The sequence below is a fragment of the Micromonospora sp. NPDC085948 genome, assembly GCF_040686315.1.
Classification (GTDB): domain Bacteria; phylum Actinomycetota; class Actinomycetes; order Mycobacteriales; family Micromonosporaceae; genus Micromonospora.
In genome coordinates this window covers 167,788-224,180 of record NZ_JBFBJW010000005.1, presented here as the reverse complement: position 1 = coordinate 224,180, position 56,393 = coordinate 167,788, and the positions used below count along the sequence as shown (strand labels likewise).

Below are 56,393 nucleotides of genomic sequence, written 5' to 3'. Positions count from 1 at the left end.
CACGCGGGCCCGGGCGGCGGCCTTCGTCGGGGGGAGCGCGAGGTGCAGGAGCATGATCTCGGCATTGGCGGAAATGGTCAGCGCGCAACCGTGAGAGATGACCTTGGCCAGGTTGGGCAGGCCGGACGCCTGATCAATCGCGGTCGCGATCGGTGGGATGGCGGCGGTGATCCCGGCGGCGAACGCCCCGAGGCCCACACAGATCGCACGGCGGGCACGGCTCGGGTGCCGGCGCTGGAGTCGCACCATGTAGCCGACGGCGATCCAGCCGGCCACGGCGCACACGGTGTACAGGGCGGTGTCCATCGTCGTGCCCTACCAGTGCGGGTGCTCGAGTGAGTGCCGCAACCGGCCGTACAGCTCGGCGTCCTGGCTGTCCAGCGGCTCGTCGTCCACGTCGCCGCGCCCGCCACGGAGCCGCCGCAGGAGCACCGAGCCGATCATCTCCGCCTCGCGTTCCTCGGCCGCGGCGTAGTTGCTGCGGCCGAGGCTGCGCTGGACCAGCTGCGGGTCGAGATCCGGCAGCAACAGTCGGGACGCGTTCGCGTCCAGTACCTCGGTCGCCTGGTGACCGGCGAGCAGGTGACCCAGCTCGTGGCCGATGATCAGCTGTTGGTGCAGCGGCGAGGTGTCCTGCTCGAAGAAGATGGCGTCGAAGTCGCCGGTCGGGACGCACATTCCGCACACCGTCTGCGCCGGCAGCTTGATCGGCACCAGGTGGATGGGCCGGCCGCGGCGTTCGCCGAGCGCGTCGCACAGTGTCTGGATGTCGAATGGCTCCGGCACCTCGAGCTCGGCGACGATCCGCTCGCAGCGCTTGCGCAATCGGTACAACTTCACGTCAGCGTTCCCCTGCTCGTCGACGTACTCCCACCGAAGGATGTGCACCACTATCTGCGCTCGCCGGGCGCGGATCCGTTTGCGGCAGCATTCTCGGCCACGGCCCGCAGGCGCACCACCATCTGCTCGATGAGCTGGGTGTCGGTCGCGGAGAGCCCGTTGTCGGCGAGCACCTGGCGCAGCGCCACCTGCTTGACGTCCATCCGACGCAGCTCGTTGAGGAGCGTGATCTGGTCCTGTATCCGCCGGGCCGCCGCGTCGTCGACGAAGTAGCCCGAGTTCACGCCGAAGGCGGCGGCCAGGGCGCGCACGTGCGAGGTGCGGGGATCACGTGCCACACCGCGCCGCAACTCTCCGATGTAGGCGGCGCTGATCGTGACGCCCGTCTCGGCCGCGGCGTCGTTGATCCTGTCGGCGATCTCTTTGTTGGTGTATTTGCGACCGGGCTCGTCGGAGTCACTGAGCTCATCCCGGGTGGGGCGGATCTCGTCGAACAGGTATTCGAGCCTCGCGGCCAGCGTGTCGAGGGGCGGCAACTCCCGCTCTGCGTGTCGATCGTCGGCCATGATTCTTCACCCTCCAGGCACCGAAACGACAGTGTCGCAGATGCATGCCGTTACAAAACAGATGTTGACACGTGCACGGAACGTGAGCGTATGCTCGCTCCTGTTTGGAGCAACGCGTGTTGAGCGCTCAGCCAAAATGCTCAACACCCGTTGCGTGGCGGGCGAACCCGAGGTCCGCCAGCCGAACGGGGAGGAGCCGTGGGAGGGGTCAGCTCCGCGAGGAGCAGGACGGGGGGACTCCTCCTGCAGCACTGCTGACGCGGCTCGCCGGTGGCGGAGGGGCGGACGCCACCGGCACCCGCACCCCCGGACGCCGGCCAGCTCATCCTGCTGCCGTGGCGTCAGATCCAACTCCAGGGACGGATCGCGGTCCGAGCCCGTCGGCGCCACCGGGTCCGGCGCGGGTGGAGGAACATCCCGATGTCCTCCAGGGCATCCTCGGCGGTGCCACTGATGTGGGGCAGTGCGAGCGCTCGGCGCAGGGCGGCGACCACCCGGCGTTCGTCCAGTCGACGATAGACCCTCGCGAGATGCCCGAGACACGTAGCGGCGAGGGCGCTGGCCTCGTGATCCTCGTGTTCGAGCAGCCGAAGATGCAGCTCCTGCGCCTCCCGCCAGTCTCCGTCGCCGTACAGCGCGGTGCCGACCATGGCGTCCAGCGCGGCGGGCAGATCACCACGGTCGAACGCGGCGTACACCTCGGCCGGTGTCGACGGCGGCGGATTGAGGAAGACGCGTTGCTCATCGGCCACCGCGACATCCTCCTACGTCCGCGCCGGGCGAGGCGGCCCGAGTCGATGGCCGGCCCAGCCGGGGCGTCGGGTTGTCGGAGGGTGCCATCAGGATGTGGGTCATGAGTTCACAGCTGGGCACGGTCGTGGTCACGGGTGCGGCAGGTCGGATCGGCTCCGCGGTCCGCCAACAGCTACGTGGCGATGTTCGCGAACTCGTGCTGGTCGACCGGGTTGCGGTGCATCCACTAGCACCGACAGAGCGGGCGCTTCAACTGGATCTGGCGGACCTGGACGCTGTCGTCGCGGCCCTGGCGGGGGCGGACGCCGTGGTGCATCTGGCCGGGCTCCCGGATGAGGCGCCCCTGGCCGACCTGCTGGACAGCAACGTGTTGGGCGCCTACCACGTTCTGGAGGCGGCCCGCCGGCAAGAGGTCGGGCGAGTGGTGCTGGCCAGCAGCAACCGTGTCACCGGGTTCTACCGGGTCGGGCAGGTCGTCGCACCGGACGCGCCGGTTCGGCCGGACGGGTTCTACGGGGTGAGCAAGGTCGCCGTGGAAGCGCTCGGACGCCTGTACGCCGACAAGTTCGGGGTTTCGGTGGTTTGCCTGCGCATCGGCAGTTTCGAGGACGAGCCGGCCGAGACCCGGTATCTGGCCACCTGGTTGAGCCCACGCGACGGCTGTGGCTTCATTCGCGCGGCCATCACCGCGCCCGACGTCCACTTCGCGACCGCCTACGCCGTTTCCGCCAACACCCGCGGGTTCTGGGACACCACCGCCGGAGCGCGGCTTGGCTATCTGCCGGTGGACAACGCGGAGAGTTTCGCCGATCAGGTGCCCGGTTCGGATGCGCCGATCGACGTGGCCGCCTTTCAGGGCGGTGCCTACACCAGCGCCGAATACTCCCTCCGCCACGTCGCGTCGTCCCCTGCCACGGGTGCGTACGATCAGCCGTCGTGAAGCTGGGCCGGTTCGGCCGACAGGTCACCAACCGTCCGTGCTCTCCGGCCGCGCCTGTTTCGCCCTGGCCTCGGTGAACGGGTCGAGATCCTGCAACGCGTCCTCCAGGTGCGCGACCGCGGCGATCGCGACGGTGTCGACACCGGCCCCGGTCAGGGCGACGATGCGTCGGGCGAGCCGGATCGCGTCATCCGGGCTGGCGGCCTGAAACAGCAGCGGCACCAGGACGCGGACGGCCGCGCACCGGCCGTCGACGTCCTCCAGCAGGCGGGGATGGCGCTCGACGAGTCGGGTGAGGCGGTGGTCGAGCACCGCGTCCAGCATGGGCCGGGCCCGCCGCCGCAGGGCGGCCCGCAGCTGAGCCCTGCCGTTCGGCCGGCGGAGCAGGTCGGCCGGGTCGGCGCCGGCGGCGAACTCGGCCACCAGCAGCGGGCCGGGCAGGGGTTGCTGCCGCAGCAGGCGCCAGGCCCGGTCCACGGCGCGGGAGCCCGCTTGGTCCGCGTCGAAAGCCGCCACGATGCCCTGCGCGGCGCCGGGCAGATTCCGCAGTGTCGCGGCCTGGTCGTCGGTCAGTGTGGTGCCGCAGGGCGCGAGAGCGACCGCCCCCGAGGCCCCCGACCGGGAGTAGGACAGCCACACCGCGAGGACGTCGGCCGGCCCTTCGACCAGGACCGGTGTCCATCGCGCGCTGAGACGCTCCTGCTGCTCGGCGATGCCGAACAGCAGGTGGCCCTTGTCGTAGATCGCGGTCCGAGGGCTGTTGATGTACTTGGGTACGCGCACCACCGAAGCAGGGCGGCATCGGCCGAGGAACGCCACGGCCTGCCCGGCGGGATTCCGCACCGGGAACATGATCCGGTCGCGGAAGACGTCGATGAGCCGGTTCGGGTCGGACCGGGTGCGCTGTGCCAGGCCAGCACTGACCAACTCCTTCGCCGTGAAGCCGGCGGCGAGCAGGTGGTCGGTCAGCGAACTCCACTCGGGTGGGGCGTATCCGACCCGCCACGGCCACTCCCGTCGCACGAGGACACCGAGGCCGCGTTGGGCGAGATAGGCGCGCGGGCCGTCGGTCTGTCTCAGTTGGGCGCGGTAGTACGTCACCGCGGCCTCGACGGCCGCCAGCAGCCGCGCGAACTCGGGACCGCTGCCGGGTACCGGGGGATGATGGGATTGAGGAGCACCCATGGCCCACCTCCGGCATCCACGCTAGCGTCAACCGGTCCTCGCTCGCCACGACCGCTGTGCGAGGCCTCCCGCGCGACGAGGTCACGGCGAGCGCGGTCTACTGCCGCTGGGGCACCCCGCCGGCCCAGAGCGCGGTGACGAAGTCGTCGGGGCGAGGCCGTCGTACCAGCCGGGAAGTTCGTGGGCGCGGCGGTACTGCTCCGCGCTGGTGCGCAGGGTCACGTCCCGGGCGGTGAGGGCGTCGGCGAAGCCCGCGTACCTGTCGCTGTGGAGCATCCACCCGCGGTAGACGGCGACGCCGCCGGCGGGCACGGCCGTGAACGCGGCCTGCGCATCGTCGCGGGCCACCGCGTCGTGGTCGACCACCGCGACGTCGATCCCGGCGGCGCGAGCCGCGTGCGCCTCGGGCGCGAAGTGGTCGTCGGGCCGGCGCGGCCGGAGGGGGTGCGCGGGGACCAGCAACATCATCCGGGCATCCTGCCGCGACTACCACGGGGGACTCCACCCGATATTCGATCGGCCCGGCAGGTGGGTACGCCGTCGCCGGCGATCACGGTACGTCCCGGTATCCCGATAGCCTGATCAGCCGCACGACGCGGTGGCAGACAGGAACGAACCCATGACGCTTGACATCACGGTGGCCGAGGCGATCGCCGAGCAGGCTCTGACGGCGTTGCAACAGTTGCCATACACGGCCCTCAAGCCGCTGCTCGACGACAACAGGAGGAGTGTCGTCACCGGCCCTGACGGCGTGCGGTACCAGGTGGTGACCTACGCGTTGCCAGATGTGGATGACTCCATCCGTGTGGTCGTCGCGGTCGACGACGGCGGATGGTCCGCTTTCAAGCCCCTGGTCCGCGACATCATCGTCGGCCCCTGACGGTGCGACCCTGACCGTCGGTGCCACACCGGCCTTGGCGGCCGGCAGCTGCGAGGAGTGGTGGGACTCCAACAGCTACGGGGTCACCTGCACCGGAGACTCCAGCGGCACGCAGGTGCGCGCCACCGCCCGGTGTGCCAACGAGACTGTCGCCACCGGCAATTGGAAGAACGCCGTGACTGGAGGCTGGTCGTACCCCTACTGTGCGAATCGAGGCGGCCGGCACCCAGCGACAGCATGGCGCCCAGCTTCCGCTAGCGGACACCAACGGGGCCACGCAGTCAAGTCTCACCCGGATCGCGCGGCGCCGGCAGCCGAGCGGCTGGGCAGTCAGGAACGGCGGCTGGCCCGCACGACGACGTCGTGGATCGAGACTGCGTGGCCGCCGTGCCCCGGCATGGCCCGGTGTGACTCCCGAGCCGTCACGACCTCCCAGACGAGCGGGTCGAGGCGCGCGGTGATGTCGGCGGCGGTCACCGAGGCCGAGGCGGGCGGCTCGGATTCATCGTGCCCATGCCCAGCGCCGGAGGCGTGATCCTGGTGGTGGAGGTGGCCGACGATGAGCAGGGTGCCGGCGGGGGCGACCCAGGACGCGATGCGGTCGTAGAAGTCCAACTGCGGTATCGCGGGATGCGCGTAGTGGGTGGTCACCAGGTCGTACCGTGTGTCCGGCTGCCACCTGGACAGGTCCGCCTCGACCCAGCGCACCCGGGCGGCGACGCCGCTGGCGGCGGCGCGCTCGGCCGCGCGGGAGAGTGCTGCGGTGGCGATGTCCGCCGCGGTGACCTGCCAGCCTTCGGTGGCGAGCCAGATGGCCTCGGCCCCGCCGCCGCAGCCCACGTCGAGGGCCGTTCCGGGCGGAAGGTCGCTGACCTCCCGCACCAGGTGCGGATTGGGTGGGCTGGTGGCCATGGCGGTGGCACGATCGCCGTCCCAGATCTGGTCCCAGTACTCCTTGTCGAACGAGTGCGTCATCGCGCGTCTCCCTTGGTGGTGTGGCCGGCGTGGCCGCAGCCGCTCAACAGTGACCAGGAGCGGACGGATCCGCAAAACTTTTTGCCAAATGGCAAACTGGGGCCATGGACGAGTCAACGGACCGCACCCTCGACGCCGTCGGGCCGCGGCTCAAGCAGCTGCGGCAGCGCCGCGACATCACGCTGACCGACCTCGCCGCGGAGACCGGCATCTCGACAAGCACCCTCTCCCGGCTCGAGGCCGGCCTCCGGCGTCCCACCCTCGAACAGTTGCTGCCCCTGGCCCGCGCGTACGGCGTCACCCTGGACGAACTCGTCGACGCGCCGCCGACCGGCGACCCACGCATCAACATGCGTCCGCTACCCACGAGCGACGGCTCCACGATCCTGCCGCTGACCCGCCGGCCCGGAGGCATCCAGGCCTACAAGTTCGTCCTCCCCGCCGGGCGCGACGACGCCGAACCCGACCTGCGCACCCACGAGGGCTACGACTGGGCGTTCGTCCTCAACGGCCGACTTCGACTCGTGCTCGGCGAGCACGACCTCATCCTCGAACCGGGCGAGGCCGCCGAGTTCGACACCCGCACCCCGCACTGGTTCGGCGCCACCAGCTCAGGACCCGTGGAGTTCCTCAGCCTCGTCGGCAAACAGGGTGAGCGCGCACACGTCCGCGCCGCCCCCCAGCGGCACGAATCCAGTTAGCGACGCGTCCGCCGGCAACCAGCGCGGCGAGGCTGGTGGGCTCCGGGCGAGGGCGAACACCGCGATGCCGGGGTCCGGTTCACGCCACGTGACGCGCGGCGGACGAGCGGGGTGTCACGCGTCGCGGCGACGGAACGTCAGCGCGGCCAGCGTGAGAGCGGAGACCGTCCATACGATCGTGGCGGCGGCGCCGTGCGGCGGGTCGAAGGCGGCCGTGTCCGGCAGGTAGGCGGCGCTGGCGGGGGATCCGGCCCGCAGCAGCGGGCCGGCGACGAAGTACAGACCGAGCAGCGCTATCGCGGCGGGCACGGCACGGCGGACGACGGTGGCGACTGCCGCCGCCAGCAGTGTGGTGAGCGTCAGGTACGCGGCCGCGGCGGGTACCCGGGCCGCCTCCCCGGCCGGCAGGGAACTGGTGGCCGCCGTCGCGGTGGCCACCGGGAGCGTCAGAGCAGCCAGCGCGAGGGCTTTCGCCGCCTGTAGTGGCAGACGGCGGGGCATCGCGAGCAGCGTGGTCCGGATCTGGTCGCCCTCCTGGTACTCGGACGTGGCGGCCAGCAGGCCGAGCACCAGGAAACCGGCCTGGGTGTAGCCGAGTGGGGCCAGGGCGGCGTCGCCGAGCTTCCCGCCGGAGGACTCGGCGGACGCGTACGCGTACGTCAGCAGGACGGTGGCGGCCCAGGTCAGCAGCGCGGTCCGCCGCAACGACGGCAGGGTCAGCAGTTTCCGCAGTTCGGCGCGGACGGTGTTCACGCGTCGCGCCGCTGGAACAGGACGGCGCCGACCGCGAGCAACGCGGCGATCCAGGCCGTCATCACCAGACCGGCGGTCACCGGAGGAACCTCGACGGGGAAGTCCGACCCGCGGATGAACATCTGCGCTCCGACGATGTCCGGCAGGTAGGAGGCGAGGTCGGTGACCTTTGTCAGCAGGTACGACACGGACACGACGGAGCTGTTGATGATCAGCAGGGTCAGCGGCACGATGCCGTTGCGGGTGATCAGCGTGATCGCGTACGCGAGGAGCGCGGTGAGCGTCCAGTAGAGGATCGCGGCGGCGACTCGAGCCGGAGCGGGTATCGGCACATGTTCGCCGTGCAGCGCCTGGGTGAGGGTGAGGGTGGCGGCGGTCGTGACAGCTGCCTGTGTCGCGACGACGAGCACCAGCGCGACAGTCTTCGCCGCGAGCAGCCGCAGCCGGTGGGGGACCGCGGCGAGCGTGGCGGTGAGCTGGCGGGCACCGGGGGCGTCCCGACTGGTGGACGTGTATTCGCTGCTCACCACGATGACGCCGAGGACCATCGGACCGATGAGGCCGATACCCAGGTCGCGCAGGCCTAGGTCGGATGTGTCGGTGAGCGTGCCGGCGGCGATCGCGCGGCGGGTGTACGGCGCGTTCAGCAGGACGACCACCGGTGCGACAAGTGTGCCCAGCACCAGACCGACCCAGGCGGTGGGCAGGCCGAGCAGCTTGCGGAGTTCGGCGCGGACCAGGTTCACCACGGGCCACCCGCCTCGGTGGCGGTCAGCGCGAAGAAGGCGTCTTCCAGGGTGCGGTGACCGCCGGTGACGTCGGCGAGTCTGCCGTGCGTCACGATCCGACCCTTGTCGATCACGACGACGTCGTCGGCGGTCTCCGCCAACTCGCCCATCAGGTGGCTGGACAGCAGGACGGTGCGGCCCTGTGCGGCGCTGTCGCGCAGGAATCCGCGCATCCAGCGGATCCCGGCCGGGTCGAGCCCGTTGACCGGCTCGTCCAGGACCAGCACCTCCGGGTCACCGAGCAGCGCGGTGGCGAGCCCGAGCCGGCGGCTCATGCCGAGGGAGAAGCGGCCGGCCCGCTTGCGCGCGTCGCCGGTCAGGCCCACGGTCTCAAGCACCTCGTCGGCGCGGGAGTCCGGGAGGCCGTTGCTGGCGGCCACCCAGCGCAGGTGGGCACGGGCCGTGCGAGCCCGGTGCGCGCCACTGCCGTCGAGGAGGGCACCGACAGTCGTCAGCGGGCGGTCCAGTGTCCGGTACGGGCGTCCGCGGATCAGCGCGGTCCCGCTCTGCGGCCTGTCCAGGCCGAGCAGGATCCGCAGCGTCGACGTCTTGCCGGCTCCGTTCGGCCCGAGGAAGCCGGTGACCCGGCCGGGTCGGGCCTCGAAGGTGACGTCGTGCAGGATCCGCGTCCCGTTCTTGGTCTTACTGAGGCGGTCAATCGTGATCATGGGTCGAGTCAACAGGTGCTCCGGCCCGCACACATCGGACCGTCCTCGGATCCCGCCGGCCCGGTCGGTCCACGGACCGTCAGACCCTGGTCTGAGAACTACAGTCGGGGAGGTGAACGTCCACCCGCGCCCCTCCGGGCGGACCAGGACCGTACCGGTGGTCGCCGCGGTGGTCAGCGTGCTGGTGATGGCCATGTGCACGGTCGGCACGCAGGGTCCGCTCGCTGTCGTACTGCCGTCGTTGATCGTCGGCGGCGCTGTCGCGGCCGCGATTTGGGCGGTGCGGCGGTCCCGCGCCGACCGCACCGCCTACGAGTCGCGGTTGACCGCCTGGGCCGCCTCCGAGGCGGTGCTCGCCGAGCGGTTGCGGATCGCCCGCGACCTGCACGACATCGTCTCGCACGGACTGGGTCTCATCACGGTCCGCGCGGCGGCCACCCGGCACCTACCCAAGCCGACCGAGGTGCAGGTGGCACTCACCGACATCGAGGACGCGAGCCGGCACGCCACCGCCGAGCTACGCCGCATGCTCACCGTCCTGCGGGAGCCGTCCGCCGCCAGCCTCCGTGCGCCGGTGGACAACCTCGACGACCTGCCCGGCATCGTGCACGGGGCGTCGCTGGCCGGGGTCCGGGCGCGGCTGACGGTCGAGCCGCTCGGCCCGGTGTCGCAGGGCGTCCAGGTCGCTGTCTGCAAGACCGTGCGGGAGGCGCTCAGCAACGCCGCGCGGCACGCGGGACCGACGGACGCGCGGGTACGGGTGTACCGGGACGGGACCCACGTGGTGGTCACGGTGGCGGACACCGGCCCGTCACTCGACGGTTGGCGGGCCTCGCCGGGCGCCGGACACGGACTGGCCGGGTTACGGGAGCGGGTCGCTAGTCTCGGCGGCACCCTGTCGGCAGAGCGCGTCGACGGGGGTTTCCGCCTGACCGCGCGGATCCGGGACGAGGCGGCGTGAGCGACATCCGGGTGCTGCTGGTGGACGACCAGGCGCTGCTGCGCCACAGCCTCGCCATGATCATCAACAACGAGCCGGACCTGGCCGTCGTGGGCGAGGCAGGTGACGGCGCGCGGGCCGTGGCGTGCGCCCGTACCACCCGCCCCGACGTCGTCCTGATGGACGTTCGGATGCCGCACCTGGACGGCCTCACGGCCACCCGGCGCATCTGTGCCGACCCCGCCCTGTCCACCGCCCGCGTCCTGGTCCTGAGCATGTTCGAGCTCGACGAGTACGTCTACGAGGCGTTGCACGCGGGAGCGTCCGGTTTCCTGCTCAAGGACGCCCGCCCCGACGAGCTGATCGAGGCGATCCGTCGTACGCACCGCGGCGAGTCGCTGTTCGCGCCGTCGATCCTCACCCGGCTCGTCGCGCACTACGTCACGGCGCCCCGACCTGATCGACCGACGCCGGCGCTGCGGCGGTTGACCGGCCGTGAGGTGGAGGTGCTGACGCTGATCGGTGGCGGCCTGTCGAACGACGAGATCGCCACCGCGCTGGTCATCTCGGTGAAGACGGTGAAGACGCACATCACGCACCTGATGGCGAAGCTGGCCGTACGGGATCGGGCGCAGCTCGTGATCGCGGCGTTCGACGCGGGCCTGGTGCGGCCACGCCGCTGAATCGAGCTACGTCGGCGGCGCGAGGATCACCTGTCCGAGTTCCTGGGTGCACCGGGTGAGCGCGACGTAGAGGCCGTTCCAGCCGCGCGGTTCGGCGGCGATGCCCTGGGGATCGACGAGGAGCGTCGCGTCCCACTCCAGACCCTTGGCCTGGGTCGCGGTGAGCACCGGCACGTCGTTCAGCACGGCCAGGAGTTCGTTGACGCGGTCGGCGGGGGCGATGACGCCGACCGTGCCGCCACGCCACCGTTGCCGAAGCTCCCGCACCGCCTCGACGGCCGTGTCGGCAAGCTCGGCGGGGGTGGTGGTGAGCTCCCAGGGGGCGATGCCGGAGGAGCGTACCGCCCGCGGCGGCGCGTTGTGGCTGCCAGCTTTCGTCAGGACCGGCCCGGTGAGATCCATGACCTCCCGCGGGGTCCGGTAGCAGATGGTCAGTGTCGCGGCGGTCCACCGGTCTCCGAAAACAGCCTGTACCGCTTCCGCCCAGCTGCGGTGCCGGTGCGCCGCCTCCGCCTGGTCGATGTCACCGACCGCGGTGATGGAGCGACTGGGACAGCGTCGCACGACCATCTGCCACTGCATCTCGGACAGCTCCTGCGCCTCGTCGATGACGACGTGGCCGTACACCCAGCCGCGCTGTCGGCGGGCGCGCTCGGCGACGAACTCGCCCTGTGGTTGCGGGGCTGCGACCTCGCCCAGCAGGTCGGCGAGGGCGTCGAGCAGGGCGATGTCGCTCGGTGCCCACGGGGTCGGCTCGGCCGAGACGGCGGTGATCTCCGCCGGGGACAGCTGCGGGGCGAACCGGGCCAGCAGGGTGCGGTCGGTCAGAAGGGTGCCCAGCAGGGTTTCGGGGTCGAGGGTGGGCCACCAGGCCTCGACGAACCGGGCGATGCTGGCGCTTCCGGCGATCCGTGAACGAAGATCCTCGACCTCCTCCTCGGAGAACACGCCGTCGACGTCACTGCCGGTGGAGGCCCGGCCGGAGTGGTGCTCGCGCGCCATGCCCCGATCGACGCGGGCGAGGATGTCCTCGAAGCCCTCCTCCATCTCGTCCATCAGCGTCTCGCGCTGCTCGACGACGGCGTCGGCGAGGAGGTGGTGCAGCTGCTCGGCGAAGACCGCGCGGGCGCGATGGTACGGCCGGCCCTGCACGGCCGAGGCGAGCGCCTGCGCCACCGTCTCGGCGGGAATGGCGTAGAACTCGCCCTGCCAGCGCAGCTTCAGCTCACGGGGCCGGGGGAGCAGCGACGTGACGTAGCTTTCCAACGTGGACTGCCAGAGGGCGCGGCCCTTGATCTCGGCGAGCTGTCGGCTCTCGTCACGGCCCACCTGGATCCCCGGCAACAGGGTGTCGCAGGTCGCCGAGACGACGGCGGTCTCACCGAGCGCGGGCAGCACCTGGGCGATGTACTCGAGGAACCGTGGCGAGGGGCCGAGGACCAGGACCGCCTGGTCGGCAATTGTCCGGCGGGCGAACAACAGGTAGGCGACGCGGTGCAGGGCGACCACGGTCTTGCCGGTGCCGGGCCCGCCCTGAACGATCAGCGGACCGGTCGCCTCGGCCCGGATGATGTCGTCCTGTTCGCGTTGCAACGTGGCGATCGCCGTCGACATGCGGCCGGTGCGTCGCTGGTCGAGGGCGGCCAGGAGAGCGCCCTCACCGACGAGTTCCGCCGACAGGGTCCCGTCCAGTGGCTCGTCGTCGACTCCGACGACCGTCGATCCGCTCGTGCGGATGTGCCGGCGCCGGGCCTGGCCCTGCGGGTCGACGGCCGTCGCGGTGTAGAAGGGCCGCGCCGCGGCCGCACGCCAGTCCACCAGCAGGGGCTCATCGTCCTCGCCGTCGTCGCGAAGACCGATGCGGCCGACGTGTCGCACGGTGCCGTCGAGGCCGTCGAGGCGGCCGAAGACCAGCCCTTCCCGTGCTTGCCGCAGCTCTTCGTACCGCTGACCGAGCATGCGCTGCCGGGCCTGTTCCACCGCGTCCAAAGCTTCGGCCGAAAGCTCCACCCGGAGGTGGTCGGCCAAGCCGTCGCGCCGGGCCGTGGCCAGGTCGAGAAATGCCTGTTCCTCAGCGACCGCTGATCGCCGGGCGACGTCGTCCGTGGCAGTTGGTGATTCGCCCTCGGGTGTGCCTTCGCCTTCGCCAGCAGTGCCGTGGTGCAGAGCAGAATCCTGGCGCATTCGCAATCCCTGTGCTTGTGGCCCTGGGCCGCGGATGAGCCCGCAGCCTATTCCCGGGCGAGCATAGAACTCATTCTCCTCCTCGGCCAGGAATCCTGTCACCAGAGACGGAAATCTCAATGCCTTGCGAATGCGGCCCCGGTGGCATCCTCCAATCCGTATTCGCTTATTGACAGTTCGGTCCTTATCTGATCTGAACGCTGACATTCCTATGGCCCCGTTGGTCACGCGGTAACCGGGGCACCCGCCGGTTGATCGATGTGACTACCATCCCCTCGTGATCGAGGAGCTGATCGAGAAAGCGGCCGTCGAGGATGACGACGCCATCGAGGAGTTGTCCGCGATCGCGGACGCGGACCCGGGAACGCTGACTCCGCACCTCGGAGACCTGCTCGATCGTGACGTGCTGTGGCCGGCGACGTTGTACCGGGCGGCGGAGGTCGACGTGGTCCGCCGGGTCATCGAGCGGATCGACGGCGGCACGACGCCGGACGACCTCAACGAGCTTCTCGTCATCCTGGCGCACACTGCTCACCCGCTGGCCGTGAGCGCCCTGCGTCGCTGGACGACACAACCACCGGCCGGCGCCGGGGAACTGCACGTCAGTGCACTGAGGTACGCCGAGGAGGGCGGCTGGACCGTCGGGCCGGACGGCAGCCGCCGGGACCTGTGCGGCGGCATCGCGTACCAGTGGGTCATGCGCGAGACGCCGCGGCGCGTGGACGGCCCCACCTGTCCGTGGTGCGCGTCGCCGTTGTGGACGGCCGCGGAGCTCGACACCGCGGAACCTGCCGTCGGCGCCGCGCTGGCCCACACGGGTTGGTCCGGCCGGCTGGTCATCGAGACCTGCTATTGGTGCGTCGGCTACGCGACGCTGTACAGCCAGGTCACTCCGGCCGGCACCACCGCGTGGTGGCCCGGCAACACCCGCCCGAGCTACCTCGGTTCCACCGAACCGGAGGACCTGCCGACGCTGGTGCCGGTCCTGGGGCCGGCGCGGGGGAGTCCCTACCAGGCCAGCGCGTGGGGTCGGGGCGGTTCGACGTTGGGCGGTGCCCCCGACTGGATCCAGGACGCCGAGCACGCCGACTGCCCCGGTTGCCGCCAACCGATGGACTATGTGGGTCTGCTTGGCGGCGCGGACCTGGACGAGTACGGCGAGGGCGCCTACTACCTGCACCTGCACCAACCGTGCGGGTTCGCCGCCGTGAACTACCAGCAGAGCTGAACGCCGTTGGCGGCGGCGGACGGTGGGATGCGTCGCGTCAGGTGGTCGGAGTGACCACCTGCGAACTCCGTGTCGGGTCGGTGGCCGTCGGACGGGAGGGGACCATGCTGGACAGGCCGACGGCCAGTCGGGTCAGGGCGAGTGCGATCGCCAGGGCGACCACGGCGATGGTGGCGTGGCCGATGTCGGGTGCCCACAGCTGGAGTTTGGCAAGGTCAGCGCCCTGCCAGAAGGACGGTAGCGTCCAGGCGACGCCGGCTGCCACAGCGGCGGAACCGCCGGTCCAGGCGGTGGTGGCGATGAGGGAACGGGCGCGTGAGCGGGCCGGCGGGATGGTGCCGTGCCGGAGTCGGCGGATGAGGCGGGTCCAGGACCAGGCCAGGACGGTGATCAGCAGCACGGCGACGCCGAGCAGGCCGGTCAGCGCCCAGCGGTGAACCGGGTCGGGGGCGGCGGCCGTGGGCGTGGCGCCGTGCAGGATCCGGGCGAGATTGAACGCTCCGGCGCTGAGCGGAGCATCCATCGGCAGACCGTAGATGTTGGTCATGATGATGACGGCCAGGTTCGACTCGGGTGCGAGCACGAGGTGGGCGAAGTAGTCCGGGGTCGCGCCGGCGTGCCAGACGATGCGGGTGCCGACGCCGTCGAGGGTGCTGTTCCTCCAGCCGAACCCGTAACTGCCGTGACCTGTGGACACGGTGCCGGTGTGCATCTGTGTCGTGCGGTCGGCGCCGAGGATCCGAGTGTTGCCGTAACGGCCGCCGTTGAGCTGCGCGATCGCGTAGTGGGTCAGGTCCTCGAGGCTGGCGGCGAGGAAGCCGTACGGCACTCCGGCGGTGTCGAACGGCGCGGCGAAGCGCCGTGGTTGGCCCAGGTAGTAGCGGTGCCCGGGCGGAATTCCGACCGCGCGGGCCTCGTCGACGGTGGCCGCGGAGTGCGTCATCTGGAGCGGGTCGAGCACGTGGCGGCGCAGGTAGGCGCCGAAGGTGTCGCCGGTGACGTCCTCGACGAGCGCGCCGAGAATCATGTAGTTGGCGTCGCTGTACTCGTGGCGCTGCCCGACGGCGGCGGTGGGTCGCAGGGTGGCCAGGTCCCGCACGGACCGGGTCAGGCCGCCAGGTCGGTTGTCGTAGCGGTCGGTCAGGCCGGTGCTCCAGACTTCCGGTAGGCCGCTGGTGTGGGTCAGCAGCTGGCGGACGGTGACCGTCCGCGCGGTGTGCGCGTCACCCAGTGCCAGCCAGGGCAGGTACGTGGCCGCCGGGGTGTCGAGGTCGACGCGGCCGGCCTCGACCAGTTGCGCCACAGCGAGTGCGGTGAACGACTTGCTCGTCGAACCGAGCAGGAACGGTGTCTGTGCGGTCATCGGGCGGCCGTCGCCGTCGACGCCCCAGGCGCCGCTGCGGAGGACCGTGTCGCCGCGCACCACCGCGTACGCCAGCCCGGGTGCCCTGGTCTGCTCCTGGTAGGCGCGCAGGTAGTCCTCGGCGGCGGCCAACTCGTCGCCGGGTGCGACGCGGTTGAGCAACGGGTCGGCGGCGACCGGCGCGGCCGTCGTGGCCAGCACGGTCAGGCAGCCGGCCACCGCGACCAGACGCCCGGCCTGCCGTCGTAATCGGATCCATCCGCTCATGTCGCACGCCCTTCCGCGTCAGCCGATCTGGCTCAGGAGCTTCTCCAGCGCGGACAACCGATGCCTGACCTCGCCGAGTTCTGCCCGCACGCGCGTGAGTTCGTCCGCCACGGCCTGGCCTCCGTCGGCGCTCCGTTCGGCCAGCAGCCGGTAACCCTCCTCCCGCGTCGCGGCGTAACGGGCGCGATAGAGGCCGAGCCCGACGAGACCGGCGACGACGATCACCGTCGCCACGATCACCGCCGAGGCGATGGTGGAGGTCTGCGCCATGTCCGACGCCATCAGCTGGGTCATTGCTCACTTCTCCTGTTCTCTGGCCGGCTCCGCGCCGGTCAGGGTCTGCGCGGCCAGCGCGACCGCCGCCAGGTCCAGGGACACCGTGAACGGCGTGGCCTGGAAATACTTCACCGAGCTGCCGTCCGGTGCGGTGACCAGTTCGCCGGTCACCAGATCGGCTGCCTCCAGTTTCTGCAGGTGCATGTAGAGCAGCGGTCGGTTCATCTGCAGCCGCCGTGCGAGCTCGCTGACGTAGGTGCGCCCCTGGCTGAGCGCGGCAAGGATCCGCAGTCGGTGCGGGCTGGCCAGCGCGGCCAGCAGCGACACCAGCTCGTCACCGGTCCGCAGGGTGCCGCTCATCCGGGGATCCTTCCTCGGCACTGGTGTCAGATTTCTCTGACACGGGGGTGTAAAGGAATTCTGACACCGCGCCTGGGTGGTGTCAACGCCGTCCCGGGCACCGCGGGCACTCGCCGGCCCGGATCCGGCCTCGTCGGAGCGGGACGGAGCTCTGTGGGCCGGGGCCGCCAGATAGGTTGCCCACATGTCACCGATCCCGCCGCCGCTGCTGCCCGAGACCCGACGTGCGCTGGTTCACCGGCTGGCCACCGGTCAGGCGGCGGGTCGGGCGCCTTCAGTCGTCGCTGCCGTGGTGCGTGCTGGCCGTCCGGTGTGGGTGGACGGGTGGGGAACGGTGGACGGCCAGGTGCCGGATGGCGACCTCCAATACCGGATCGGCTCGATCACCAAGACCTTCCTGGCGGTGCTGGTGCTGCGCCTGCGCGACGAGGGGCGACTCGCGCTCACCGACCCGCTGGCCGAGCATCTGCCCGGCACGGCGGCGGGCCAGGCCACGATCGGTGCGCTGCTGGCGCACACCGCCGGGCTGATCGCCGAGGCGCCCGGCCCGTGGTGGGAACGAACCCCGGGCACGCTGCGACCCAACCTGGCCGACGTGCTGGGCAGCGATCCGCAGGTGCATCCGGCTGGACAGCGCCTTCACTACTCCAACCCCGGTTACGCGCTGCTCGGCGCGCTGGTGGAACAGGTACGGGGTCAGGCGTGGGGCGAGGTGCTGCGGCGCGAGGTACTGGAGCCACTCGCGATGACCCGCACCACCCTGCTGCCGGTCGCACCGCACGCCACCGGCTGGGCAGTGCATCCCTGGGCCGATGTGCTCCTTGCGGAGCCCGCGGTGGACACCGGTCTGATGGCGCCTGCCGGGCAACTGTGGTCGACCGTGACGGATCTGGCCAGGTTCTCCGCGTTCCTCATCGACGGCGACGACCGGGTGCTACACCCGGACACCGTCGCGCAGATGCGCACCCCGGCGAGCCCACCGGAGGCGGCGGGCTGGGACAGCGGCTACGGGCTCGGCATGCAGCTGCTGCGCCGCGACGGCCGGCTGTTGGCCGGGCACACCGGCTCGATGCCGGGCTTCGTCGCGGCCGTGTGGGTCAGCCCCGAGGACGCTCTGGGCGCGGTTGTCATGGCCAACGTGACCGCCGGCCTGTCCGCCGGCACTCTCGCCGCTGATCTGCTGCACACGGTCGCCGAGCGGGAGCCGCGGATCCCTGCGCCGTGGCGACCGCTGCCCGCAGTTGACCCACAGCTACTGGACCTCGCCGGCCCGTGGTACTGGGGGCCGGCCCCTTATCTGCTGCGCCCGCAGGCTGACGACTTCGTGGAGTTGGTCCCGCTGGCCGGCGGGCGCGGCACCCGGTTGCGCCCCACCGGCGACGGTGGTTGGGAGGGGCTCAACGGCTACTTCGCCGGCGAACGGCTGCGAGTGCACCGCGACGCGGCGGGCGTCGTCACCCACCTCGATCTCGGCACCTTCGTCTTCACCCGGCAGCCCTACGACCCTGCGGCGCCGGTGCCCGGCGGTGTCAACCCGGCCGGTTGGCGGGCCGGCTGACCTCGCGAGCGCACCGACCTCGTGGGCGCTGCGGCTCCGCCGAGGTTGGCGAGAACGGCCGGCTCAGGATGTGCCCCGGGGGCCAAGCCACAGCCGCAGCGGGCGTCCGTCTTCGGTGTGCACCAAACCGGTCTCCTCCGCGTAGGCCAGCGCCTCGCCCAGTTCCACCTCGCTCACCAGCAGCCGTTGCGCCAGTTCTGCCGGCGTGGTCTCCAACGGAGTCCGGGGTGTCCAGCGCAGTACCGCTTCGAGATCCTGGGCGACAGCGTCGTAGCGGCAACGCAAGTCCCGCTGCCGAACCGCCGCAACCTCATCCGGAGGCAACGACAGAACCGTGTCGATCCGGGCGGGTTGGCCAGCCCGGTAGGCGTTTTCCTCGCACACCAGAATGCCGGCAGCGACCAGCAGCGGGAACACGTCCCGCTTGCGACGTACGGGAGGCACGCCCAGTTCGGCCACGATCTCGGCGAGCCGGCGCTGCTCCGCAGCCTCCCGGGCGCGGTACCCGGGCGCGACGTGGCCGGTGGCTGACGGACGCGGCCACAACGGTTCGTCCAGCCAACCGACCGGATACGACGGAGGCGAGTGGAAGCCGTCCTCGACCTGCTGCGGGGTTACCGGTCGACCGAGCCGCCGCGCCATGTTGGCGGCGATGTCCGCCACCTCCGTCACCCAGCGCGGCAGCGCCGAGTGCCAGCCGTTGTCCGGGCCTCCGATCGCCGACTGGCCGCGGGCCAGCCAGACAGGCGGCTCAACTACCGGATCGGCCCAGAAGCGCAGCACCCAGGTGTAGCCGGACGTGCTCTCCGTGCCCGCCTGCCCGCGCGCCACCCGCACCCGATACCACTGCGCAGCACCGAGGTCGAGGTCGGCGGGACCGACGCCGCCGGTCAGTGTGGTGACCGACAACCCACCAGAGCTCGAACGGTACGACGCCTCCAGGACATCGTCGAACTCCTCGTGATCAGTGGGCGGCGGACCGTCGTGCAGCTCGAGACGTACCGCATGATCAGCCAGGCCCGGCGCCTGAGCGGTGACCCAGCCGGCGCCGGTCCCGGCGAACGTCCCGGTCGGCCGACCGCCGCGATCACGGTGCCGGGGCACCTCCGGATCCTCGTGACCCCACTCCACGTTCGGATCCACCAGAACAAGGAGTGAATACTCGGGACGGTAGTCCTCGATCTCGACTGCCTGCACCAGTGTCACGATGCCAAAATAGTCGACGGTCGACCCCTGGCTCCGCAGGTGCGACCGCGAGGTACCGCAACGTAATGGGTTCGCGAAGCACCCACCGCCAGGCGCAGGTCGCGCAGGTCCACGTCTGGCCACGGGGCAGAGGTGGGCTGGTCAGCCGTACTGGTCGGACTCTCCGGTGGTGGGTGGCAGGTGGGCGTCCGGCTCAGGCCGGGATCAGGCTGGCCATCTTGTCGGCGGACTTGAGCCCCGAGCCGGTGAGTACGACGACGGTCGTCTGATCGGGAGTGATGGTGCTGTTGGAGATGAAGTGGTCGAGTGCGGCGACCGCGACGGCGCTGGTCGGCTCGGCGTACAGCCCGCGGGCGGCCAGGGCGCGGACCGCGGCGTGGATTTGCTCCTCTGGAACGGCGACACCCGCGCCGCCGCAGCGACGTAGCGCCTCGACGGCCTCGGGGAGCCGTACCGGGGTGGCGATGGAGGCACCCTCGGCGATGGTAGGCACGCGCTCGCCGCGCCCGGCCCGGTCGACACCGTTGAGGGTGTCGGCGATGGTGGACCAGTGCTCGGGCTGCCCGACGAGCAGCCGGGGTAGTCGGTCGATCTGTCCCGCGGCGAGCAACTCGGAGAAGGCGATGTCACAGCCGAGGATCTGGCTGCCGGCTCCGGCGACGAGCACCACGTTGTCCGGGGCGGTGAAGCCGAGGCTCTCCCAGATCTCGTACGCGATCGTCTTGGTGCCCTGGAGGAACATCGGGTGCCAGTTGTGGCTGGCGTACGGGATCTGCTCCGCCTGTCGGACGGCCTCCGTGCCGACCTCGTCGCGGGTGCCACCAACAAGCTCGATCTCCGCGCCGAAGGCACGTGCTTGCAGGATCTTCGGTGCGCTCGTCGCCGCCGGTGCGATGATCTTGGCACGTATGCCGGCCGCGGCGGCGTAGGCGGCGACCGCGGCACCGCCATTGCCGGAGCTGTCCTCGAGCACGCGGTCAGCACCCTGTGAACGCAGGTGCGACACCATCACCGACACGCCGCGGTCCTTGAACGACGACGTGGGGTTGAACCACTCCAGCTTGAAGTGCACCCGGTGCTCGCCCCAGGTCAGCGCGACCATCGGTGTGAGGCCCTCGCCGAGGCTCACGCGGTAGTCAGGGTCGACGGGCAGGACGGAACGGTAGCGCCACAGCGACCACTCGCCCTGGTCGATCTGCTCCGGCATCAACCCGGACAGGGGTGACAGCATGAGAGGGCTGTCGTCGTCGCCGCGCCAGCGCCGGTCATGGAGCGGGTAGCTGTTGCCGCTCCTGTCCAGCAGCAGCGGTTCGCTGTAGTTCCCCATCACGTCCTCCGTGCACAGCGGTGCGGCGTTCCATCAAACCAGGCACGTCCGTCATTGGCTGCCCCGTTGTCCTGATCCGGATCGGCCTGATCCTGATCAGGGAACCACTGCAACCACAAATCTCGGCCCTCCAGCGCCGTCGCGGTGCCAGCGGGCAACCGTCGACGGGGCGGGCTGAGCGTTGCGATATCCTGCAGGCGCCCACCCCGGCGTCGACCACAGTCGCGTCCGTCGGCTATCGATGGTCCATGGGGCGCCCCAGATCCAGGGAGATACCGATGCCGGAGCCTGAGCCCGCTCACGACGACCACGAGGCGGATGCCGAAACCACGGTCGAGGCCGAGGCTGACCAGCCTGCCGCTCCCGCGAATCGGGCTGCCCGACGCGCGAGGGGCAAGGTCGCCTCACCCCAACCGCATGGAAAGGGTCAGCACTTCGGCGGCCGGGGCTCGGTCCAGAGCCCGCGCCAGTGGGGTAACCGGCGAAGCGGCTGACCGTCGGCTGTTTGGCCTGCCGGCGCCGGCCGGCTCTGCCGCTGCGCGCGGCGTGCTGCCAGCGCGGGCGCGCGCGGTGGCGCGGCCGGAGCGCTGGGGGTATCTGCACCTAATGTAGGACTTCTTCGCATAAGACCGGTTAACGCGAGTCCTGCTCCACTACGTTCATGTCGGGAGCGACACCCGATTTGTCGCTGTCTGCGCGGATTGTTACGTGCGGAGACATGGTGTAGGGAGAAGGGCTAGGTAGCTCGATGTCCAACCATCGACACCCGAACGTCAGCGAGGTAGCGGCAGATCAACCACCTCCCGCCAGGAGGCGGCGGGCACGGTGGCTCGTCGCCGGAGTGGCCGGGGTGGCTGGGCTGGCCGCCGTCAGCGCGCCGACAGGGGTGACCGGAGCGCTCGGAGCGAGCGGCAGCAGCCTGGTGAACGCCGGGGAGCAGGTCCTCGCCGGCAGCACCAGCCGGCTGACCGGCGACGACAACAAAGGGCAGGACCGGGGCGGCACGGACCACAAGGACGACGACCACCGGGGCGGCGAGGGCGACCACGTCACGGACGTGCCGTGTGGCGCCAACGAGCTGATCGCGGCGCTCGTCCGCGCGAACGCCGGCAACGGGGCGACCCTCAAGCTCGCCGGGAAGTGCACGTACACGCTCAACGCGTCCGCACCTCAACCACCCGTGCCCCACGGTCCCATCGGCCTGCCGATCATCACTCAGCGGGTCGCGATCGACGGGAACGGCGCCACCATCGTCCGCGCGGCCAACGCCGCACCGTTCCGGATCCTCGAGGTGGGCCCCGGCGGCGACCTCCAGCTCCGCGACGTGACCATCAAGGGTGGCCAGGACACGAGCGGGATCGGCGGCGGTGGGGGTGGAATCCGGATCGACATCGGCGGCCGGGCCACCATCGAGAACACCGACGTGGTCTTCAACCGGACCAACGGCTCGGGCGGCGGCATCGCCAACTACGGCGATACCAGGATCCTCGGCCGCAGCGACCATGGCGAGGGCAAGGACCGCGACGGCAAGGATCGGGACGGCAAGGACCGGGACGGCAAGGACCGCGACAAGCACGGGGACGACGAGAGCAAGATCAGTGACAACGCGGCCCTGTACGACGGTGGGGGCGTCTACAACAACGGCAACCTCACCGTGCGGAACACCAGAATCAGCGACAACAACACGATCGGCGTTGTCACCGTCCTGCCGATCGGTGGCACGGGTGGTGGGCTGTCCAACTCCAGCGTCGCCGTGCTCGACAACGTGCGCGTGCACCACAACACCTCGGGCTTCCGGGGTGGTGGCATCCGCAGCGGAATCAACGCCACCACCACGGCGAGGAACATCGAGGTCAGCGAGAACGCGACAGGCAGCGAAGGCGGCGGAATCTTCAGCGACGGCATCTTCCACCTGGAGCACAGCAAGATCAGCCGGAACAGCGCCGGCCAACGCGGCGGCGGGATCTTCAACCAGATCGGCCGGTTCGTGGTCGAGGACAGCCAGATCAGCGAGAACGCCGCCAGCACGTTCAGCACGATCGAGCACGGCGGCGGCGTCTACGTCGGCAGCGGCATCGTCGTGCTGCGGCACACCCACATCAACCGGAACAAGGCCGTCGGCACGAACTCGCGCGGCGGCGGGATCTACAACAGGGGCACCGTCAACCTCACCGAGTCCACGGTGACGGAGAACGTCTCGGCCCTGGCGCCGGGCGGGGTCTTCAACGAGGGCGGTCAGGTCACCGTGGATGAGAAGTCGGTCATCAGCGCGAACCGGCCCACCAACTGCACGCCCAGCGCGCCGCCCGTCCCCAACTGCTTCGGCTGATCATCTGGCCGCTCGGCTCGTCGAGGGCAACAGCACCGACAGCGGTACGGGGCATCCGGTCCCGTCCGGGTTCGATCACCTGATCGGGTCCGTGGCGGGACCGGATGCGTGTGCTGTTCCGGTGGTTGGGGAGCCGGGCCGACAGCACGTGGCGACGTGAGGTGTCGTCGGAGTCGTCGATCAAACGGACGGTAGCGCCTCGATCGCTGATCGTGTCACCATCTGGTGGCAGGGGTGGACCGCCTGACGGTCGGAGGTTCCATTGGCAGGCATGCGGCGGATCAACCAGTCACAGAACAACGACCGTTCCCTGATCCTCTTCCGGGCCATCGCGGTGGCACACCGCTACACGCAACGCGCCCAGGCGGTCAGTCTGTTGATGTCACTGGCCGTCGCGAGTCTCGGCGTGGTGGCGAAGGTGGCGCTACCCCCGCTGCAACCCGCTGTCTCGATCATCGGTGCGCTCTGGGCCGGCGTCTACGCGGTCGTACTGGCTCCCCTGATCGGTCGGCACCTGCACGTCAGCGCGACGTTGCAGGAGATGCTGGACACCGACCTGTTCGACCTGCCGTGGAACGCGGTCCTGGTCGGTGAGCGGCTGTCCGAGGACGAGTTGAGCCGTCTCAGCCGGCGCTTCCGCGGCGACGAGACGCGGTTGCGGGACTACTACCTCGTCGCGACCGTCGCCGCTCCGTACGACGTGCTCTTCTGTCTGGAGCAGAACCTGGCGTGGGGCTCGCGGGTCCGGCGACGCTTCGCTGCCGTGCTGCTCGGTGTCGTCGCGGTCTGGTGTGTCGTGGGCGTGACCGTGGGCCTCACGACCGAGAGTACGGTCGGTAGCCTGGTCGGCGTCTGGTTCGTGCCATCGCTGGGTCTGCTGCTGTCCTGTTCGGACATGGCCCGCGCGCAGATCCTGACCACCCGCGACCGCACCCGGGTCCTCGGCCTGGTGCGCGCGGTCACCGAGGAACCGTCGGACGTGATCGCGGACGACCAGGCGTTCGCCGTGTTCGCCCGGCAGGTGCAGGATGTGCTGTTCGTCGCCCGCCGGCAGCAGCCGCGGATGCCGCAGTGGTTCTTCCACCTCTTCCACGACGACGATCTGACCGACTTCCGCTACAAGATGCAGGTGCTCGAACAGCGGGTTGGCGCTCCTTCCTAGGGTCACCCCTGGTCCGTGGCACCGGCTCGGCTGCTGCTGAGGTGTGAGCTGGGTAACTGTCGTTCATGGGGGGCCGGGCCGTCTCGTCTCTGTTGACAGGTTCAAGTGGACGGAGACGTCATGAAGATCTTCCTCGCCGGCGCGTCCGGCGCGATCGGCCGCCAACTGGTCACCCAACTCGTCGCACACGGTCACGAGGTCGTCGGGACGACCCGCTCGGCCGCGAAACTCGACGCCCTGCGGACACTGGGCGCCGATCCGGTCGTCGTCGACGCGCTGGACCCCGGTTCGGTGGCGGATGCGGTGGCGAAGGCCGAGCCGGAGGTCGTCGTCCATCAGCTGACGGCGTTGAGTGGGCCGCCCGACTTTCGACACGCCAAGCGGATGGCCGCCGCCACCGATCGGCTGCGCACCGTGGGCACCGACCACCTCCTCGCCGCCGCGCGCGCCATCGGGGTACGCGCGTTCGTGGCGCAGAGCAACGCCTCGTGGATGGAACGCACCGGCGGGCCGGTGGTCGACGAGAACGGCCGGATCGAGCCCCGCCCGCCGGCCGACGCCGAGGAGAGCGTGGCGGCGCTACGCCACCTGGAGACCGCCGTCACCACCATCACGTGGGCCGAGGGGATCGTGCTTCGCTACGGTGGCTTCTACGGCCCGGGGACCGGTGTGGAACTGGCGCCGGATGCCCGCATGGCCAGCCTGATCCGCCGCCGGAAGGTCCCGGTCGTCGGCGGCGGCACCGGGGTGGTGTCGCTCGTGCACATCGTCGACGCCGCGGCGGCCACGGTCGCGGCCGTCGAACGCGGCCGGCGCGGGATCTACCACGTCGCCGACGACGATCCGGCGCCGGTGGGTCAGTGGTTGCCGGAACTGGCCCGCGTGCTCGGCGCGAAGCCGCCGCGCCGCCTTCCGGCGTGGCTGGTGCGCGCGGTGGCCGGCGCGGCTCCGGTGGATCTGATGACGCGGGCCCGAGGCATCTCCAGCGAGAAGGCCAAACGGGAGCTGGGGTGGACGCCTCGGTATCCGAGCTGGCGCAACGGTTTCGTCGAAGGGCTGGGCTGAGCGGTGTCGTCCGCTGATCTCTACGGCGAGCTGCGTCCGCGGGCGTTCGCCATCGCGTACCAGATGCTCGGCAGTGTGAGCGAGGCCGAGGACGTGGTGCAGGAGGCGTTCCTGCGGATGCACCAGACGCTGGGCCGCAACGAGCAGCTCACCTCGCCGCGCGCGTACGTCGCCACGCTCGTCACCCGGTTGTCCATCGACCACTTCCGCTCGGCGCGGGCGCGGCGGGAACGGTATGTCGGGGAGTGGCTGCCGGAGCCGGTGGTCACCGACGCCTCACCCGCCGACCAGGCGGAGACCGCGGACGCACTGTCGCTGGCGTTCCTCGTACTCCTGGAGACCCTGTCGCCCCGGCAGCGGGCCGCCTTCCTGCTGCGGGAGGTGTTCGACTATCCGTACGTCGAGGTCGCCGGCATCCTCGGCACCGACGTCGACAGTACCCGGCACCTGGTGGCGAAGGCCCGTGTCCGCCTCCAGGAGCGTCGGCCTCGCTACCACGCCTCGCGGCGGCAGCGCGACGAGTTGGCTCGGCGGTTCGTCGCCGCCACCGAACAGGGTGACCTGCCGGCGTTGGAGGCGCTGCTGGCACAGGACGTGGTGCTGCACGGCGACGGGGGCGGGAAGGTTCCCGCGCTGGCGTCGCCGATCAACGGCCGGCAGCGGGTGGCACGGCATCTGGCGACCGCGATGTCCGTGGTGGCGCCGCACGGCGGGGTACGGATGCGGATCGCCGAGGTCAACGGCCGGCCCGGTGCGCTGATCTTCGACTCTCGGGACCGGCTCTTCGGCGTGGTGGGCCTCGACATCGCCGACGGTGCGATCCAGGCGATCCACTCCATCGTCAACCCCGACAAGTTGCGTCATCTCGACCCGGTCAGCGACCTCGGTGCGCGGATCCGCGCCGGCCGCCGTCAGCACTCCTGAACCGGGGCGCCCGGTGTCACCCGGGCGCCCCTCGGCGACTGTCAGTACGGGTATCCGGGGATGTTGAGCCGCACACTGTAGAGGCCGGAGTCGTTGCGCTGGCCGGAGGTGATGTAGAGGGTCTGCCGGTCGGGACCGCCGAAGGCGACGTTCGTGGTGCCGGAGTTGCCGGCCCGGATCGTGCCGAGCTGGGTGCCGGTGGGGGAGTAGACGTGGACCTGGCCATCGAAACCCGACGTCCAGTACACGTTGCCGGCACAGTCGATCGTCCCGCCGTCCGGACCGCCGATGTAGTTCACGAAGACGCTGCGGGCGCCGGTGCTGCCGTCGGCAGCGACCGCGTACTTGTAGATCTTGTTCTCGGAGTACGCGCCCACGTAGAGCGCCGTCCCGTCGGGTGAGAGCGAGATGCCGTTGGGCTGGCGTAGCCGGTCGTCGACGAGCGACACCTGACCGCCGGAGACGCGGAAGACGCTTGTGCGACCGTTCATCTGGTCGGCGCGGTTGCCGCGCTGGAAGTTGGGGTCGGTGAAGTAGGCGACGCCGTCCGACCGGACCGCGACGTCGTTGGGTGAGTTGAACGCCCGGCCCTGGTAGTTCGCCGCGACGGTGCTGCGGGAGGAGTCGCTCAGCCGGTAGGCGGACACGTTTCGCTGGTCGTGGGTGGCCGCGATGATCTGCTGGGAGTCGGCGCTGAGCGCCAGGCCGTTGCTGCCGGCGTTGGCGATGAACGTGTCGAAGGTCGCCGGCGGGGTGAACCGCCGGATCGTGGACGGCTGCACATTGTATTGACCCGTGCCGGCGGCCATGTCGGACATCAGCAGGTAGCCGCCGTCGGCGACCCAGACCGGCCCTTCGAGGAACGAGAACCCACCCTGGATCTTCGTGGCCGACAGGGAGCTCGCCGGCAGCGGTGATCCGTATCCGACCCCCGTCGGGCAGACCCCGGACGGTGCGCCGGGCGGGCCGGCGAGCGTGGCGTGAGCGCCGCCCGGAGCGGCGTCCACGGCTGTCGAGGGTGTGGCGGCGGCACCGGTGGCGAACGGCGCGGAGCCGACCGCGAGGCACAGTCCGGCGAGTGCGGCAATGGTGGGACGCCAGGTCATCGAATGCTCCAATCGGCGTCGGCCGTTTGCGTGGACCGGCGGTAGGCGGTGTGCGAGGACGCGGGGGACCAGCACGTTGCGGGTGCGGGCGGTCGATGTGTCACCCGGCAGCCTAGGTGACGATCGAGTGTGTCGCATCTGTTTCGCGGCGGTTAATTTGCCCGCTATTACAAAGATGCTGGTCAATGCATAAACGATGGGCGGAATATTCGCCCGGTCGTACCGCGCTGGTCCCGGACTCTGGATCGTTTCAACGACCCGGGTCCATGGGTACGCTCCCACCCGCTGAACCCTCGATCAACGGAGACCTATCGTGATCATGGCATTGCTGCTCGACCTCGCCAACATCGTCGGCGGCTTCCTGCTCGCCGTCGCCGTGCTGCGGCTGCTGCCGCGGGTCGGCGACGACCTGGGACGCCTCGCCGGTCGGGCCGCCCCGATCGCCTGGGTGGTCGGCGTCGTGGCGCTCGTGACCGGCGGCTACTACCTCATCGTCCACCTGGTGTCCGGACCCCGGGTGTTCCACTTCGAGGTGGTGGGGATCGGCGTCGGGCTCGCCCTGCTGTGGGAGCGGCTGACCGGACGGCCGGCGCCACGTGGCGAGCAGCCGGCCGGAGCGACCGGGGTCCGCCTCCTGCTCGCGATCTTCGGTCTCATCGCGATCGTCGTCGGCATCCAGGGGCTCTTCACCCCGGACGGCTGACCCGGCCACCCGCGCCCGACGCGGCCGTGCGGTGGGTAGATCGGTCCGTCGCTCGTACCGTGTCCCGGTCAGGAGCGGGACACGAGGCCGGATTCCCAGGCCCAGGCGGCGATGCGGACGCGCGTGACGCTTCCGAGCTTCAGGGAGATGTGGGCGACGTGGGTCTTGACGGTGCCCGGCGAGACGTGGAGTTCCGCGCCGATCTCGTCGTTGCTCAGCCCGCGAGCCACGAGCGTGGCGACGTCCCGTTCGCGGGCGGTCAGGGGCGGGTCCGCCTGGAGGGCTTCGCGATCGGTTCTGAGCCGTTCCAGCAAGCGGACGGTGACTTCGGGGCTGATCAGGGCATTGCCCGCCAGCGCGGCTCGGACGGCCTCGACGAGCAGCCCGGGTGCCGAGACCTTCAGCAGGAAACCGCTCGCCCCGTCCCGCAACGCCCGGCCGATGTAGTCATCCTCGTCGAAGGTGGTCACGACGATCACCTTCGTCCCCAGCGCGGGGGTGGTCGTGACGCGTCGGACGAGTTCGAGGCCGTCCATGCCGGGCATCCTGATGTCCGCCAGCAGCACCGCGGGGCGCAGGCGGCAGACCAGGTCCCAGGCCAGGTTGCCGTTGCCGGCCTCTCCGACGACGGTCAGGTCGGGCTGCGCCGACAGCACCATGCGAAAACCGTGCCGGACCATGTCGTGGTCGTCGGCGATCACCACTGTGGTCATGACGTCGCCTTCCCGATACCCAGCCGCAGGCGCGTCAGCGTGGGCATCGACTCAGTGTAGGGGGAGGGTGACGCGTACCTGCCACGATCCCTGCTCGCGACCGGCGCGCATGGTGCCGTCGAGCGCGTCCACCCGGGCCCGGAGGGAGGCCAGGCCGGTGCCCTGACCCTCGGCCCGTGGCGGCGTCGCTCCGGCCGTCAGTTCGTTCGCGACCACGAGGTCCAGGTGTCCCTCCCGTTGGGTCACCGACACCCGCACCGCGACGGCGGTGCGGGCATGCCGGGCGACGTTCGTGAGGGCCTCGACGATCACCCGGTACGCCGTGGCTTGGACCGCGGCGGAGATGTCGCCGTGTCCCGCCACCGCCATGGTCAGCTCGACCCGGATCGGGTGGGCGTCGACGAGGTCGGGTACGTCGGCGAGGCCGTACTGGTGGGTCGGGTGTCCGTCGTCCCGCATCAGCCGGATGCTGCGGTCGAGACGCCGCAGCGCCCGGGCGGCGGCCTGCTCGACCTGCGCGACGAGCGCTCCCGGGTCGCTCGCGCCGACCACCCGAGCCGACTGGGCCAGGACCGCGATGCCGGCGATGTCGTGCGCGACGTAGTCGTGCAGATCCGCGGCGAGCTGGCGGCGTTGCTCGGACCGCGCCTGCTCCACAACGGTCGCCCGCAGCTCGTCGAGGCCGCGGAGGTAGCGACCGAGCAGCGCTCCGGCCAGCACCGTGGAGGCACCCAGGGCACCCAGGAACAACTGCTCGCCGACGGCGGCGTCGGGCAGGAGTCGGAACCCGACCGCCGACCCGGGCAGCAGCAGGAGCACCCCGGTCAGCCGGCCGGCCCGGCCGGCGCCGCGGCTCAGCGCGACCGCGAGGGTGGTCAGCGCGCCGACGTCGATCGTGGTCCACAGCAGGAGCTTGCTGGAGTCGTTGCCGTCGTCGACGAAGTCGTAGCCGAGCCACCGCCACGCCCAGAGGCTCCCGCCCAGCGAGACGACGGCCGCCAGAGCGGCGAGCGGCACCCGGGGCAGTCGGGGCGACCAGATCACCAGTGTCGCGGCGAGGACCGACACCCAGGCGGTCAGCCGCAGCGGGGTCGGCTGGCCGTACCAGGGCGCCAGGACGGTGACGATCCCGGCGGCCAGCGCGGCGAGCCGCTTCACGCCGGTCAGCATCTCACGACGAGACCAGATCAACTGTCACGCCCGATTCCACGACGATCGTGCCGGCCTGCGCCCCGTTGACCCGGTGGTCGAAGAAGCTGACCAGCGCGCGGCGGACAGTGCGGTAGGCCAACGCGTGCACCTCCCCGACGTCCCGCCACACGACTGGTTCGACGCGGGGGTAGCGCTCCGCGATCTGTGCCAACATCACCCCGTCGTCGGTGAGCGACCGCGGAGACGCGCCGGGGATGGTGACCCTCGCCCGCCAGCCGGAGCGTGGGAGGTCGCGGTGCGTGCCGATGGGCGAACCTCCGATGATGAGCAGGGGCACCATGCCGGTGTCGGTGACGTCGGCGGTGCCGGTCAGGTCCGCGACGGCGGAGACTCCGGGCAGCCCGGCGAGGTGCGCTCGTTGTCTGGCGTCCGAGCCGGTCCACCCGAAGAGGCCGACCCTCCGCAGGTCCATCACGCGGCTCACCGGCCGGTCCAGGCTGGAGAGTCTCCTCGTGACGTACTCGAGGTCGGCGATCCTGGTGGTGTCGGCGTCGAGACGCCCGACGGTGGCGACGGCGTCGGTGGGTTCGATCACCCGCCGGGTGGGATAGAGGTCGACCACCGGCGCGTCGAACGGGTGGTCGACGGTGACGACCACGTATCCGCGGCTCGCCAGTTCCTCGGCGATGCCGGTGTACGCCGACCGCATCACCCCGGGTGGTGGCGAGCCGACCAGGACGGGGAACGAGCCGATGGCCGGCGGCGCCCACTCGTGGGAATGGGTGCGGAACATCCAGTTGACCTCGTCCGGTAGGAGTCCCAGGCGTCGCTCTTCGCCGGGCGCCCAGGCCAGGCGGCCGAACTCGGTCAGCGCGGGCGCCACCGCGTAGTGCGCCAACGGCCGGGACCCGGAGTCGGCCGGATAGTGCACGTCGAGCATCAACGTCCGGTCACTGTCCGGGCGCCAAGGGTCGCGGCGGTCCTGGTCCACGAGCCGCATCCGTCGTACGCCCACGTCGTGCGATCCGGTCGGCGCTGGCAGGGCAGGGCTGAACGTGGCTCGCCAGCCATCGGTGTCGCCGTGGCGGGGTAGCACCATCATGGCGGTCCCGGCGAGGAGGAACCCCACGAGCGCGGATGTCAGCTGTCGCCTTCGCATGGGTCGATCCTGCACAGGCGACACGTGCCGGCGCGTCTCCCGACCGGTAGAGGGCGAGCGGTTCGAGGCCGCCGGTCCACCCCGTACGGCAGATGTCGAGCCCGTCCCCGGTGGCCGACACTGACCGGCATGACAGCATCGGTGGCACGCAACGGCGGGCGGCGGTCCTGGCGGCGGTGGGCAGCGGCCGCGGCGAGCGGATGGGCCTGGTTCCTCGTCGTGCTGGGCATCTTCTGGTCCTCTGGCGGGGCCGGCTACCCCTTCGGTCACAACGACCGCACCGGGCCGGACTACTCGTCGCTCCTGGCCGGCCTGGAGCGTGCCGTGGGTGGCCCGCTCATCACCGTGTTCGGTGTGGTGGCGCTCGTCGTGGCCGGGCGGCTCGACGGACGGGACCGCCGACCGACTCGACGTCGAGCCGGGATCGTCGGTGGTGTCGGCGTCGCGGCGGTCATCGTGTGCGTCGTGCTGGACGGACGGATGATCGTGATGTTGCCGCCGTTGGGCGTTCTTCCGATCGGTTGGCTGCGGGCGGACTGGCCGACGCTGTTCCAGGTCGTCGCGGCGGCCGGCGCGGCCCTGTTCGTCCTGGCGAGCGTCGCCTACGCCGACGCCACGAGCGACCACGACCCGGGTGCTCTGCGACGTCGTCGCGCCGCCTGGATCCGGGCGGGCCGGATCGCCACCTTCGTGGCGATCGCGTGCCCACTGCCGTACGCGGTGATCCGGGTGGCCTGGTCTCGGGGCTGGGCTCTCGGGGCACCGGAACCCTTCGTCAGGTCCCTGCTGCGCAACCAGCCGGAGAACGTGTACATCGAGCCGACCCTCGCGTCGTTCGCCACGGCGGGTGCCGTGCTGACCGCTGGACTGCTCTGTCGCTGGGGCAGGGTGTTTCCACGCTGGATCCCGGTGCTGCGTGGCCGGGTCGTGCCGATGTGGTTTCCGCTGCTGCTCGGCGGGTCGGCCGTCGTCGGCATCTTCGGGTTCGGTCGCGGGCTGCTGCTGGACCAGTTGGGAGTGGACCTGCCCGGTCAGCTCGACACGTTTCAGGCGTGGGGAGAGCCGGTCCACGACTGGGCGTACTGGGGAGCCGGCGGCCTGGGCTGGTGCCTGTTTCCACTGTGGTCGATCTCGTTGGCGGTCGCACTGACCGGCTACTACCACCGCTACGCCCCGTCCGCGGGAGAGGTGCCTTGCAGCGGAGCCGACTCCGTGGCGACGTCGGGGGATGGTGGCGACGGAGACGCGGTATCCGTCAGACGCCGGCGAGGGTGAGCAGTCGCTCCATCTCGGCAACGGGCAGCGTCGGTGCCGCGGCGGCCGTCCGCGCCACAAACTCGCTGTCGTCCGCGAGGAGGGCGCGGCGCGCGTGGGCCGGTAGTCGCGGATGCCCGGCGACAGTCTGGCGGACCGTGCTGTCCGGGTCGGCGGCCAGGCGTTCGGCCACCTCGACGGGCAGGTCCGGATCTCGGGGAGCCAGACTGCGCATGCGAGGATCCGGGTCGCTGGCGAGCCGGCGCAGGGTCGATGCCGGGAGCGGGAGGACGTCGGCGGGACGCCAGTCGGTCTTCTTGTCCGACCGGAACCCGCGATCGATGCGCTCGGCGGTGGCCGGGTCGACCAGGTGTGGGGCGTGCCTGGCCATTGTCGTACGGACGCCACTGTCGTCGTCGTCGAGCAGGCGGAGGACCGCGTCGGCCGGCAGCGCCGGGCTGTGTGCCGCGGAACGCCGGAAGCAGATGTAAAGGGAGGACACGTGGGGCAGCGGGTCCGCGGTGACCCAGTCCAGCCGCAGGTGGCGCAGCTCGGAGACGGCCAGGTGGTCTTCGAACTGCTGCAACACCTCGTCGTCGTCGAGGTCGCCGCCGAGGACGTCGGTGAGCGGGCGCTCGCCCTGCTGGACGGCCGCGTAGATGCGGCGACGCGTCGGCTCGGGCGTGTCCGGGCGTCGGAAGATCCCCACCCGCACGTTCGCGCTGGGATCATCGGCGAGCACGTCCCGCACCGACGGGGGGAGCTGCGGGTGCTCGGCCACCTGCCGGCGGACCTGGTGGTCGGGGTCAGCGGCCAGCCGGGCGGCCAGGGCCGGGGTCAGGACCGCGTGGCGTACGGCGCCGGTGCGGGTGACCGGATCGTCGAGCAGGCGCGCCACGAGGTCGGGCGGCGGCACCGGATGCGGTAGCCGTGCGTAGTAGGTCGAGCAGGCCGCCGCGCGAACGCTGTCGACGGGGTCGGTGAGCAGGACCCGCCGGACCGCCTCGGGTGCCTGCGTCCACCACCGTGCGAGCGTGGCCCGGACCGTCGGCTCGGGATCGGTGGCGAGGCGGGCGAGCAGATCGGCCGGCACGTCGTCGCGTTGCGCGAGGTATTCCCGTGCTCGCGGCCCCGGATCGTCGATCAGCCGTTCGTGCAGCTCGCGGGGCGCGTCCCAGGCGCCCACGACCAGGGCAGCTCGGACCGCCGGGTCGGCGTACGCCGTCAGCCGCATCCGGACGGCGTGCGGCAGGTGGCGGTTGAGTGCGAGTGAGTGCAGCAGGCGGTGATCGTCCGACGCGAGGATCTCCTCGATCACGTCCGGGGGCAGGTCGGCGTGCCTGGCCACGCCATCGGAGCAAGGGCGGTGGCGCACCAGCCGGCGGACCAGCTCGACCGGTAGCGCCGGGTTCTCGGCGAGACCGTCGAGCACCTTCGGCAGGTGGACCGGAGTCGGCCCGTCCTCAGCCACCCGCTGCCCTCCCCGGATCCGTCGTGCCGGCACGAGTCTCGCATGACCCGCGTGGATCGGGTGCCCTCGTCGAACCGGCCACTGTCACGGGGCTCAGCCAGCGTCGCCCGTCGTCGCCTCTCCGGCGGCTGGTCGCGGGGAGGGCCTGCGGAACGGGTCGTCCCGGTTTGGCACCGCCTGGTGGCCCCGATCGGTCGATCGCGCCGCGGGCTGCGACGGCATCCGTGGCGACTCGCCCGTCTCGGTGACCAGGCGCTCGGTCTCCTGCACCAGATAGTGCGGCCGGCGCTTCGTCTCGTAGTAGATCCGGCCGATGTATTCCCCGATCACCCCCAGGATGGTCATCTGAATGCCGCCGAGCCCGATCACGCTGACGATGATCGTGGTGTACCCGGGAACGTCGATGCCCTTCTCGATGGCGTCCGCGACCACCCAGGCCATGTAGACGAGTGCGATGAGGGTGAGGAACATGCCGCCGTAGATCGCCAGGCGCAGGGGCCGGTTGTTGAACGACAGCAGGCCGTCGAACGCGTAGTTGAACAGCTTGCCGAACGTCCACCTGCTCCGCCCCGTCTGCCGGGTCTCGTTGCGGTGGGCCACCACCACCGTGCGGAAGCCGATCCAGGAGAACAGTCCCTTGGAGAACCTGTTGTATTCCGGCATCGCCAGGATCGCGTCCACGGCCAGGCGGGACAGCAGCCGGAAGTCGCCCGCCCCGTCCTGCAGGCGCACGTCGATCCACCAGTTGATCACACGGTAGAAGGACCGCGAGGCGACCATGCGGACGAACCGGTCACCCCGCCGGTCCCGGCGGGCGATCACCTGGTCGAAGCCCTGCCGGTAGAGAGCCACCATCTCGGGCAGCAGCCGTGGCGGGTGTTGCAGGTCGGCGTCCATGATGACGACCGCGTCGCCGGTGGCCCGTTGCAGGCCGGCGAGCATCGCCGCCTCCTTGCCGAAGTTGCGGCTCAGCGACGTGTAGCAGACCGCCGGGTCGGCGGCGGCGAGCCGGCGCAACGCCTCGAGGGTGCCGTCCTCGCTGCCGTCGTCGACGTACACCACCTCGACGTCCAGGTCCGACAGCTCGGCGAGCGTGGCCGTGACGGTCTCGTGCAACCGCTCCACCGACGATTCCTCGTTGAAGCAGGGCACCACGATGGACAACCGCACCCCGCTCACCCCGCCCGGCCGGTGATCGGGCATCCGCCGTCCGGGCTCGCGGCGCCTTCCCGATCAGAGGCGGTAGAGCAGCGTGCCATCGAGATCCTCCCGAGTGATGCCCAGCCCGTCGATGGGCCGGGCCGCGATGCCGTCCCACGGCGTCCCCGCCGTGCGGTCCGGCACGGCCACCACCGACCGCACGCCGATCCCGCGCAGGTACGCCACACTGCCGGCGTCGGGGAACGATGCCACCGCGACCCGGGTCTGCGCCTGGCTGACCGGCTCGAACCCGGCCAGCCCGTTGGTCACCCGGGGGAACCCGTCGGTCGTCCACAACATGTACGTCAGATCGCCCACGCCGCCCGCGGGCAGCACCAGGATCGGGTCCTGCGCGGCCCGCATCGCGGCCGGTGGCGCCGTCACCGTCGGGTGGGGTGTCCGGTTGACGCCCTCCAGGGTGACCAGGGCCAGCGGCACCAGCAGGACCACCGGCATGAGCGCCCGCGTCCAGCGGCGGGCCGAGGGCTGGTCCGACGATGCCGAGGTCTGACCCGATGATTCGGCCAGTGCCGTCACCGCCCCGGCGGCGAGCAGCGCCAGCAACAGGCTGGTCCAGTGCATCATCCGGCCCGGGGTGCGCAGGGCGTCCCAGCCCGGCAGGGCGGTGGACAGGGTCAGGTAGCCCGGGTCTCCGTCACCGCCGAGGGTCGAGCCCAGGCCCAACAGCACCGTGCCGAGCACGCCGAGGCCCAGCGCGACCCGGTGCCGCGCCCGGTACGTCGAGATGAACAGTCCCGCCGCGGCCAGCGCGATGAGCGTGATCCCCGGCAGCAGCGCCATCTCCGGCGGCCAGGACAGCTGTTCGCGTGCGGCGGCGTGCCGCTCACCCCACAACCACGAGTCACCCGGTGCGGTCACGAACCCGATGAGGGGAGGGGAGAACATCTTCGTCCACTCCAGCCCCCGCTCGGCCTGCGGGTTGAGGTCGACGACGCGCAGGTAGACCAGACCGAGCAGCACCGTCACCGCGCCGAACACGGCACCGCCGCCCAGATCCGCGAACAGCAACCGCCGACCGAACGGCGGGCGCTCCCGTTTGCGCCACCAGGACCAGCCGTAACAGCCGGCTGCCACCAGCACCGCGGCCAGCAGGAAGTAGACAAGCGGTAGCCCGATGCCGAAACCGAGCGTGACCTGCCAGGCGGCGACGAGCCACCCGGCCAACGCCCAGCCGGGCCGCCGTCGCTCCGGCCGGTAACCGTGGCGCAGCGACCAGCCGTGTCCACGGGCCAGCATCGCCAGGCACAGCGCGATGCCCCCGCTGGACAGGATGTTGAGGTGACCGGCGTGCGCCAACCGCCAGGGCGCGAACGCCCACGCGATCCCGGCGACCGCCCCGCCCCACCGGTTCGCGCCGAGCTGCCGCGCCAGCACGTACGCCCCGAAGGCCGCGAGCGCGTGCAGCAGCACGTAGAGCACGTTGTACCGGATCACGGCCGCCTCGAAGCCGGAGCCGAGCATCCCGATCGGGGCGTACCCGAGCAGGGTGTCGCTGTAGGCGTACGTGTATTTCTCCGGGAAGAACGTGTTCGAGTCCCAGAGGTTGGCCGGACTGTTCAGGAGAGCGTGGCCCGACCAGGCGACCTGCCACGCCTGCAACGTCGGGTCGCCGAGGTCGTTGGGGATCGTGCTCGCCGGGTGTCGCATCGTCGGCCAGGTCAGCACGACCGACAGCAGCAGACTGCCCAGTGCTGCGAGGGTCCATTCGTGACGCGCCCAGCGCCACCGGCCCCGCCCGTCCGGTGTCCGGTCGTCGTCGGCGATCTGGTCCGGGCTCGCGTCTTCGGCGGTTCGCTGAGCGGCGGTGGAGCGGGTATTCACGGAATAGATCCTCTCCGATGACCTGGGCATTGTCCAACATGTGTCCGAAGCATGGTTCCACGGGGTGGCGTGGCCCGCCCATCGTTACCAACGCAATCGTGGCGGCGCACGACGCGATCGGGCCGGCCGGCCGGGCGGTCGCCGGCTCATTCCGCACGGCGGTCCGGCGAGGGCTGGCGGGCCGCTCACGATTGCCCTAATCTACTAGGCACCTAGTAGATTGAGGTGGTGAGGTGATCGAGTTTCACCTGGACCTGCGATCCGGGGTCGCGCCGTACATGCAGCTCATCCAGCAGGTACGGCATGCGCTCCGGCTCGGTGTCCTGAACGAGGGCGACAAGCTGCCCACCATCAAGGAGGTGGTGGCCCGGGTCGCGATCAACCCGAACACGGTGTCCAAGGCGTACCGCGAGCTGGAGTACGAGGGCCTGGTCATGGCCCGGCCAGGGCTGGGCACGTTCGTCACCCGCACGCTGGGCGGCGACTCGCTGAGCAAGCACGAACCGCTGCGGCAGGACCTGACGCGCTGGCTGACCGAGGCTCGGGAGGCGGGCCTGGACGACGAGAGCATCGAGGCGCTCTTCCTGAGCAGTTTTCGGGCGTTTTCGGAGGCCCGAGCATGACTAACGCGCTGAGCGCGGACGGTCTGACCAAACGGTACGGACGGCGTACCGCTCTCCGGGACTGCACCCTGGACATCCCGGCTGGCCACGTCGTGGGCCTGGTCGGGCCGAACGGCGCCGGTAAGTCCACGCTGTTGCAGTTGGCCTGCGGGCTGCTCGATCCGACCGCGGGGCGGATCGAGGTGCTCGGTGCGCGGCCGGTCAGCGGGTCGCCGCGGGTCGGGTTCGTCGCGCAGGACACCCCGGTCTATCCCAGCCTGACCGTCGCGGACCACCTGCTGATGGGCGCGCACCTCAACCCGTCCTGGGACGCTGCGCTCGCCGAGCAACGAATCGCCCAGGTCGGCCTGGACCCGGCGCAGAAGGCCGGCAAGCTCTCCGGCGGCCAGCGCGCCCAACTGGCACTGACCGTCGCCGCGGCGAAGCGGCCCAGTCTCCTGTTGCTCGACGAGCCGGTGGCGGCACTCGACCCGCTCGCCCGGCGCCACTTCCTGCAGGGGCTGATGGAACTGACCGCCGAGCAGAGCATGAGCATCGTCATGTCCTCGCACCTGGTCGCCGACCTGGAGCGGGTCTGCGACTACCTGATCGTGCTTGTCGAATCTCGGGTACGGGTGGCCGGCGACGTGGACGACCTGCTCGCCACCCACCACCGCCTGGTCGGCCAGCGGCGCGACACCACCGACCTGGGCGTCGGGCGGGCCCTGGTGGAGCAGAGTCACACGGACGTGCAGTCGACCCTGGTGGTACGCAGCACCGCGCCGATCGACGACCCGTCCTGGCAGGTCGACCGGCTCGACCTGGAGGACATCGTGCTGGCGTACATGAGCGGAGCCGCCGGCAACGGGCCGGACCGGATGCTGGAGGGACAGCGATGATCTGGATGACCTGGCGGCAGTTCCGGATCCCGGCCCTGGCCACCGGCGCCCTGTTGGTGGTGGTCCTGGGCGGCCTGGCGCTGACCTGGTCGGAGGTGACGGAACTGGCCTCGCGGACCGGATACACCGGCTGCCAGGGCGATGCCTGCCGCGCCGCGGGCGAAGCCTTCCTCCAGGCACTGCAACCGGGGTGGGCGAGCGAGTTCCACATCGCAGCCATCGCAGTCCTGTATCTGCTGCCCGCCCTCGTGGGCATCTTCTGGGGGGCGCCGCTGGTGGCCCGGGAGTTGGAGTCCGGCACGTACCGGATGGTCTTCAGCCAGTCCGTCAGTCGTGGCCGATGGCTGCTGGTGAAGCTGGCGGTGGGCGGCGGTGCCGCCGCGCTCGGCGCGGGCCTGCTCAGCCTGATGCTGAGCAGATGGGCGCAGCCGATCGACGGAGCCACGGCGGACCGGATGAACCCGTTGGTGTTCGCGGCCCGAGGAATCGTGCCGGTCGGCTATGCGGCGCTGGCGTTCCTGGTGGGTGTCACGACCGGGCTGCTGCTGCGGCGGACCGTCGCCGCGATGGCGGTGACCCTACTGGTCATCGTCAGCCTCCAGATCGCCGCGCCGTTCGTGGTGCGCCCCTGGCTGGCCCAGCCGAGCACCACGGTCACCCCGCTGCGGGTGGACGGGGAGTACGGATTGTCGCTGAGCCCCGACAGCGGGGAGATGAGGATCCAACTCGAGCCCGACCGCAGAGGCGACTGGGTCCTGTCGAGCACCACGATCACCGCGACCGGAGCGGAGTTCCGAGGTCCGGCGGACATGACCCAGTGCGGCCCGTTGGCCCCCCGGGACCGCGAGACGTGCCCGAGGTGGCTGGAGAAGCAGAACCTCAGACAGGAGGTGGTCTACGTGCCCGGCTCGAGGTTCTGGATCCTGCAATGGCGCGAGTTCGGCGTGCTGTTCGCGCTGACCGCCGCACTGTCGCTGTTCTCCCTCTGGTGGATCAGGCGCCGGCTGGTCTGACCGGCTTCAACCTATCCCTGGCAGGATGTGGTTGCGGCGAGGCGAGGTCGCAATACTTCGAGTCATGAACGCGAGAGGACAGCTCGGCGACTTCCTCCAGGCCCGACGCTCCCAGTTGAGCCCGGAGGACGCCGGCGTGGTGACGTACGGCGACCGGCGCCGCGTCCAAGGGTTGCGCCGGGAGGAACTGGCCCTCCTGGCCGGTGTCAGCGCCTCGTACTATTCGCGCCTGGAGCAGGGGCAGGCCGTCAACGCCTCACCCGAGGTCCTCGAGGCGCTCGCCCGGGCACTGCGACTCGACGAGGCGGAACGTCGCCACCTGAGCGAACTCGCGGCCGGGACCCGTCGCCGGTCCGCCGTGCGGCGTCCGCCGCCGGAGCGGGTGAGCCCTGCGGTACGCCAACTCGTCGCGACGCTCGGTGACGTACCCGTGCTGGTGCTCGGTCGTCGTGCCGACGTGCTGGCCTGGACCATCGGGGGCCATGCCCTCTTCGCCGGTCACCTGGACCACCGGATCCCCGAGCGGCCGAGCCAGCGCCCGAACATGGCACGGCTGGTGTTCCTGGACGCGCACACCCGCGACCTGTACGTGGACTGGCCCGCCAAGGCCCGCGCGGTGGTGGCGACGCTGCGGATGGTCTCCGGGCAGCACCCGAACGATCCGTTGCTGGCCGCGCTGGTGGGGGAGTTGACGGTGCGGAGCCCGGAGTTCGGCACCATGTGGGCTGACCACCGGGTCAAGGCCGGCGGCGGCAGCCGGTACGAGATGCGCCACCCGCTGGTCGGCGCGATGACCGTGACCCAGCAGGCCCTGCAGACCGAGGACGGTCAGACGGTCGTCGTCGCCACCACGGAACCCGGCTCGGCGTCGCACGCCGCGATGACGCTGCTCGTGCACGGCGCCGTCACCTCCCGCGCCGGCACGCGCCAGCAGCCGGTCATGCGCGACTAGCGCCCCTTCTTCCACCGCGCGAAACGAGGTGCTCCGAAAGGAGCGCCGGACCCTTCGCGCCCACGACAGCCGAATCAATTCGGCTATTTCGAAAGGAACAGAAATGCGCAAGAGAATGATGACCCTCGCAGTAGCTCTCGCGGCGGCCGGGGTCGGCGTCGTGACGGTCGCACCGTCGGGCGTCGCCCAGGCGGGGACCGCACGGCTGACCGCCGTCGAACTGGCGGCGCCGTCGACCGCGCCGCTGCCCTCGCGGATCGCGGTCCACTTCGATCTGGCGAACGGGCAGATGCCGGAGAACATCGCGCTGGGTCCGGACGGCACGGCGTACGTCACCTTCGCGGCCGCAAGACAGGTCGCCGCCGTCAGCCCGTCCGGTGCGACGCGGATCCTGGCGACCCTGCCCGCACCGGCCGACGGCGGCGTGAACACGCCGGTGCTCGCGTTCGCGTTGACCACCGGCATCGTCCGGATGAGCGACGGCACTCTCTACTTCCTCTACGCCAGCGGTGACGCCGCCACCACCGGCCTGTACCGGCTGCGCCCCGGCCGGGCACCGCAGCGCATCGCCGCCCTGCCGGCTGCCGGACTGCCCAACGGCCTGGCGTACGACGCGGTGACGCGCAGGTTCTACCTCACCGACTCGGTGCTCGGCACGATCTCGACAGTCCCCCTGGAAGGTGGCCGTGCCGAGACCTGGTCCTCGGCACCCGAACTCGCCTCGACGGGTTTCCTCGGTGCCAACGGCCTCAAGGTACGCCCCGACGCGATCTGGGTGACGAATCTCGACCAGGGAACGTTGCTGCGCATCCCGCTGCGGCACGGCCGTCCCGGACCCGTCCGGGTGGTGGCGACCGGCCTGGTCGGCATCGACGACTTCGCCTTCGTGGGCGCCGGCGACCACCAGGTCGTCGCCGCCCTCAACGGGCCGAACACGCTGGTGAGCATCGACGCCGCCGGCCGTTCGCGAACGCTGGTGAGCGGTGCCGACGGGTTGCAGAACCCGACCTCGGTGGCCGTCCGTGGCCGCACCCTCTACGTGCTCAGTGCCGCGTACACCACCGGCGTCGACCCCAACCTGGCGCTGGTCACCCTGCCGTCGTGCTGATCCGTCAGCCCTACTGATCATCGGGGTGCCCGCCACCGTCACGCGACGGTGGCGGGCGCTCGGCTTTCGTCATCGGGTCGGGTTGGTCGCGGGGCGCCAGGCCAGCCAGCCGCGGCAGAGCACGTAGGCCGCGGCGACCACGGCAACCAGCCCGATGTCGATGATGGCCGAGAGGCGTGCCTCGGCAACGTCGCCGATCGCCAGGCCGAACACCACGAGGGCGGTCTTGCCGGCGAGCACGATCTCCCAGACGCCGGCCGACTGGCGTGGCCGGAACGCGAGCAGGGCGAAGAGCCCGGCGAAGATGGCGAAGCTGGAGACTCGCCAGCCCTCGATGAACAGGCGGTCGTCGGGGGCGTCGAGGGTCAGCAGGAGCCCGTTGACGAACGCCACGACGGTGGCGAGGGCGGCGACGGCCGCGAGCCCACGACCGATGCGATCGGCGGGGCGGGCGAGGGCGGTGTGGTCGGTGCGGAGCGCGGTCGCGGTCGTCATGAGAATTCCCATCTCTGCGGTACGGATTTGAACTTACATCCGTTAACTTACATGCTCACCTAACAACTGTAAAGTTTTGAGCCGTGCCCTGGCGGGATGTCCACGGCTGTGGCGGCCCGCCACCGCCCACGGGCGGTTGGTCCGCCACTCGGCGCGACCCGTGCGTAGGCGGTGACGGAGGTCGGCCATACGCTGACATCGGTAGAAGGACGTGAAGCTCCGCACCTCACCGGGCGGCGCGACCCGCTCCGTCACGACTCTCAGGGCTGGGTAAGGCATGCGCGTCATTCCGGGTAGGACCCCGAAGTACATGGTCATCCGCGACGACCTGATCAAGCGGATCGGCAGGGGCGAGTTCGCTCCCGGCGACGCGCTGCCCGGCCAGCGACACCTGAGCGAGGAGTACGGCGTCAGCCTCATGACGTTGCGGCAGGCTCTGGACGAGCTCTGTGACCGGGGACTGGTGGAGCAGTTTCCGGGCAAGGGCACCTACGTCCGGGCGATGCCGGTCCCGTACTCGATGGGCAATCTGCGTAGCCTCGCCGATGACCTGCGCGCGCGCGGCATCGAGGTGCTGACCCGGGTGCTCGGCCGCAAGACCGTCGCGGTGCCCGACGATGTCGCCAAGCGGTTGGGCATTCCCACGGGCGACGAGGTGCTCCGGCTGGAGCGGATCCGGGTCGTCCGGGGCGCTCCGCTGATTCATCAGGTGTCCTACCTCCCACAGCCGTTCGGTGGTCTGCTCCGGGGCGTCGACTTCGAGAAGAACGAGCTGTACGCCGTGCTCGCCGAGCGGGCGGGCGCGGTGGCCGTGCAGGCCGAGGAGACGATCTCACCGGTGCTGATGCCCGAGCGCATCGGCCACCTGCTCGGACTACCCGAAGGCGTTCCGGCGATGCGGAGCGAGCGGATCACTCGCGACGCCGACCGACGCCCGCTGGTTGTCGACGTCGCGATCCTCGCGGGAAACAGCGTGGTGATCATGAATATTCGCGAGGTCAGCGGCCATCAGGTCAGTTACGCGGTCGGCGACGGCACCGGGCTGTCCGGAATCGGCAGCGCACCGCAGGGCTGACGGGAGGGGTGGCGGACCATCCCGCGCGCCCACCGAAACTGTTCTAGAACCATTTTCCAACAGATCTAGAACAGCGACCGGTTTCCCTGCTATACAGACCTTGTCGTTCTAGAACTGTGAGGTGATGTGTCGTGGACCAACTCCTGCGCTCCGCACGCCCAGCCGCCCAGGTCGACCCCCGTCGGCCCTCGGCGCTCGGCAGGTTCGGTGACTACGGTGGACGCTTCGTGCCGGAGTCACTCGTTCCGGCCTGTGTCGAGGTCGAGCGGGCCTTCGCCGAGGCCTGGACGGACCCGCTGTTCCGGGGCGAACTCAACCACCTGCTCTCCGTCTACGTCGGCCGGCCGACGCCACTGACGCCCGCGGTGCGACTCTCCGCGGAGTTGGGCGTCAACCTGTTGCTCAAGCGGGAAGACCTCACCCACACCGGATCCCACAAGATCAATAATGTGTTGGGTCAGGCGCTGCTGGCCCGGCGGATGGGTAAGCGGCGACTGATCGCCGAGACCGGCGCGGGCCAGCACGGCGTGGCCACCGCCACCGCCGGTGCCCTGTTCGGCATGCCGACCACAGTCCTGATGGGCGCGAAGGACATCGAACGGCAGCAGCTCAACGTCTTCCGGATGAAGATGCTGGGTGCCGAGGTGGTGCCGGTGACCTCCGGCAGCCGAACCCTCAAGGACTCCTGCAGTGAGGCGCTGCGCCACTGGGTCACCTCCGTCGACGACACCTACTACTGCTTCGGCTCGGTGCTGGGTCCGCACCCGTACCCCTGGATGGTCCGCCAGTTCCAGCGGGTGATCGGCGACGAGGCCCGCGCGCAGTGCGCGGCCGACCTCGTCGCCGGCACCCCCGACTACGTCGTGGCCTGCGTCGGTGGCGGGTCCAACGCCGCCGGCACGTTCGCCGGCTTCATCGACACGCCGGCCCGGCTGGTCGGTGTCGAGGCGGCAGGTGGCGCCGCGATCAGCGCCGGCACCCCCGGCGTGCTGCACGGCTTCCGCTCCCTGGTGCTCCAGGACCAGCACGGGCAGATCAGCGAGGCCCACTCGATCGCCGCCGGTCTGGACTACCCGGGGGTGGGACCGGAGCACGCGTACCTGGCCGATTCGGGCCGGGCCACCTACGTGACCGTGGACGACGCCGAGGTGCTCGCCGCCACCCACCGGCTGGCCCGCACGGAGGGCATCCTCTGCGCGCTGGAATCCGCCCACGCGGTCGCGTGGGTGATCCGTGCCGTCGGTGACGGCACGGTCCCCCCAGGTTCGACGGTGATGCTCACGCTCTCCGGGCGGGGCGACAAGGACATGGCCACCCTGATGGAGCTGTCGTGAACGCACTGGAGACCCGTACCCGCGCCGCCAGGGCGGCCGGCCGCAAGCTGCTCGTGCCGTACGTGACCGGCGGCGTCACCGGGAACTGGACCGACCTGTTGCGGGCCGCCGTGGACGCGGGCGCCGACGCCATCGAGATCGGCCTCCCGTTCTCCGACCCCATCCTGGACGGACCGGTCGTGCAGGAGTCGTCGCACCGGGCACTGCTGCGGGGCGTCACCACCCGGCAGATCCTCGACGAGGTCACCCGGCTCACACTGCCCGTGCCGCTCATCGCGTTCACCTACGCCAACCTGGTCCTGCACGCCGGAGCCGACCGCTTCTGCGCCGCGCTCGCCGATGCCGGAGTGGACGGTCTGATCGTGCCGGACCTGCCGGTCGACGAGATCGAGCCGGTCTCCACCGCGGCGGCGGGCAACAGGGTCGACCTCGCGCTGCTCGCCTCCCCGGCGACCACGCCGCAGCGCCTGCACGAGATCGCCACGCGCAGCCGGGGCTTCGTCTACGCGGTCAGTGTCATGGCGACCACGGGCGAGCAGTCGACGGTGGGCGCGGCCGGCGAGCGGTTGGTGACGTCGCTGCGACAGGTCACGGATCTGCCCGTGGTCCTCGGCTTCGGGATCTCCGGTCCGCAGCAGGCGGCCCAGGCCGGTGGGTACGCCGACGGTGTCGCGGTGGGCTCGGCCCTGATGCGTCGGGTGCTGGACGGGGCCTCGGCGGTGCAATTCGGTGACTTCCTGACGCAGCTCCGGACGGCGCTGGACGAGACCGGCGGCCGGTGGCGGGCCGCCCCCCAGGCGGTGCGAACGACTCCTGTTGCCCGATGATCGGTGCATGAGCGCGGCTACCTGGCGGGTGGCGGGTCGGACACTTCCCGGCCCGAAGATCCTGGCACTGTGGATGCTGGCGACCGTGCCGGCGCCGCTGGTCTTCTTCGAGTGGACACATCGCTGGGAGGAGGACCCGGGGGTCTCAGCGGCGTTGTGGTGGATCGTCGGGGCGGTGCCCGTGCTCGCCGCCGTGGTGGCCTCCCGGTGGACCTGGTCCGCCTCCCCGCGTCGCAGCGCCTCGGCCCCGATGGCCGCCGTGGTGGCGGCAGCGCTGGTCAGCGCGGTGTTCGTGGCCGCGACGATGGCCGTCTACCGGTGGGTCATCCCGCTCACCGGTGTCGCCCCGTGGCGAGGGGTGGTGATCGCCTGCGTACCGCTGGTGATCTGCGGCGCGGTGGTCGGCCACCTCCTTGCCCGAGGTCGCCCACGCCGCAGCCACCCGTCGGTGCGACACGGTCTGGTCACGGGCGGGATCACCGTCGTCGTGGGTGCCCTGCTGGCCCAGCTGACGGTGCAGTTGGGGGCCGAGGGCAGCACCGTGCGCTACGGCGAGTGGGAATACGGGGCAGTGGGGCCGTACGCGAGCTCAGCCAGCGAGTCCGGGCACCTGACGTTGCCGGCGGCGGGCCGGTACGCGATCTACGCGGTGGGTTTCGCACCTGCCGATCCGGACTGCGAGGTCACCGGCGCTGGCGCGAACGCCCGGCGGGCGCAGCCGGTGACGATCCCACCCGGCGGCTACGGAGGCGACGCGGCCTCCTACGCCTGGGTCGCCACCGTCGACGTGCCCAGCGCCGGTGCCTACTCGCTGTCCTGTCGAACGTCCGGCCCGGAGACGTCGTACACGGTCGGGGAGGTCCCGGAGATCCGCGGGGCGGTGGGTGCGCTGATCCACTGGCCACTGATCGCGATCTGGCTGCTCGGCGCCGCCCCCGGTCTCGCGACCATCGCGGCCACCGTCCGGCGACGCGCCGGGCGCCGCCCGGCGGGTGACGTGACCGTCGAGGTGTAGCGCGTCCAACGGCGGCGGTGCCGTCGACACCATCCGCTCGGCGGTCGTGACAGCCGACCTGGTCCCCGATGTCCTCCGGGATGCCGAATGGACTGCACGCGAGAGCGCTGCCTTCGCCGAGCTTCCGCCACTACCCGTCGCATGCTCGTGACGATCCGCGTGCGGACGCTCCCCGTACTCTTAAGGTTCTTTGAAGTTTCGTGGCTCAGCTTGGAAGTTGGCAAAACGGCTCACTAACCTCATCCCGTCCGGATCGTCGCTAGCTTGACGATCCGGGCAAAGTCCCCTGAGGAAGGTTGCCAACGCCAATGAGGCTGTCCCGCCGTACCCTGCTCGGCACCGCGGTGGCCGGCACCGCCGTCTCCGTCGCCGGAGTCTCGTTCGACGCCTACGCGGCCGAACCCGCCGCCGCTGCGGTCAGCCCGCCCGGCGATGTCGTCGGAAAGATCACCGTCGGCTACCAGGGGTGGTTCACCGGGGCCGGCGACGGGAGCCCACTGGCGGGCTGGTGGCACTACGGCCAGGACTGGCAGAAGACGCCCTCGCCGGTCAACGAGGCCCTCAAGTCGTGGCCGGACGTGCGCGACTACGAGCGGGTGTACAAGACCGGATACCAGAACCTGGGCAACGGGCAGCCGGCCTCGCTGTTCTCGTCCTACGACCAGCAGACCGTGGACACCCACTTCCGCTGGATGCAGGAGAACGGGCTGGACACCGCGGCCCTGCAACGCTTCAACCCGGTTGGCGGGGAGGGCCCGATCCGCGACGCCGTGACGATCAAGGTGCGCAACGCCGCCGAGCGGTTCGGGCGCAAGTTCTACATCATGTACGACGTCAGCGGCTGGACGACGATGCAGCAGCAGATCAAGGACGACTGGGTCAACAAGATGAGGGCGTACACGACCTCCCCGGCGTACGCCAGGCAGAACGGCAAACCGGTCGTCGGGATCTGGGGTTTCGGCTTCAACGACGAGAACCACCCGTGGAGCGCTGCGGCCTGCCTCGATGTGATCACCTGGTTCAAGGCACAGGGCGTGTACGTCATGGGCGGCACGCCGACGCACTGGCGCAACAGCGACGGCACCCAGGACTCGCGGGCCGGATTCGCCGACGTCTACCACGCGTACGACATGATCTCGCCCTGGATGGTCGGCCGGATCGGCGACCAGGCCGGGTCGGACTGGTTCTACACCAACGTCACCGTGCCGGACGTGCGGGACTGCGTGGCGCACGGCATCGACTACCAGCCGTGTGTGTTGCCCGGTGACCTGCAGGAGCGGCAGCGCGCACACGGTGACTTCATGTGGCGACAGTTCTACAACGTGATCCGGGCGGGGGCTCCGGCGATCTACATCTCGATGTTCGACGAGTACAACGAGGGCAACCAGATCGCCAAGACCGCGGAGAGCGCCGCGTTCGTCCCGGTCGGCTCGACGTTCCTGCCGCTGGATGAGGACGGCACGGCCTGCTCGGCGGACTACTACCTGCGGCTCACCGGCGACGGTGGCCGGATGCTGAAGGGCGCGATCGCGTTGACCGCGAACCGGCCGACCGCCCCGGTGCTCGGCGCGACTCCGCCCACCACCGCGGCGGTCGGCGTCCGCTCCCGCGCCAACGGCCTCTTCGTGGGCGGCTCACCGTTGGTCGCCTCGCTGACCACCGCGTCGGAGAAGTTCACCGTCGTCGACGCCGGCGGTGGTCTCGTGGCCCTCAGGTCCGCCCGAACCGGCAGGTACGTCTGCGCCGAGCAGGCCGGCGCGGCGGCGCTGGTGGCCGACCGGGACGTGGTCGGCGGTTGGGAGACGTTCACCCAGGTGGCGAACCCGGACGGCAGTGTCAGTTTCCGCAGCAGCGCGAACGACAGGTACGTCTGCGCGGACAACGCCGGCGCCGACCCGTTGATCGCGAATCGCACGGCGGTGGGTCCGTGGGAGTCCTTCGACCTCGTGTGACGCCCTCTCCGTCCTGAAGGGCGGAGATTCCGGTCTGCTACACCCCCGAAGGGGCGAGTTCGAAGGTGCGCCCGTGCCGGGCGGCCTTGTACTCCAGCATGGCCGCGAACTGCGACCACCCAGCATCGTGCACCGACTTCGCCAACCGTGTCCGCGCGAGACCGGTCGCTGCGCCGACCTCGCCTGCTCGCCACCCATCATCCGATGTATACGGCGTTGAAGCGCCGCCAGCGGGCTCCTCTCCGCTGCCCCCGGCCTGTCGGGTCGCGTCGGTGCGCTGCCAACCTCCAGCGGAAGCCTGCCGGCGGCTAGGCGGCTCGTGCTGATCTCGTCATCGATCGATCGTTGCCGATTGTGTGGCGCCGGAGTAACCTTCGCGAAACACATCAGATGTCTGCCCGACTCGGGGCTCGACGCTGGCCTGCTGCCCAAGGTCGTGGTCGGTCCGGTCAGCGGACCCGTCTCGGTTACCACAGTTGTCACGCATCGGGGTGGCCGGATCGGTCACCGTTTGGAGGATCGATGTCAGACCTGACCCGACGCCAAGCCCTCAAGATCGGTGCGGCCGGTGCGGGCGGTGCCCTCCTGCCGCTGCCCTGGACGGCCGTCGCGAAAGCGGGCTCGGTGGCGCCGCCGCAGGTGCTGGCCGCCGGTGACCTCGCCCTCTGGTACGACGAGGGCGCCGGCACCGACTGGCTGCGGGCGCTGCCGATCGGCAACGGCCGGCTCGGCGCGATGGTGTTCGGCAACGTCGACACGGAACGACTCCAGCTCAACGAGGACACCGTCTGGGCCGGCGGCCCGCACGACCCCAGCAACACCCGGGGCGCGGCGGCGCTGGCGGAGATCCGGCGGCTGGTCAACGCGAACCAGTGGACCCAGGCCCAGGACCTCATCAACCAGACCATGATGGGCAACCCGGGCGGGCAGTTGGCCTACCAGACCGTCGGCAACCTCCGGCTCGCCTTCGGCTCCGCCAGCGGCGCGTCCCAGCACAACCGGACGCTCGACCTCACCACCGCCACGGCCACGACGTCGTACGTGCTGAACGGCATCCGGTACCAGCGCGAGGTCTTCTCCAGCGCGCCGGACCAGGTCATCGCGATGCGGCTGACCGCCGACCGCAGCAACTCGATCAGCTTCACCGCCACCTTCGACAGCCCGCAGCGCACCACGGTGTCCAGCCCGGACGGCACGACGATCGGCCTCGACGGCATCTCCGGGAACATGGAGGGCGTCACCGGGCAGGTCCGCTTCCTCGCACTGGCCAACGCCACCGTCACCGGCGGTAGCGTGTCCAGCTCCGGCGGCACCCTGCGGGTCACGAACGCCACCAGCGTGACCCTGCTGGTCTCGATCGGCTCCAGCTACGTCAACTACCGCAACGTCGGAGGCGACTACCAGGGCATCGCCCGGCAGCGCCTCACCGCCGCGCGGGCCAGCAGCTACGACCAGTTGCGCAGCCGGCACGTGGCCGACTACCAGGCGCTGTTCGGCCGGGTCACCCTCGACCTGGGCCGGACCTCCGCGGCCGACCAGACGACGGATGTCCGGATCGCCCAGCACAACAGCGTCAACGACCCGCAGTTCTCCGCGCTGCTGTTCCAGTTCGGTCGGTACCTGTTGATCTCGTCGTCGAGGCCCGGCACCCAGCCGGCCAACCTCCAGGGCATCTGGAACGATTCGCTGGCCCCGTCCTGGGACTCGAAGTACACGATCAACGCCAACCTGCCGATGAACTACTGGCCGGCCAACACCACGAACCTGGCCGAGTGCCACAACCCGGTCTTCGACCTGGTCCGGGACCTCGCCGTCACCGGAACGCGGACCGCCCAGGTGCAGTACGGCGCCGCCGGTGGCTGGGTCACCCACCACAACACCGACGCGTGGCGGGCCACCGCGGTGGTGGACGGCGCGTTCTGGGGCATGTGGCAGACCGGTGGTGCCTGGCTGTCCACGTTGATCTGGGACCACTACCTGTTCAACGGCGACATCGAGTTCCTCCGGACGAACTACCCGGCCATGAAGGGCGCGGCGCAGTTCTTCCTCAACACCCTGGTGACCGAGCCGACCCTCGGCTACCTGGTGACCAACCCGTCGAACTCGCCGGAGCTCAGCCACCACGCGAACGCCAGCGTGTGCGCCGGTCCCACGATGGACAACCAGATCCTGCGGGACCTGTTCGACGCGTGCGCCCGCGCCAGCGAGATCCTCGACGTCGACAGCACCTTCCGCGCCCAGGTCCGCGCCACCCGGGACCGCCTCCCACCCATGAAGATCGGGTCACGCGGCAACATCATGGAGTGGCTCTACGACTGGGTGGAGACCGAGCCCAACCACCGGCACATCTCGCACCTGTACGGGTTGGCGCCCAGCAACCAGATCACCAAGCGCGGCACCCCGCAGCTGTTCGAGGCCGCCCGCCGGACCCTGGCGCTGCGCGGCGACGACGGGACGGGCTGGTCGCTGGCCTGGAAAATCAACTTCTGGGCGCGGATGGAGGAGGGCAAGCGGGCCCACGACCTGATCCGCTACCTCGCCACCACCGCCCGGCTCGCGCCCAACATGTTCGATCTGCACCCGCCGTTCCAGATCGACGGCAACTTCGGCGCCACCGCCGGCATCGCCGAGATGCTGTTGCAGAGCCACGCCGGCGAGCTGCACGTCCTGCCCGCGCTGCCGCCGGCCTGGCCGAGTGGGCGGGTCGCCGGTCTGCGGGGTCGGGGCGGGCACACGGTCGACGTCACCTGGGCGAGCGGTCAGGCCACCGAGATCCTCGTGCGGCCGGACCGGGCCGGCACCGTCCGCCTGCGGTCCCGGATCCTCACCGGCACCGTCAGCGTGGTCGACACCGCCGACGGTACGGCGGCCCGGGTCACCCGGATCGAGTCCGACCTGATCGAGGTCACCGTGCAGGCCGGGCGCACCTACCGGGTCACCAGCACGGGCGTCGCCCTGCCGACGCTGGAGCAGAGCTTCAGCAACGTCGGCATCACCAGCGACAGCAACACCAACGTCGGCAACTTCGACGGCGGTGGGGCGTCGCTGTCGGCGCAGGCCCTGGCCGCGGCCGGTGCCAGCCCGGGCGGCACGGTGAGCCGCAACGGCGTCAACTTCCGCTGGCCCAGCGTCAGCTCGGGCGCCGCCGACAACGCCATCGCCTCGGGCCAGACAATCAGCGTGACCGGCACGGGCCGGACCCTCGGCTTCCTCCTGACCGGCACCTATGGCGCCCCGTCGGGCACGGGCACGGTGGTCTACGCCGACGGCACCCGCCAGACGTTCACGCTGAGCACGCCCGACTGGTACGGCGGGCCGAGCTCCGCGGGAACCGCCGCCATCGTGTCCGCGTACCAGAACCGGCCCAACAACCAGCGGCAGAACACCGCCGCCTGCATCTACTACGTGGGTGTGGCGTTGCAGAGCAAGGCGGTCGCCTCGGTCGTGCTGCCCAACATCAGCGCCCGGCCGGCGACGAACGTATCGACGATGCACATCTTCGCCATCGCCATCGGGGGCTGACGGCGACGGAACCCGCTCGGGGGAGCGAGACCGGGCCCGTCCCACCTGGGGACGGGCCCGGTCGCGGCTTATTGCACCTCTCTCCGATCGGCGGCGTGGTTCATCGTTCGCCGTTCTCCGCGACGTCGGAAAATGCGGCGAGACGTAGCCGCGCGGCTACGTGGCCGGTGAACCAGGCGAAGAAGTCGCTGTTCAGGCCATGGCCCGCACGGACTGCGGCGTGCCACTCCGGCCGGTCGAGTACCGCGAGGTACTGCTGCACGATGTGGTCCCGCTGCTCGATGGTGCAGCCGCACCGGTTCGGAGGCTTGGCCGTCAGATAGTTGGCGATGATCGCGGCGTCGACGTACCGGTTCGCTGTCGGCGGCTGCCGGGCGAGGTGAGCAGCGTGCGCCGCCAATACGGCAGGTGCCGGCGGGTAGTGCTCGAGAGTCATGCCCATGCCATCGCAGTCGGCCATGATCCTCAGTAGCCGGCCGGTGTGGTCGATCAGGTCGTCGTCGCCATCGGTGCTGGTGATCGCTTCGTGCAGGTGCGCTGTGGTGGCCACCTTGCCGGCGAAGTAGCCGTTGAGGTAGTCGCCGTCGCAGGCGCGACGCAGGAGCCAGGCCCGGGACTTTGCGGCGCCCTGTCGACACAGCGCCTCGACGACGTAGACCCGGCCCCAGCCGGCGACGCGCTCGGCGAGCCACTGCAGCGCTTCCGTACCTCCACGCCGGCGCTGCAACGCGTCGGCGGCCAACGGCCCGAAATGGTTCGACAGCAGGCCGATGGTTTGGATCAGCGGGATGTCGTCCTCGGCCCCGTCGGCGGCGAGCAGCGCGAGCCCGACCGTGGCGGCGTTGCGATCGTTGCCGTGCCGCACCAACCACCGGCCGGTCTGCCGCATGCGCTCCCGATCCGCGCGCAGGGCCGCGGCAACGATGTGGTCGTTGCGGTGGATCGGGACGTAGACATCGCGGAGGGTGCCGACAAGTTCACTCGCCCGTGCGTCCGGCTGGCTGAAGTGCCGGTCGAGGATGACAGCGACATCGGCCCCATCGAGTCGTCGATCCCGCGCACGCCGGTATGACGGCCGCGAGCGGTGACGGTCTTCGTCCGGATACGGCTCGCCGTCGCGAGGCAGGACACCGTCCGGATGTCGCTGATGGAGACGGAGAGCATGTGCGAACAGAGCGATCTGGGGTCCGAGCAGTCCAGGCTCGGTCGTCACGCTCACCGGCGGACGGAGGACTCGATTCTTTCGATCATGGCCGCGATAATCCCACCCTCGCGCGCCTTCCAGCAAGCGGCAGCGCCCGTCAAGCGCCTTCGAGCCGATGGTCGACGCCGGAGGAGAGTGCGGATGAGCTGCGGCTCCCGAGCAGGTCACGCTGGTACGAGCCGCGTCCCGGGCCGGGTCCGGCATATCACCGGACCCGGCCGACGTGCGGAACACCTAGCGGATGCGCTCGCCCCGGCTCTCGATCCGGAAGTAGTCGAAGGCGACGTCGAGGTCGGTGGAGGTGCCGGCCCGGTTGAAGGCCAGCAGCCCGGCCTTCGTCGTCTCGACGGTCAACGTCGTGGAGCCGATGTAGCGGTAGACGCTCCCGTCACGCGAGTAGTAGGCGCGGTAGGTGTCCCCGACCTTGGTGAGTCGCAGCCAGATCGCGCCGTCGGCTCCGACGATCCGCTGGGCATCCGCGCCGGTGATCTCCACGGTCGACGTCGTGCCGTTCTGCTCACGCAGGAAGACGAGCCGGACCTTGTTGATGGCCGCGGTCGCGTTGCCCATCTCCCAGGCGAGCTTGACGTAGTTGTTGTCGTCGGCGTACCCGATGACACCGCCCTGTTCGTTGTTGGCGGCCAGCGGGCGGGAGAAGACGACCTTGGACTCGGCCGTCCAGTCACCCTCGACGTCCTGCAGGGCCAGGTTCTTCGCGGTGTTGGTGCTGGCCTGCAGATCACCCTGCTGCGCGGTGATGACCAGGGACCCGTCGGCCAGACGCCGCCGGCTCTCGTCCGGCCGGACCCACTGCCACTGCGGGCCGAGTTGGGCCGAGTCGAACTCGTCGCTGCCGGTGCTCGTGGTGTTCAGGTCCACGGTGTAGACCGACGAGGCCGCGCCGTTGGTGACGGTGACCCGAGCCTGCCCGGTGGGGCTGGTCGCCTGCTCCACCGCGACCGTGGCGGCGGGGTCGGCGGCGCTGGCGGTGACCGTCGGGACGGTCGTGGTGCCGGCCGCCGTGAGGGCGTTGTACCGCAGCACCGTCGGCGTGAAGGAGGCCAGGCGCGTGCCGTCGACGCGTAGGGCCGTCAGCGTCGTGTCGGGCACCAGGTTGAAGACGTAGTTCTTCACCAGCGGGCCGAAGAAGCTCTCCGTCGTGACCTTGACGACCGCCTGCCCGGGAACGCTCGCCGCCTGGGAGACGATCTGGTAGCGCGCCTTCCGGTCGGCCGTCCGCACCTTCGTGATGGTGGGGGAACCTCCGGCCCGCACCGGAATGGTGTACGAGGTGTCGGACAGGTTGAAGCCGCCGAACGTCTTCCCGTTCACGACGATCGTCGCCGAGAGCGGCGCGTCGTCGACCGGGATGTCCCGCCCGCTGAACTCCTTCCAGTAGTTCACCGACGTGTCCCGCCAGTCGGCGGCGTCCGCCTCGTGGACGGCCAGCTTGGCGCGTACCTCCGCGAACCGGCGTGCGTCGATGTCGGCCTGGAGCGTCTCCCAGGTCTCCCGCATCCACGTCACGTACTGCACGCCCATCTGGTAGCGGTAGACCAGCTCGTCCCAGAACGGTCGGCCGCTGTCCATCCGATGACCCCACGGCACGTGGTGGAACCACATCATCAGGTTCTCCGGGACCGAGTCGATGTTGCCGTAGCGCTGCTGGAGTCGGGGGAAGTACTGGGCGGCCAGGTTGCTGCCGGTGGGGGAGCGGTCGTAGCCGAGGCCCACGCTGTCGGCCTGGTTGTAGTAGACCGGACTCCAGTCGTCGCGGCCCGCCCAGTCGGCCGGGTCGGGACGGTAGTGGACGCCCTCGGCGAACTGGTGGCCGATGCCCAGCGGCGTCTGGTAGCTCACCAGCGCCTCCCACGAGCCCATCATCATCTTGCGGATGGTGTCGACGACACGCCTGTCGTTGCCCCAGGTCATCCGGACCCAGTCGGTCGCGATGTCCGTCGAGTCGAGCGACCAGTTCCACGCCTGCCGGCCGAACGCGAACAGGTTCGCCTGGGCGAAGTGGTGCCCGGTCAGGTTGTCGGCGTTGCCGAGGTTGGCGACACCCACGATGGCGGTGTCCGGGTGGTGCTGGGCGCTCCCGTCGACGATGTCGCCGACCAGGCGCTTCGTGAGCAGCTTGCCGTTCGCGTCGGTCGCGTACGTGTCGGTCTTGAGGATCTCCTCGTACATGGGCCCGAGGTAGGCCAGCATCCAGTTCTGGCCCGTGTACTCCTGGGTGATCTGGAGTTCCAGGGCCTGGTTGGTGTTCTCCATCCGGCCGAACATCGGGTGGATGGGCTCCCGGGCCTGGAAGTCCAGTGGCCCGTTCTTGGTCTGCAGGAACACGTTGTCGGCGAAGCGCCCTCTGCTGCCGTCGGGTTGGACCTCGTCGTCGATCGGCCCGAACTCCAGGTAGGCCCGCTTGAGACGGTCGTTGTCGACCTCGGCGTTGTAGACGAAGGTCCGCCAGTGCACTGTCATTCCGAGTGGCGCGACCGCCGCGCCGATGGCGTTGGCGCCGTCGCCGTGGTCGTACCCGAAGTCCTGTGGCCCGGGCTGGCCCTCGGAGTTGGCCTTCACGGTGAAGCCCATGAAGTCCGGGATGGCGGCCTGGATCTGCTGCGCCCGGCGCTGCCACCAACCCCGGAAGTCGGCGCCGTACGGGTCGAGTTGGCTGTTGGTCAGCGTGTCCGGTGCGAATCGGCTGTCCGTGGGCGCGGTGTAGCGGATCGACAGGCCCAGCTTGATGCCGTACGGACGCAGCGCGTCGGCGAGGGCGGCCTCCTGCGCGATCCGAGCGCTCGTCAGGTAGGCGTTGTCGGCGTTGACGTTGTTGATGGTGATGCCGTTGATGCCCAGCGACGCCAACGCGCGGGCCACGACGACGTAGCGGTCGAGGATGACGGGCAGGTTGGCGCCGGCGCTCGCTCCGGTCGCCGCGAAGTTGAAGATCGCCCCGCTCTCGCCGTTCAACCCGCCGATGCCGGAGGCGTTGTTGCCGGCGTAGAGGCGCTCGGTCTCCCAGTTGTTCAGCAGTCGATGCTTGATCTTCGGTGACTCCGCGACACGGAGGTGGTCGATGGGCTTCTGCGTCTGCATCAGCCGCAGGAACGCGTACGTCCCGTAGAGAGCGCCGAGGTCGGTGTTGCCGGCGATGACGGTGAACCGGTCCCTGCCGCGCGACAGCGAGCGCACGAGGTAGCCCTCGTCGCCGACCCGGGCCAGGTCGCGTGCCGGGATGAGGCGGCGCACCAGCGGTGAGCTTGCCGGCGTGCCCACCACGACCGCACCATCCGGGACCCGGTCACCGCTGACGGTCGTCACGGGTGTCGAACGGCTGAGGAGCCCGCCGAGCCCCCGCACCAACTCGTCCCGGGCCGCGCCGAGCGTGGTCTCGGCCAGCTTCTCGGTGGAGCCGGGCGCCATGGCGAGGTCGGCGGTGTGCCGGTGGACCCGGTTGGCGTCGGCGTTCTCGACCACGATCGTCGTGACCGTGCGGAGGTAGTCGCGCAGCAGCTTCGCGTCGCTGACCGGCACGTATCGTAACCACAGGTCGGAGCCGCTGTAGTCGTCCGGCGACTCGGCGGCGGTGGCGGGCGTGGTGGCGACGGCGAGGGTGGCCGCGACCGTGGCGAGCGCCGTGCCGAGCACGATGAGGACTCGCCGCAGCCTGGGCACCGGACCTCGGTTCATTGCCTTCTCCTCTGTTGTCCGACGGAGACGTCGATCGGGACGGCACACGCACGTAGTGACGCAGTTGAATGGAAGGTGCGCCGATCCTGTCCGGGGTGCCCCGGCCTGGGCAAGGAGTTGTCGTTTCTTGTCGCCGGGTGGCCTCACCACAGGTGCGCCGCCGGGTTGGGCGCCGGCCGCT

Annotated in this window: 51 protein-coding genes (2 of these 51 only partly in view); 24 read left to right on the top strand and 27 right to left on the bottom strand. The window is 70.6% G+C overall.

The window, feature by feature from the left end; translation table 11 throughout:
- From AB0O48_RS16235 to AB0O48_RS16220, 4 genes are all read right to left on the bottom strand, one after another.
- Window positions 1-306, bottom strand: partial view of an MAB_1171c family putative transporter gene (locus tag AB0O48_RS16235; protein WP_357570380.1) — the 5' portion only. The gene continues 909 nt to the left of window position 1, outside the view; 306 of the gene's 1,215 nt are visible here — the first part of the coding sequence; it begins with the start codon at window positions 304-306; its stop codon lies beyond the left edge, outside the window.
- Between the two features lie 9 nt (window positions 307-315).
- The gene (locus tag AB0O48_RS16230) at window positions 316-840 is read right to left on the bottom strand and encodes a hypothetical protein (protein WP_357240016.1); all 525 of its coding nucleotides are present in this window, start codon (window positions 838-840) and stop codon (window positions 316-318) included.
- Window positions 841-890: 50 nt separating this feature from the next.
- Window positions 891-1,406, bottom strand: coding sequence for a hypothetical protein (locus AB0O48_RS16225; RefSeq protein WP_357240013.1), 516 nt, complete (start codon window positions 1,404-1,406; stop codon window positions 891-893).
- 341 nt (window positions 1,407-1,747) lie between these two features.
- Window positions 1,748-2,158, bottom strand: a complete 411-nt coding sequence (locus AB0O48_RS16220) for a hypothetical protein (RefSeq protein ID WP_357240010.1) — start codon at window positions 2,156-2,158, stop codon at window positions 1,748-1,750.
- 71 nt (window positions 2,159-2,229) lie between these two features.
- Here AB0O48_RS16220 and AB0O48_RS16215 point away from each other — a divergent pair, with 71 nt between their 5' ends.
- A complete protein-coding gene (locus AB0O48_RS16215) occupies window positions 2,230-3,099 on the top strand; it encodes an NAD(P)-dependent oxidoreductase (protein ID WP_365066240.1) in 870 nt (289 codons plus the stop codon).
- A gap of 24 nt (window positions 3,100-3,123) precedes the next feature.
- Here the strand turns inward: AB0O48_RS16215 and AB0O48_RS16210 are convergent, their stop codons facing one another.
- Together AB0O48_RS16210 and AB0O48_RS16205 are read right to left on the bottom strand one after the other, a co-directional pair.
- Window positions 3,124-4,284, bottom strand: a complete 1,161-nt coding sequence (locus tag AB0O48_RS16210) for a toprim domain-containing protein (protein WP_365066237.1) — start codon at window positions 4,282-4,284, stop codon at window positions 3,124-3,126.
- 81 nt (window positions 4,285-4,365) lie between these two features.
- Window positions 4,366-4,752 (bottom strand): hypothetical protein, encoded by a 387-nt coding sequence (locus AB0O48_RS16205; RefSeq protein ID WP_365066234.1) that lies wholly within the window; start codon window positions 4,750-4,752, stop codon window positions 4,366-4,368.
- A gap of 151 nt (window positions 4,753-4,903) precedes the next feature.
- Between AB0O48_RS16205 and AB0O48_RS16200 the strand changes: the two genes are divergently transcribed.
- Window positions 4,904-5,164, top strand: coding sequence for a hypothetical protein (locus AB0O48_RS16200; protein WP_365066232.1), 261 nt, complete (start codon window positions 4,904-4,906; stop codon window positions 5,162-5,164).
- Window positions 5,165-5,494: 330 nt separating this feature from the next.
- On the opposite strand, the gene AB0O48_RS16195 is transcribed toward AB0O48_RS16200, so the two are convergent.
- Entirely contained in the window at window positions 5,495-6,139 is a 645-nt protein-coding gene (locus AB0O48_RS16195) for a class I SAM-dependent methyltransferase (RefSeq protein ID WP_357570375.1), read from the bottom strand.
- Window positions 6,140-6,243: 104 nt separating this feature from the next.
- Here AB0O48_RS16195 and AB0O48_RS16190 point away from each other — a divergent pair, with 104 nt between their 5' ends.
- Window positions 6,244-6,840 carry an XRE family transcriptional regulator gene (locus tag AB0O48_RS16190; RefSeq protein ID WP_357570374.1) on the top strand — a complete coding sequence of 199 codons (597 nt, stop codon included), beginning with the start codon at window positions 6,244-6,246 and terminating at the stop codon, window positions 6,838-6,840.
- Between the two features lie 114 nt (window positions 6,841-6,954).
- On the opposite strand, the gene AB0O48_RS16185 is transcribed toward AB0O48_RS16190, so the two are convergent.
- Genes AB0O48_RS16185 through AB0O48_RS16175 form a run of 3 tightly spaced genes read right to left on the bottom strand, consistent with a single transcriptional unit; the run spans window position 6,955 to window position 9,049 of the window.
- Window positions 6,955-7,593, bottom strand: coding sequence for a hypothetical protein (locus tag AB0O48_RS16185; RefSeq protein WP_365066228.1), 639 nt, complete (start codon window positions 7,591-7,593; stop codon window positions 6,955-6,957).
- The gene (locus tag AB0O48_RS16180) at window positions 7,590-8,339 is read right to left on the bottom strand and encodes a hypothetical protein (RefSeq protein ID WP_357239988.1); all 750 of its coding nucleotides are present in this window, start codon (window positions 8,337-8,339) and stop codon (window positions 7,590-7,592) included. Before AB0O48_RS16180 ends, AB0O48_RS16185 begins: the two co-directional genes overlap by 4 nt.
- Window positions 8,336-9,049, bottom strand: coding sequence for an ATP-binding cassette domain-containing protein (locus AB0O48_RS16175; protein ID WP_357570373.1), 714 nt, complete (start codon window positions 9,047-9,049; stop codon window positions 8,336-8,338). The genes AB0O48_RS16180 and AB0O48_RS16175 overlap by 4 nt, the downstream gene beginning before the upstream one ends.
- A 112-nt stretch (window positions 9,050-9,161) precedes the next feature.
- Here AB0O48_RS16175 and AB0O48_RS16170 point away from each other — a divergent pair, with 112 nt between their 5' ends.
- Both AB0O48_RS16170 and AB0O48_RS16165 read left to right on the top strand, forming a co-directional pair.
- Complete coding sequence (locus AB0O48_RS16170; protein WP_357239982.1) at window positions 9,162-10,010, top strand: histidine kinase; 849 nt, start codon at window positions 9,162-9,164, stop codon at window positions 10,008-10,010.
- A complete protein-coding gene (locus tag AB0O48_RS16165) occupies window positions 10,007-10,672 on the top strand; it encodes a response regulator transcription factor (protein ID WP_357239979.1) in 666 nt (221 codons plus the stop codon). Before AB0O48_RS16170 ends, AB0O48_RS16165 begins: the two co-directional genes overlap by 4 nt.
- Before the next feature lie 6 nt (window positions 10,673-10,678).
- On the opposite strand, the gene AB0O48_RS16160 is transcribed toward AB0O48_RS16165, so the two are convergent.
- The gene (locus tag AB0O48_RS16160; protein WP_365066223.1) at window positions 10,679-12,958 is read right to left on the bottom strand and encodes a UvrD-helicase domain-containing protein; all 2,280 of its coding nucleotides are present in this window, start codon (window positions 12,956-12,958) and stop codon (window positions 10,679-10,681) included.
- Between the two features lie 175 nt (window positions 12,959-13,133).
- On the opposite strand from AB0O48_RS16160, the gene AB0O48_RS16155 reads away from it, so the two are divergent.
- Window positions 13,134-14,084, top strand: coding sequence for a hypothetical protein (locus AB0O48_RS16155; protein ID WP_365066220.1), 951 nt, complete (start codon window positions 13,134-13,136; stop codon window positions 14,082-14,084).
- A gap of 37 nt (window positions 14,085-14,121) precedes the next feature.
- On the opposite strand, the gene AB0O48_RS16150 is transcribed toward AB0O48_RS16155, so the two are convergent.
- From AB0O48_RS16150 to AB0O48_RS16140, 3 genes are read right to left on the bottom strand one after another with little or no spacing between them, the layout of a single operon-like run.
- On the bottom strand, window positions 14,122-15,714 hold the full coding sequence (locus tag AB0O48_RS16150; protein WP_365066218.1) for a serine hydrolase domain-containing protein: 1,593 nt from the start codon (window positions 15,712-15,714) through the stop codon (window positions 14,122-14,124).
- Window positions 15,715-15,732: 18 nt separating this feature from the next.
- Window positions 15,733-16,008, bottom strand: a complete 276-nt coding sequence (locus AB0O48_RS16145) for a hypothetical protein (RefSeq protein WP_357239967.1) — start codon at window positions 16,006-16,008, stop codon at window positions 15,733-15,735.
- 3 nt (window positions 16,009-16,011) lie between these two features.
- The gene (locus tag AB0O48_RS16140; protein WP_357239964.1) at window positions 16,012-16,350 is read right to left on the bottom strand and encodes a winged helix-turn-helix domain-containing protein; all 339 of its coding nucleotides are present in this window, start codon (window positions 16,348-16,350) and stop codon (window positions 16,012-16,014) included.
- A 184-nt stretch (window positions 16,351-16,534) separates the two neighbouring features.
- Between AB0O48_RS16140 and AB0O48_RS16135 the strand changes: the two genes are divergently transcribed.
- The gene (locus tag AB0O48_RS16135) at window positions 16,535-17,908 is read left to right on the top strand and encodes a serine hydrolase domain-containing protein (protein WP_357239961.1); all 1,374 of its coding nucleotides are present in this window, start codon (window positions 16,535-16,537) and stop codon (window positions 17,906-17,908) included.
- A 63-nt stretch (window positions 17,909-17,971) separates the two neighbouring features.
- Here AB0O48_RS16135 and AB0O48_RS16130 read toward each other — a convergent pair whose 3' ends face one another.
- Together AB0O48_RS16130 and AB0O48_RS16125 are read right to left on the bottom strand one after the other, a co-directional pair.
- Window positions 17,972-19,114 carry a hypothetical protein gene (locus tag AB0O48_RS16130; RefSeq protein WP_365066215.1) on the bottom strand — a complete coding sequence of 381 codons (1,143 nt, stop codon included), beginning with the start codon at window positions 19,112-19,114 and terminating at the stop codon, window positions 17,972-17,974.
- A 193-nt stretch (window positions 19,115-19,307) separates the two neighbouring features.
- Window positions 19,308-20,441, bottom strand: a complete 1,134-nt coding sequence (locus tag AB0O48_RS16125) for a pyridoxal-phosphate dependent enzyme (RefSeq protein ID WP_365066212.1) — start codon at window positions 20,439-20,441, stop codon at window positions 19,308-19,310.
- Between the two features lie 748 nt (window positions 20,442-21,189).
- On the opposite strand from AB0O48_RS16125, the gene AB0O48_RS16120 reads away from it, so the two are divergent.
- From AB0O48_RS16120 to sigJ, 4 genes are all read left to right on the top strand, one after another.
- Window positions 21,190-22,770 carry a right-handed parallel beta-helix repeat-containing protein gene (locus AB0O48_RS16120; protein ID WP_365066209.1) on the top strand — a complete coding sequence of 527 codons (1,581 nt, stop codon included), beginning with the start codon at window positions 21,190-21,192 and terminating at the stop codon, window positions 22,768-22,770.
- 271 nt (window positions 22,771-23,041) lie between these two features.
- On the top strand, window positions 23,042-23,932 hold the full coding sequence (locus AB0O48_RS16115) for an S-4TM family putative pore-forming effector (RefSeq protein ID WP_357239949.1): 891 nt from the start codon (window positions 23,042-23,044) through the stop codon (window positions 23,930-23,932).
- Between the two features lie 120 nt (window positions 23,933-24,052).
- The gene (locus AB0O48_RS16110) at window positions 24,053-24,997 is read left to right on the top strand and encodes an NAD(P)-dependent oxidoreductase (RefSeq protein WP_365066205.1); all 945 of its coding nucleotides are present in this window, start codon (window positions 24,053-24,055) and stop codon (window positions 24,995-24,997) included.
- A 3-nt stretch (window positions 24,998-25,000) separates the two neighbouring features.
- Window positions 25,001-25,921, top strand: coding sequence for an RNA polymerase sigma factor SigJ (gene sigJ / locus AB0O48_RS16105; protein ID WP_357239944.1), 921 nt, complete (start codon window positions 25,001-25,003; stop codon window positions 25,919-25,921).
- A 41-nt stretch (window positions 25,922-25,962) separates the two neighbouring features.
- Here sigJ and AB0O48_RS16100 read toward each other — a convergent pair whose 3' ends face one another.
- Entirely contained in the window at window positions 25,963-27,027 is a 1,065-nt protein-coding gene (locus tag AB0O48_RS16100) for an SMP-30/gluconolactonase/LRE family protein (protein ID WP_365066202.1), read from the bottom strand.
- Between the two features lie 319 nt (window positions 27,028-27,346).
- Here AB0O48_RS16100 and AB0O48_RS16095 point away from each other — a divergent pair, with 319 nt between their 5' ends.
- The gene (locus AB0O48_RS16095) at window positions 27,347-27,730 is read left to right on the top strand and encodes a hypothetical protein (RefSeq protein ID WP_357240667.1); all 384 of its coding nucleotides are present in this window, start codon (window positions 27,347-27,349) and stop codon (window positions 27,728-27,730) included.
- Between the two features lie 68 nt (window positions 27,731-27,798).
- On the opposite strand, the gene AB0O48_RS16090 is transcribed toward AB0O48_RS16095, so the two are convergent.
- Genes AB0O48_RS16090 through AB0O48_RS16080 form a run of 3 tightly spaced genes read right to left on the bottom strand, consistent with a single transcriptional unit; the run spans window position 27,799 to window position 30,754 of the window.
- Window positions 27,799-28,443 carry a response regulator transcription factor gene (locus tag AB0O48_RS16090; RefSeq protein ID WP_357570366.1) on the bottom strand — a complete coding sequence of 215 codons (645 nt, stop codon included), beginning with the start codon at window positions 28,441-28,443 and terminating at the stop codon, window positions 27,799-27,801.
- Between the two features lie 51 nt (window positions 28,444-28,494).
- Window positions 28,495-29,613, bottom strand: a complete 1,119-nt coding sequence (locus AB0O48_RS16085) for a histidine kinase (protein ID WP_365066198.1) — start codon at window positions 29,611-29,613, stop codon at window positions 28,495-28,497.
- 1 nt (window position 29,614) lies between these two features.
- Entirely contained in the window at window positions 29,615-30,754 is a 1,140-nt protein-coding gene (locus AB0O48_RS16080; RefSeq protein WP_365066195.1) for a hypothetical protein, read from the bottom strand.
- A 129-nt stretch (window positions 30,755-30,883) separates the two neighbouring features.
- Here AB0O48_RS16080 and AB0O48_RS16075 point away from each other — a divergent pair, with 129 nt between their 5' ends.
- Window positions 30,884-32,029, top strand: a complete 1,146-nt coding sequence (locus AB0O48_RS16075) for a hypothetical protein (RefSeq protein WP_365066192.1) — start codon at window positions 30,884-30,886, stop codon at window positions 32,027-32,029.
- On the opposite strand, the gene AB0O48_RS16070 is transcribed toward AB0O48_RS16075, so the two are convergent.
- The 3 genes from AB0O48_RS16070 to AB0O48_RS16060 all read right to left on the bottom strand — a co-directional run bounded on the left by AB0O48_RS16070 (window position 32,010) and on the right by AB0O48_RS16060 (window position 36,464).
- Window positions 32,010-33,479 carry a hypothetical protein gene (locus AB0O48_RS16070; RefSeq protein ID WP_365066190.1) on the bottom strand — a complete coding sequence of 490 codons (1,470 nt, stop codon included), beginning with the start codon at window positions 33,477-33,479 and terminating at the stop codon, window positions 32,010-32,012. The two genes, AB0O48_RS16075 and AB0O48_RS16070, sit on opposite strands and share 20 nt — an antisense overlap.
- A 93-nt stretch (window positions 33,480-33,572) precedes the next feature.
- Window positions 33,573-34,658, bottom strand: a complete 1,086-nt coding sequence (locus AB0O48_RS16065; RefSeq protein WP_365066691.1) for a glycosyltransferase family 2 protein — start codon at window positions 34,656-34,658, stop codon at window positions 33,573-33,575.
- 54 nt (window positions 34,659-34,712) lie between these two features.
- A complete protein-coding gene (locus tag AB0O48_RS16060; protein ID WP_357240661.1) occupies window positions 34,713-36,464 on the bottom strand; it encodes a hypothetical protein in 1,752 nt (583 codons plus the stop codon).
- Window positions 36,465-36,754: 290 nt separating this feature from the next.
- On the opposite strand from AB0O48_RS16060, the gene AB0O48_RS16055 reads away from it, so the two are divergent.
- The 5 genes from AB0O48_RS16055 to AB0O48_RS16035 all read left to right on the top strand — a co-directional run bounded on the left by AB0O48_RS16055 (window position 36,755) and on the right by AB0O48_RS16035 (window position 41,095).
- On the top strand, window positions 36,755-37,144 hold the full coding sequence (locus tag AB0O48_RS16055) for a GntR family transcriptional regulator (protein WP_357239929.1): 390 nt from the start codon (window positions 36,755-36,757) through the stop codon (window positions 37,142-37,144).
- Window positions 37,141-38,022 carry an ABC transporter ATP-binding protein gene (locus AB0O48_RS16050; protein WP_357239926.1) on the top strand — a complete coding sequence of 294 codons (882 nt, stop codon included), beginning with the start codon at window positions 37,141-37,143 and terminating at the stop codon, window positions 38,020-38,022. Before AB0O48_RS16055 ends, AB0O48_RS16050 begins: the two co-directional genes overlap by 4 nt.
- Entirely contained in the window at window positions 38,019-39,035 is a 1,017-nt protein-coding gene (locus AB0O48_RS16045) for an ABC transporter permease subunit (protein ID WP_365066185.1), read from the top strand. Before AB0O48_RS16050 ends, AB0O48_RS16045 begins: the two co-directional genes overlap by 4 nt.
- 64 nt (window positions 39,036-39,099) lie before the next feature.
- Window positions 39,100-39,987, top strand: coding sequence for a helix-turn-helix transcriptional regulator (locus tag AB0O48_RS16040; RefSeq protein WP_357570355.1), 888 nt, complete (start codon window positions 39,100-39,102; stop codon window positions 39,985-39,987).
- Window positions 39,988-40,090: 103 nt separating this feature from the next.
- Entirely contained in the window at window positions 40,091-41,095 is a 1,005-nt protein-coding gene (locus AB0O48_RS16035; protein WP_357239920.1) for a hypothetical protein, read from the top strand.
- A gap of 69 nt (window positions 41,096-41,164) precedes the next feature.
- Here the strand turns inward: AB0O48_RS16035 and AB0O48_RS16030 are convergent, their stop codons facing one another.
- Window positions 41,165-41,590 (bottom strand): hypothetical protein, encoded by a 426-nt coding sequence (locus AB0O48_RS16030; protein ID WP_365066181.1) that lies wholly within the window; start codon window positions 41,588-41,590, stop codon window positions 41,165-41,167.
- Window positions 41,591-41,867: 277 nt separating this feature from the next.
- Between AB0O48_RS16030 and AB0O48_RS16025 the strand changes: the two genes are divergently transcribed.
- From AB0O48_RS16025 to AB0O48_RS16000, 6 genes are all read left to right on the top strand, one after another.
- Window positions 41,868-42,665, top strand: a complete 798-nt coding sequence (locus AB0O48_RS16025) for a GntR family transcriptional regulator (RefSeq protein ID WP_357570352.1) — start codon at window positions 41,868-41,870, stop codon at window positions 42,663-42,665.
- Between the two features lie 143 nt (window positions 42,666-42,808).
- Window positions 42,809-43,999 carry a tryptophan synthase subunit beta gene (trpB, locus tag AB0O48_RS16020; RefSeq protein ID WP_357240659.1) on the top strand — a complete coding sequence of 397 codons (1,191 nt, stop codon included), beginning with the start codon at window positions 42,809-42,811 and terminating at the stop codon, window positions 43,997-43,999.
- Window positions 43,996-44,826 (top strand): tryptophan synthase subunit alpha, encoded by an 831-nt coding sequence (trpA, locus tag AB0O48_RS16015; RefSeq protein WP_357570351.1) that lies wholly within the window; start codon window positions 43,996-43,998, stop codon window positions 44,824-44,826. The genes trpB and trpA overlap by 4 nt, the downstream gene beginning before the upstream one ends.
- A 7-nt stretch (window positions 44,827-44,833) precedes the next feature.
- Window positions 44,834-45,841: a hypothetical protein gene (locus AB0O48_RS16010; protein ID WP_357570350.1), complete on the top strand. Its 1,008-nt coding sequence runs from the start codon at window positions 44,834-44,836 to the stop codon at window positions 45,839-45,841.
- A 308-nt stretch (window positions 45,842-46,149) separates the two neighbouring features.
- Window positions 46,150-47,793, top strand: coding sequence for a lectin (locus AB0O48_RS16005; RefSeq protein ID WP_365066177.1), 1,644 nt, complete (start codon window positions 46,150-46,152; stop codon window positions 47,791-47,793).
- A gap of 522 nt (window positions 47,794-48,315) precedes the next feature.
- On the top strand, window positions 48,316-51,315 hold the full coding sequence (locus AB0O48_RS16000) for a glycoside hydrolase family 95 protein (RefSeq protein WP_357239903.1): 3,000 nt from the start codon (window positions 48,316-48,318) through the stop codon (window positions 51,313-51,315).
- A gap of 100 nt (window positions 51,316-51,415) precedes the next feature.
- On the opposite strand, the gene AB0O48_RS15995 is transcribed toward AB0O48_RS16000, so the two are convergent.
- The 3 genes from AB0O48_RS15995 to AB0O48_RS15985 all read right to left on the bottom strand — a co-directional run.
- Complete coding sequence (locus tag AB0O48_RS15995) at window positions 51,416-52,753, bottom strand: hypothetical protein (RefSeq protein WP_365066175.1); 1,338 nt, start codon at window positions 52,751-52,753, stop codon at window positions 51,416-51,418.
- Window positions 52,754-56,212: an alpha-glucuronidase family glycosyl hydrolase gene (locus AB0O48_RS15990; RefSeq protein WP_365066172.1), complete on the bottom strand. Its 3,459-nt coding sequence runs from the start codon at window positions 56,210-56,212 to the stop codon at window positions 52,754-52,756.
- Window positions 56,213-56,355: 143 nt separating this feature from the next.
- Window positions 56,356-56,393: the 3' end of a LacI family DNA-binding transcriptional regulator gene (locus AB0O48_RS15985; RefSeq protein WP_357570346.1), read on the bottom strand. It continues 1,045 nt past the right edge of the window; 38 of the gene's 1,083 nt are visible here — the last part of the coding sequence; its start codon lies beyond the right edge, outside the window; it ends in the stop codon at window positions 56,356-56,358.

Excerpts from the sequence above, each read along its gene's own strand:
- AB0O48_RS15990 (WP_365066172.1), bottom strand. The coding sequence starts at position 56,212 with ATGAACCGAGGTCCGGTGCCCAGGCTGCGGCGAGTCCTCATCGTGCTC.
- AB0O48_RS16145 (WP_357239967.1), bottom strand. The coding sequence starts at position 16,008 with ATGACCCAGCTGATGGCGTCGGACATGGCGCAGACCTCCACCATCGCC.
- AB0O48_RS16190 (WP_357570374.1), top strand. The coding sequence starts at position 6,244 with ATGGACGAGTCAACGGACCGCACCCTCGACGCCGTCGGGCCGCGGCTC.
- AB0O48_RS16200 (WP_365066232.1), top strand. The coding sequence starts at position 4,904 with ATGACGCTTGACATCACGGTGGCCGAGGCGATCGCCGAGCAGGCTCTG.
- AB0O48_RS16150 (WP_365066218.1), bottom strand. The coding sequence starts at position 15,714 with ATGAGCGGATGGATCCGATTACGACGGCAGGCCGGGCGTCTGGTCGCG.
- AB0O48_RS16125 (WP_365066212.1), bottom strand. The coding sequence starts at position 20,441 with ATGGGGAACTACAGCGAACCGCTGCTGCTGGACAGGAGCGGCAACAGC.
- AB0O48_RS16100 (WP_365066202.1), bottom strand. The coding sequence starts at position 27,027 with ATGACCTGGCGTCCCACCATTGCCGCACTCGCCGGACTGTGCCTCGCG.
- AB0O48_RS16035 (WP_357239920.1), top strand. The coding sequence starts at position 40,091 with ATGCGCAAGAGAATGATGACCCTCGCAGTAGCTCTCGCGGCGGCCGGG.
- AB0O48_RS16045 (WP_365066185.1), top strand. The coding sequence starts at position 38,019 with ATGATCTGGATGACCTGGCGGCAGTTCCGGATCCCGGCCCTGGCCACC.
- AB0O48_RS16050 (WP_357239926.1), top strand. The coding sequence starts at position 37,141 with ATGACTAACGCGCTGAGCGCGGACGGTCTGACCAAACGGTACGGACGG.
- AB0O48_RS16030 (WP_365066181.1), bottom strand. The coding sequence starts at position 41,590 with ATGACGACCGCGACCGCGCTCCGCACCGACCACACCGCCCTCGCCCGC.
- AB0O48_RS16120 (WP_365066209.1), top strand. The coding sequence starts at position 21,190 with ATGTCCAACCATCGACACCCGAACGTCAGCGAGGTAGCGGCAGATCAA.
- AB0O48_RS16140 (WP_357239964.1), bottom strand. The coding sequence starts at position 16,350 with ATGAGCGGCACCCTGCGGACCGGTGACGAGCTGGTGTCGCTGCTGGCC.
- AB0O48_RS16090 (WP_357570366.1), bottom strand. The coding sequence starts at position 28,443 with ATGACCACAGTGGTGATCGCCGACGACCACGACATGGTCCGGCACGGT.
- AB0O48_RS16115 (WP_357239949.1), top strand. The coding sequence starts at position 23,042 with ATGCGGCGGATCAACCAGTCACAGAACAACGACCGTTCCCTGATCCTC.
- AB0O48_RS16005 (WP_365066177.1), top strand. The coding sequence starts at position 46,150 with ATGAGGCTGTCCCGCCGTACCCTGCTCGGCACCGCGGTGGCCGGCACC.
- AB0O48_RS16075 (WP_365066192.1), top strand. The coding sequence starts at position 30,884 with ATGACAGCATCGGTGGCACGCAACGGCGGGCGGCGGTCCTGGCGGCGG.
- AB0O48_RS16210 (WP_365066237.1), bottom strand. The coding sequence starts at position 4,284 with ATGGGTGCTCCTCAATCCCATCATCCCCCGGTACCCGGCAGCGGTCCC.
- AB0O48_RS16110 (WP_365066205.1), top strand. The coding sequence starts at position 24,053 with ATGAAGATCTTCCTCGCCGGCGCGTCCGGCGCGATCGGCCGCCAACTG.
- AB0O48_RS16040 (WP_357570355.1), top strand. The coding sequence starts at position 39,100 with ATGAACGCGAGAGGACAGCTCGGCGACTTCCTCCAGGCCCGACGCTCC.
- AB0O48_RS16205 (WP_365066234.1), bottom strand. The coding sequence starts at position 4,752 with ATGATGTTGCTGGTCCCCGCGCACCCCCTCCGGCCGCGCCGGCCCGAC.
- AB0O48_RS16225 (WP_357240013.1), bottom strand. The coding sequence starts at position 1,406 with ATGGCCGACGATCGACACGCAGAGCGGGAGTTGCCGCCCCTCGACACG.
- AB0O48_RS16010 (WP_357570350.1), top strand. The coding sequence starts at position 44,834 with ATGAGCGCGGCTACCTGGCGGGTGGCGGGTCGGACACTTCCCGGCCCG.
- AB0O48_RS16095 (WP_357240667.1), top strand. The coding sequence starts at position 27,347 with ATGGCATTGCTGCTCGACCTCGCCAACATCGTCGGCGGCTTCCTGCTC.
- AB0O48_RS16085 (WP_365066198.1), bottom strand. The coding sequence starts at position 29,613 with ATGCTGACCGGCGTGAAGCGGCTCGCCGCGCTGGCCGCCGGGATCGTC.
- AB0O48_RS16175 (WP_357570373.1), bottom strand. The coding sequence starts at position 9,049 with ATGATCACGATTGACCGCCTCAGTAAGACCAAGAACGGGACGCGGATC.
- AB0O48_RS16135 (WP_357239961.1), top strand. The coding sequence starts at position 16,535 with ATGTCACCGATCCCGCCGCCGCTGCTGCCCGAGACCCGACGTGCGCTG.
- AB0O48_RS16025 (WP_357570352.1), top strand. The coding sequence starts at position 41,868 with ATGCGCGTCATTCCGGGTAGGACCCCGAAGTACATGGTCATCCGCGAC.
- AB0O48_RS16080 (WP_365066195.1), bottom strand. The coding sequence starts at position 30,754 with ATGCGAAGGCGACAGCTGACATCCGCGCTCGTGGGGTTCCTCCTCGCC.
- AB0O48_RS16000 (WP_357239903.1), top strand. The coding sequence starts at position 48,316 with ATGTCAGACCTGACCCGACGCCAAGCCCTCAAGATCGGTGCGGCCGGT.
- AB0O48_RS16195 (WP_357570375.1), bottom strand. The coding sequence starts at position 6,139 with ATGACGCACTCGTTCGACAAGGAGTACTGGGACCAGATCTGGGACGGC.